Origin of the sequence: Thermithiobacillus tepidarius DSM 3134, from assembly GCF_000423825.1 — a bacterium.
Lineage (GTDB): Bacteria > Pseudomonadota > Gammaproteobacteria > Acidithiobacillales > Thermithiobacillaceae > Thermithiobacillus > Thermithiobacillus tepidarius.
Genome location: NZ_AUIS01000016.1, coordinates 2501 through 57296, shown reverse-complemented (window position 1 = coordinate 57296; position 54796 = coordinate 2501). Strand labels below are relative to the sequence as shown.

Sequence of the window (54796 nt, the reverse complement as noted above, 5' to 3'; positions counted from 1 at the left end):
GGCCGGAAGATTCTGGAGGAGCTGGTGCGGGCGATGGATCCGGGCTTGGTGGTGGAGAGTTTTGCGGAGCCGGAGGCGGCGCTGGCGCGTGCCCAGCGGCAGCCGCCGGACCTGATCCTGACCGACTACAAGATGCCGAGCATGGACGGCGTGACCTTCATCCAGCGCATCCGCGCCCTGCCCGGCTGCGCCGACGTGCCGCTGGTGGTGATCACGGTGGTGGAGGACCCGCAGATCCGCTACCAGGCCCTGGATGCCGGCGCCAGCGACTTCCTCACCCGTCCCATCGACCAGTACGAATGCCGCGCCCGCTGCCGCAACCTGCTGACCCTGCGCCGCCAGCAGCAGCTCATCAAGCACCGCGCCCACTGGCTGGAAGACCAGGTGGCCCTGGCCACCCGCGAGATCCGCGCCCGCGAGCGCGAGACCCTGCTGCGCCTGGCCAAGGCCGGCGAGTACCGCGACGAGGAGACCGGCAATCACGTGCTGCGCATGGCCAAGTACTCGCGCCTGTTGGCCGAAGCCGTGGGCCTGAGCGAGGCCGAGTGCGACGAGATCGAGCTGGCCGCGCCCATGCACGACATCGGCAAGATCGGCGTGCCCGACAGCATCCTGCTCAAGGCCGGCCGGCTCACCGCCGAGGAGTTCCGCATCATGCAGGCGCACACCACGATCGGCCATGCCATCCTGAGCGGCAGTCCGTCGCGCTATCTGCAGCTCGGCGCGGTGATTGCCCTGGGCCATCACGAGCAGTACGACGGCAGCGGCTATCCGCAGGGCCTGCGCGGCCAGGCCATTCCGCTGGCCGCCCGCATCGTGGCGGTGGCCGACGTCTACGATGCCCTGACCTCCACCCGGCCCTACAAGCCGGCCTGGTCGGTCGCCGATGCCCGCCGCTACCTCCAGCAGCAGGCCGGCCGCCACTTCGACCCCGACTGCGTCCACGCCTTCCTCGCCCAAAGCGACAAGGTGCGCCTGATCCAGGAGCTGCTGCGCGACCCGAACCCGCTGGACCCAGAGCTGGGCATCTAATCCGGCCCAGTCATGGCCGGGTGCAGGAGCGGCGGGCGAGGGCCCGCTTGCTGCCGCCGCGCCGTTGTCAGGACGGGCTCAAGGCCGCGGCGTCTCCGGACGTTGGATTTCGGGGCGTTGGATCTGCGGGCGCAGGATATCGGGCCGCTGGATCTCGGGGCGCTGAATGCCGGAGCGATCCTGTACAGGCAGCGCCGGGCGTCGCACTGGGGTCAGCGGGAAGGCCGGAGTGTCCAGCGGGCTGTTGCTGAGTTCGATCCGCCGGATCACCAGGCCCCTGTCAGGCGCTAAGGTGCCCTGCATGGTAACGAAGCTGCCGGCCTTGGCCTGCGCAGCGTCAGCTGCGCCCACGGGAATGCCGTTGCTGACGAGCTGGCGGGAGCCAGGCTGCTGATAGAGATAGCCCTGCATTTCCACCTGGTCTCCGGCCTTGCCGATGAGGATGTGCTCGGGTCGGACCCTCAGGGCTTGCAAGGCACCAGGCGCATAGCGGCCCCGCACCACGACTCGCTGACCGATCCGGATATCCTTCAACTGCTGCGGCTGAGCGACGGCAATCTCCCGCTGCCCGACTTGCAGGACCGCCTTCTGCGTGTCGATGGCGCGTACCGTGCCCCGCAGGATGAACGGGGCAGCCGCCTTCGTTGCGGGGATGTCGAGACGGGTCAGGCGGGTGGCCGTCCAGGCGCCGTTGCCCCGGACGAAACCGTGCATGGCGATCAGGTCGCCGGCTCGGATGTCCTCCAGGCGCAGCGTCTGGTAGCGGGGGTCTTGGCTGGCGAGGAGTTTGCCCGCCTGGATCGTCTGTCCCAGCAGCTCGAGGCTGCCGTTCTCGCGGTCCACTCGTTCCACCAGTCCTTGCAGCTGATAATCGCTATGCACGCGCAAGGTGCGCGCGTGGCCGGAGCGGGCATCCAGCCGGGCCTCCACCGCGACCACGTCGCCGATGTGCAGATCGCTTTCCCGGGCGGGCATGCCGTTCAGCAGCACCTCGGTCCGCTCATCCAGGAAGTACTCCCGACCATTCACGAAAATGCTGCCGAAGCCTTGCACGATGCCGTAGGCGGTGATGCCGGTGCCGCCGATGCCGCTGATGCCCGTGCCGCCGATGCCGCCGGCGAGCGCCAAGTCCGCATTGCGGGAGGCGAGCGGGGAGCTCGTGCTGCAGGAGCTCAAAAGCAGAAATGCCAGAGCTGCCCCCCAGAAGCGCAGCGACTTGAACCCGCCAGGAGCTTTCATGTGCCTTGCTCTCCCTTGTTCTCTTCGTAGTAGTACACGCCGAAACGCATCCGTTTGCGGGGCTGCATGGGGTCTTCCGGTTCCTTTTCCCTATCGAGCGGCATGACCAAACGGTTGACCTCGCGCAACAGCCGGTCGCCCAGTTGGAACAGCTCCGGGCGCAGGGCCGTCAGTTCCTCCGCCGGCACGGCGTCGTAGAAGACCGCCCGCTCGATGTAGGGCGCCTGGGCGCCGGCGATGTTGTGAAGCGCGCTTTCCAGGTGATCGCCGACATTCGCGCCCAGGAATGCCAGCTTGTCCTCGGGCAGGCTGGAGATGTAGCCGGTGCGCAGCAGGGAGACGCGGCCGTCGGCGTCCTGGCTGGCGACGCCGACCCGCATCAGTTCGTCCAGCACCGACTTGGCGCGCAGATCCGCCTTGAGCTCCCGCACCAGGGATTCGAAGCTCGCCTTGCCATTTTCATCCCGGAACGGCAATGCCTGCGGCTTGCCCTGCGGGTCCTGATACTTGGGATCGGACACCCAGGCGGCGACCAGCCGGGCCGCCAGGTTCGCGCCCTTGCGCAGGGCCGGGGCCTCGCCGCTTTGGGCCAGTTCCTGGCGGATGCGCTTGACATCCTTGCGGTGAATGCCGGTGAGCAGGCTGATGCGGCTGTCCGTGGCGGGTTGCTGGGGCGTCGTGGCGTAGTGGCGCTCCGCCTCGGCCACGTAAACCACCTTGAGCAGCTCGCTCAGGGCAGGGTAGGTCCAGCCTTGGCCGATCAGGTAGCGGATCAGGGGCTTCAGGAGGGCGAGGATTGCGGCTTTCAGGGGTGCTTCCATGAATTTGGGCGCCTGGATTCTTGTGGCTGTTATGGCTGAAGTGGCTATCCTACTACACCGCGGACTGTGGGACAAATTCCCACAAGGGTGCGGGTAGTAAATGTTTTGCGTGTTGACTGTGGGAAAATTTCCCACTATATTGCCGGACAAGGAGAGCCCGTGATGGCCAAGTCGCTGGACCGGGATGCTGGTTCGAACCTGAGGCGGTGTGCTGCGGACAGCAACCCGCCCGAGCAAAGGAGATGGATATGCGTATCGTTGCTGTATTGACAGCCACCCAGATAGTTGCGGTGTTTCCCGTTCTCGCCTACGCCCAGTCGGCGGATTCCACGGTCACTGTGGGCAGCATGGCGACCTACACTGAGGGCAAGTTCGGCACCGATCAGACGACCAAGATCTGGTATGTGCCCACCTACTTTCAGTACCAGACCGGGGCGCTGCGCCTGAAGGCGACAATTCCCTACATCTCGGTCGAGAGCCAGGGCGCCGTGCTATCCGGCGGCACGGTGATCGGCACTTCTGGCAGTACGAAACCTGTCACCCGCAGCGGGCTGGGCGACATCTGGCTGGACGGCAAGTACACCATTCGCGGGAGCGGCGGGATGCCCGATCTGGTGCCCTACGCCAAAGTCAAGCTGGGCACGGCTTCCGCCGCCGACGGGCTGGGCACCGGCAAGAACGATTATGAGACCGGCCTCGGGCTGGAAGGGATCATCGGCACGCGGATCTTCCCTTTTGCCACCCTGGGCTACCGATGGATCGGCAAGCCGGAGGGGAGCAGCTTGCGGGATATCGCCACTTACGACGCCGGCAGCAGCTTCACCTTCGGAGAGCAGCACGTGCTGACCTTGATGTTCGCCGGCCGGCAGTCGGCGCAACCGGGTTTTCCAGCCGCGGCGGATGCCATCGCCGCCTGGAATTACAACCTCAAGCCGGGCAGCGGCTTGCAGGTATACGTGGATAAGGGCCTCAGCGATGGGAGCCCGGACTACAGCGTAGGTATCGGCGGCCAAGTCCGCTTTTAAAGAAAGGAGAAAGTCAGATGAAAAAGAGCCATATCGTAGCCGCAGCGGTCGCATCGGTCCTGGGTTGGGGTGCCATGCCCGTGCTTGCGGCGGATGCCAGCGTCAGCGTGAGTGGCGACGCGAGCGTCCGCACCAACGTCGGTGCAGCCGTGGAGACGGCGCGCGGGAATGCCCAGGAGTATGCCGAAACGACGCGCAGCAATGCCCAGCAGTATGCCGCGACCGCACGGGCGAATGCCGAACAGCACGCCGAAAGCATGCGGGCCAACGCCCAGCAGCATGCCGAGACGGTGCGTACCCGCGCCCAGCAGCGCATTGAGGCCGTGCGGGAGCGCGCCGAGACCGCGCGGACCCAGGTGCAGCCTTATGCCGAGGCGGCACGCGCCGAGGCGCAGGAGAAGCTGGCCAATGCCCAGGAGCATGCCGCGATCGTGCGCGCGGGCGTTCAGCAGCAAAGTGAAGTTCGTGCCGGCATTCGGGATCGCGCCGAGGTCCGGGCCAGCGTGGAGGCCCGTGTTGCCGACCTCCGTCCGGAGATCCAGCGTCCGCAGATCCAACGGCCCGAGATTCAACGGCCTGAAATCCAACGGCCCGAGGTTCAGCGCCCTGACTTTGGCATGCGCTAAGGCAGGCTGAGCCTGGTGGAGCCCCGCGGATGACGATCCGCGGGGCTTTTGCGCGTGATCAGGCGGGGATGGCAGAATGGCTGAGATTGCGGCCCCTCGCGCCAAGAAGCCGGCGCGAAGGCGCTGGCAGGCGCCTGTGTTCGTTGGCTGCCTTGCCGTGCCGTGCTAGCATGCTGCGGCTGCATTCGGGGGGCCGATGAGAAACGCATTTCCAGTCAAGTTCATAGGTACGGCGGTTGTCCTGCTGGGGACTGCCGTGTTGCTTTTTTGGGCGGGGGATCTGTTTCCGACCCGCCCGTGGGCGCGCTCGCTGCATGCGATCAGCCCGAAGACGGCTTTGTGCTTCATCCTGTCCGGCGCAGCCCTGTTGCTGCCGGAGCGGATTTCCGGGAGGAGCCGCATTGCCCGCTCGGGGTTCGGTGCTGCGGTATTGTTCTTGTCCCTGATCACGCTGCTGCAGCAGGCTTGGCAGCTGTACCCGGCACCGGGGCCGTGGAGCCTGCTCTTCAACGTGCTGCCGCAGGGGACGGAGTTTTCGCGTTCGGCCAACATGTCGGCCATGGCGGCGGTGGGCTTCAGCTTCTATGGGATCGCGTTGATCCTGCTGAATTACGTGTGGAAACGGAAGGTCTGGTTTTCCATTCACCTGTGTCTGACGCTGTCCTTCGCCATCGCCCTGATTGCGGTCATGGTATACCTGACCGGGGTTTCCCTCCTGCTGGACGGCGAGTTTTCCGTGGATGGCCAGATGAGCTGGCTCACGGCGCTGGCTCTGCTGATGCAGAGCATCGGCCTGTATCTGATTGCCATCCGCACGGAGCCGGTACTGGCCTATTATGTGGCACGCGAGGACCGGAAGATCGTCATGGTCAGCGCCTTTCTGCTGTTGACCACGACGCTCGTCGCGGGCCTGGCCGGGGCCGGCGTTCTGTTGCACCACTCCTACGGCGTCCTGGGCCAAACCTTGAAGCATGCCCTCGACAGCAAGTCGCTGGTGTTCCAGAACGCGGTCAAGGACGCCCAGGGCGAGGCGGTCTGGATGGCCGGTTTGGTCGATAACATGCAACCGCATGGCATTAGCACGCTTTTGCCCATGATGAGCGCGAGGTATCCCGATCTGGGCGAGAAAGAGACCCACCGGCTCGTCGCCATCCAGATCCTGGATGCCAAAGGACGCACCATGGTGGCGACCGGTGCGCCACCGCATTCCGGGAATGTGCGGATCCCACTGCGGCGGCCTGAAAATGCCTGGCTGGTGTGGCATGACGGCTGGATATTGGAAAGCCATATCAAGCGGCGCGCCGCTTCGGGCGACAAGGGCGAGATCATCGTGCACCTGCGGCTGCATCGTCTGGACCGCCTGTTGCAGAAGAAGCTGGATCTGGGCGAAACCGGCGCGCTGGTGGTATGTGGCCCCTTCGACAGCGACACCATGCAGTGCCTGTCCGCGCTCCCGCGCCCCGACGCGCGCTACATTCCCACCCGGCTGGACCAAAAGCCGCTGCCGATCAGCCTGGCCTTGCAGGGCCGGGAGGGCATCGAGGTGACCTACGACTACTACGGTGAGAACGTCATTTCCGCCTACGGTCCCGTTGGCGACCTGGGCCTCGGCATGGCGCAAAAAATTGGCACGCAGGAGCTGTATGCGCCGCTGCGTGAGCGCTTCTGGGGCGCCATCGGGATTCTGCTCCTGCTGACGGTCGCCGGTACTGTGGTACTGTGGCGGGTGGTGCGCCCGCTGGTTTCCCGCCTGATGGATACCAGGACGCACCTGCTGACCGTGCTCAACAGTATTCCCGAGGGGGTGATCACCACCGATGCCCAGGGCATCGTGGAAACGGCCAATCCGGCAACGGTGGAAATTTTCGGCTACCCCGCGGAGGAGCTGCTGCGTCGTGACGTCGGCATGCTCGTGGTCGACCCGCGCAGGGGTGGCCAATGCACGCTTACGGACCTTGTCGGGATGCAGAAGGGGGCCAGGGGACAGCGGGAGCTGACCGGACGCCGCAAGGACGGCACGACTTTCCCCATGGAGCTCACCATCACCGGCTTCAACCTGGAGGGCCGGCAGCGCTTTGTCGGCATCGTGCGCGACATCACGGAGCGGCGCGCCGCGGAGGAGGCGCTGCATCGCAGCGAGGAGATGTTCCGGGCTCTGGTGGAAAACTCGCCCGATGTGATCATCCGCATCGACAGGCAGCGTCGGCGGGTGTACGCCAATCCGGCGCTCGAGTGGGTGACGGGCATTCCGCGGGAGCAGGTGGTAGGCAAGGTGCACAAGGAGTCCGGGCTGGCCGATCGGATCAGCCTGGATTGGTATCGGGCCATCGACATGGTATTTGCCACCGGGAAGGAGGCGGTCGTGGGGTTTGCACTAGAGCGGCCAGATGGCAAAAGGCACCTGCACGCCCGCCTGGTGCCCGAGTTCGGGCGGGACGGCTCGCTCCAGTTCGTCCTGGCCGTGGGCCGCGACATCACGGCCATCAAGCGCGCAGAGGAAATCCTGCGGGAAAACGAGATGCGCCTGCGGGGCATCACCTCCCATGTGCCGGGCATGGTGTTTCAGATGCTGCGCAACGGTCACGAGGGCGGCGTGACCTTTACCTATGTCAGCGAGGGGGCTGTGGAGCTGTGCGGGGTAGAACCCGAGAGAGTCCAGGCGGATGCGGAGGCCTTCCTGCGTCTGATCTGCTTCGACGATCGGCCCGGCTTCGACCGCTCGCTGGAGTTTTCCGCCAAGAATCTGACGCCCTGGAACTGGGAGGGCCGGGTTCTGGTGGGCGGCTATGGCGAGAAGTGGATCAGCCTGCGGGCCACCCCGCGGCAGCAGGAAGGCGACGCTGTGTTGTGGGATGGCATTCTCCTCAATATTACGCAGAGCAAGCGCAATGAGCAGGAGCTGCGGCAATCGCGGGAGTTCCTGCGCGATCTGGCGGCGCACCACGAGGCGGTGCGTGAGGAGGAGCGCAAGCACATCGCGCGCGAGATTCACGACGAGCTGGGCCAGGTGCTGACGGCGCTGAAGATGGAGGTGTCGCTGATGGGCATGAGCTTTGCCGGCGGCAATCCCGGTATGCAGGAGAAGGTGCAGATCCTGAAAGGCATGATCAACAGCACGATCCAGACCGTGCGCCACGTGGCAACCAGCCTCCGGCCGGCGGCCCTGGACCTGGGCATCACCTCGGCTATCGAATGGCTGGCGGACGAGTTCGGCAGGCGCGGGGGAGTGAAGTGCGCGTTGCACATCCACGATGAGATCGAGCTGGATGACAGCCGCGCGACCGGGATCTTCCGTATTCTGCAGGAGTCGCTCACCAACGTGGCGCGCCATGCGCAGGCCAGCCGGGTGGAAATCACGCTGCAGCGGCGCGAGCAGGTGCTGTATCTGGAGATCAAGGACGACGGCAAGGGTTTCGATCCGGAGGCGGTGAAAAGCCGGGCCTCCTTCGGTCTGCGCGGCATCACCGAACGCGTGCTCATGATGGGCGGAGAGGTCAACATCGATAGCCGGCCGGGGCAGGGGACCATGTTGTGCGTGTGCATACCCATCGCGCAGCAACCGGAAAATCTGAAGCTGGTGATATGACATGATCAGACTACTCATTGCAGATGATCACGCCATCGTGCGTGAAGGCTTGAAGCAGATGATCGCGCTGGCCGGCGACATCGTGGTGGCGGGCGAGGCGGCGGACGGCTACGAGGTGCTCGAGCAGGTGCGCAGGCAGGCGTTCGATGTGGTGTCCCTGGACATGTCCATGCCGCGGCTGAGCGGCGTGGATCTGATCAAGCGGATCAAGCTGGAGCGCTGCGGGCTGCCCATCCTGATACTCAGCATGCACAACGAAGGGCAGTTCGCCATGCGGGCGCTGAAGGCCGGCGCCTCCGGCTACCTGACCAAGGACAGTGATCCGGAAACCCTGATCGCCGCCATCCGCAAAGTCGCGGCAGGGCGCAAGTTCATCGACCCGACCCTGGTGGAGGAGGTGGTGTTCGAGACGGTGCTGTCGGATGGCCAAGCCCCCCACGGGCTGCTGTCCGATCGCGAGTTCCAGATCTTCCAGCTGATCGTCTCCGGCAAGGGCCTGAACGACATCGCCGCGCAGCTGTCCCTGAGCGCCAAGACCGTGAGCACCTACAAGGCCCGGCTCATGCAGAAGCTCGGCGTCTCGAACAATGCCGATTTGGTGCGTTATGCCCTGAAGCACGGCCTCATCGAGCAGTAATCCCCCCTGGCCTGCCCCGCTGCCGGCCTGTCGTCCCATTCCCGCCGTCCCGCGTAGGGAAATTCCTACCCGGCCCGCTAAATCGCCTACAGCCATCTCCTGGCATCTGACAAGAGAATCCGTTCACGCCTACGGAAATTTCCGTAGTCCCTGATATTTTCCCGCCGCCTTACACGCCAGTATTTTGCTGTCCCGCACGAGGGGCATGCGAGCAACAAACCCTCTCCTTGGATGCTTCGCCCAGCCGTGCGCGGCTGGTGTTCAAGCAATTACCCGTAAGGAAAAAATCATGAGTGACAAGACGCAAAAACCTGATGAGAACCGGGTGGGGGCGGAGTCCAGGCTCAGCCGTCGCGACCTGCTCAAGACCATGGGTCTGGCGGGCGCGGCCGCGAGCGTGGCTCCCCTGATCAGCGCGACGGAAGCAGTTGCCGGCCCGGCCGATGCCAGGGGCAGGGGCGTGCCTTTCGCCGCCGCTGCCAACGAGGGCTTTCCGCAAGCCAAGCATCCGAACGAAATCTGGTCGGTGGACTACGCGGGCAACCTCTTCCCCGGCCTGCGCAACGGCCCGGCGCTTTATGCCATGTTCTTCCCGGCCACCGGCATGCACATTGAGGACAACGGCTCGATCAAGGTGGCCGATGCCCGCAACTCGGTGCTCCGGAACATTTCCAACCTGGGCGACGTGACCGTCTTCAGCGGCAGCACCCAGCAGTATCCCTTCCGGGACGGCAAGCAGACCGAAGCGACCTTCAACAGCCCCAATGACATCGACAAGCTGAGCGACGGCAGCTACGTCGTGGGTGACCGCGAGAACAACGCGATCCGGCAGGTGTTCCCGGACGGCACGGTCAAGACCATCGCCGGCCAGGGCAACTGCAAGAACAAGTACAACGGCGATCAGGCCATCGGCACGCAAGGCACGCTGAACCGGCCGCTCACCCTGACGGCGGCCCGCCAGCACACCGCCTGGCACAGCGCGGACACCGTCTACTTCGCCGACCGCGACAATCAGCTGATCCGCAAGCTGGTGCCCAATGGCGATGGCACCTTCGCCCTGGTCACCGTGGCCGGCACGCCGCCCACCACCGGGTCCGACCCTTGCGGTGCGCTGGTCTACTATCCCGGCCGCGTGGACGGCCCGGCCAACCAGGCCCGCTTCCGCGGCGCCTGCGGCGTGGTGCTGAGCCCCGATGAGCGCTATCTGTACGTGGCCGAGCGCGACAACAACGTGGTGCGGGTCATCGACCTGATGGAAAACACCGTCGGCACCTACGCCGGCGTGGTCATGACCGGCCAGGGCAAGGGTGCCTACGTGGACGGTCCCGCCAACACAGCCCGCTTCAACGGTCCCTCCCAGATCGACTACGACAACGAGGGCAACCTCTATGTGGCCGATCGCTTCAACCATGTCATCCGCAAGATCACCCCGAGCGGCAATCCCATGCTGGGCCGCACCGTCGAGACTTTCGCCGGCGTGCCGATGCAGAGCGGCCGCATCAGCGGTCCGGCCAACCGGGCCAAGTTCCATGAGCCCTGGGGCTTGGCGGTCGACCGCAAGAACAACCTGGTCTTCGTTGGCGATACCGGCAACAGCCGGGTGGCGGTGATCGGTGCCCACAAGGATATCTGGCCCGCTTTCGTGGAGCGCATCAACAAGGCCCGCGCCTACGAATACGCGCGGCTCATGTCCGCCTACCGCGACTACTACCAGGGTGAGCAGCAGCGCGACCCGCAGTTGCCGAACGCCTACGGCAACGAGGGTGTCGGCGAGCGTGCCAGGCCGGACGGCAATCTCTACAGCGACGCACCGCGCTCCACCCGCTAGACCAGGGTGGGTGAGGGGAGGGGCGAGCGGTCTTTCCCCTTCAGTATTTCTCTAAACCACAATAGGGAGTTTTCAATGACCAACAACAAGTTGTTCCGCGCCGTCTCGGCGACGCTGGCGGCGTCACTGGCGGTGGCGGCTCTGGCGCCTGCCGCCGTGGCGGCCCCGGCCATGATGGACAAGAAATGGGAAAACAAGCCCCAGATGCCGAAGCAGCAGGAAAAGACCATGCAGCTGACCCTGCTGCAGATGGGCGACATCCACGGCCATCTGATCCCGCGCGCGCACCTGCGCAGCGACGGCAACGGCGCCCAGTGGGGCGGCTTGGCTTACATGTACAGCAAGATCCAGGAGCTTCGCGCCAAGAACCCCAACACGCTGCTGTTCAACACCGGCGACACCATCCAGGGTTCGGCCGAGGCGCTGTACACCAAGGGTCAGGCGCTGGTGGACGTGCTCGACCACTTCGGCATCGTCGGCTTCGCCCCGGGCAACTGGGACTATCTCTACGGCGCCGAGCGCTTCGTCGAGCTCTTCGGCAACGGCCGCTGGGGCGGCGTGGCGGCCAACGTCTACTATGATCCGGCGGTCTACCCGGACAAGGCCGGCCAGACCGTGCTGCCGCCCTACCGCATCCTCAACCTGAACGGGCTCAAGATCGGCCTGATGGGCCTGAGCACCGAGCGCATCACCCTGGCCCCCGGGCCCTTCGCCACCGCCGGCTTCATCGCCACCAGCGAAGGCGAGGAAGTCCCCGGCATCGTGGATACCCTGCGCAATCAGGAGAAGGTGGATCTCGTGATCATGGTGTCCGAGTTCGGCCTGGCCAAGAACGTCCAATTCGGCGAGAAGTACGCCGGCATCGACGTGATCCTGTCCTCCGACATGCATGAGGAAACCAGCCGCGAGCCGGTGGTGACCCGCAACGGCACCATCGTGACCGAGGTCGGCCAGGATGGCACCCGTCTGGGCCAGATCGACCTGGACATCCGCAACGGCAAGATCGCCAACTGGAAGTACACCTTCCACACCATCGACAGCAGCAAGATCAAGCCCCATCCGAAGATCGCGGCGCTGATCAAGCAGAAGCGCAGGGAGTTCGTGGCGGGCCGCGGCTTCAAGGCGCACATCAATCCCTTCAACGGCATGGTGCTGAAGACCCCCATCGACACCGTGGTGGGCAAGGCGGAGGTGCCGCTGTACCGCGCCAACTTCTCCGACGAGAACATGCCCGGCGCCGTCGAGGGCACGTCCCACGACTTCATCGCCGACGCCTTCCGCGACCAGGCCGGCGCCGACATCGGCCACATGCGCGGCTTCCGCTATGGCACGCACGTCGCGCCTGGCGACATCAAGCTGGAGGACCTCTACCACTACATCGCCATCGGTCCGCAGGTCGCCAAGACCACCATCACCGGCCAGATGCTGAAGGACGACCTGGAGAACAACGCGGATGGCTCCTTTAATCCCGATACCTTCAAGTGGACCGGCGGCTGGCAGCAGGCCCTGAGCGGGGTGAAGTACGACCTGGATCTGTATGCCTCCAAGGGCAACCGTGTCCAGAACGTGCAGATCCTCAACCGCACGACCGGGCAGTGGGAAGCGTTGGATGCGGCGAAGAGCTACACCTACGCCGGCTACTGGTATGACCAGGCGCCGAAGAAGGTGGGCGCGCTCATCAGCAGCAACCCGGTGACCCCGGTCAAGGGCGCCAAGGGCGAGGTGCTGGACGGCACGGCCGTGGTGGTGAACTACCTGAAGACCCACACCGCCAATCCGGAGCAGAACCGCATCCGGCTGCTGAATCCGCTGCCGGCGCCGGTCTACGGCAATCCGGAAATCCAGCCGCTGCAGGGTGTGAGCACGGCTTATTAGTAGGTGAGCCACAAGGCAGCATCTCTGCCGCAATGTGGCTCGGGCAGACTGGCCAGGGGGCCGCGGGTCGAAACGAGGCCCCCCCGGTCGTCCGACTGGTTTGAAAAACCAGCAAAAACAAGTTAGCGCGAAAACTCGAGCGGATGCAAGCGGCGGGCAGTTTGGGCCGCGCCGGCGCATGGCTCGCGGCGACGCGCTCGACGTGGTTTTGCTCGACAGGAAACATGTGCATGAGAAGAAAAATCCATTTGGTATTAGCCTCGTGGCTGGCGGCAGTGGCACTGCCGGCATCGGCCAGCGCGGCAGGTGCGGGGCCATTGCCGGCCATCGCGCTGGCCAAGGCCGAGGCCCGATCCGGAGCCGCCGACAAGGCAGCTGCGGTCGCGCCGCAGCGCATGGTCAAGAGCTTGACTTTGCTGCAGATGGGCGACATCCACGGCCATCTGGTCCCGCGCGCGCACCTGCGCAGCGACGGCAACGGCGAGAAGCGAGGCGGCTTGGCGCGGATGTACACGCGTATCGCCGGGATCCGCGCCACCCATCCCAACACGCTGCTGTTCAACACCGGCGACACCATCCAGGGTTCGGCCGAGGCGCTGTACACCAAGGGCCAAGCGCTGGTGGACGTGCTCGATCACTTCCGCATCGATGGCTATGCTCCGGGCAACTGGGACTACGTGTATGGCCTGGAACGCTTCGTCGAGCTCTTCGGCAACGGCCGCTGGGGCGGCGTGGCGGCCAACGTCTACTATGACGAGGCCGTGCACCCCGAGAAGGCCGGCCAAACTCTGTTGCCGCCTTACCGGATCAAGTACGTGAATGGCATCAAGGTCGGCATCCTCGGCCTGTCCAGCGAGCGGGCCATCAACGCGCTGGGCCCGTGGGTGACCAAGGGCATCAAGTTCGCCGACGATGGCGCCGAATTGCCCGGCTACATCGACCTCCTGCGCAACAAGGAAAAGGTGGACGTGCTGGTGCTGCTCTCCGAGTTCGGCCTGGCCAAGAACGTCCAGTTCGGCGAGAAGTACGCCGGCATCGACGTGATCCTGTCCTCCGACATGCATGAGGAAACCCCCGAGCCGGTGGTGACCCGCAACGGCACGCTCGTGGTGGAAGCCGGCCAGGACGGCACCCGCCTGGGACAGATCGATCTCAAGCTGCAGGGCGGCAAGATCATCGACCGCCAATTCACCTTCCACACCATCGACAGCACCGTCGAGCCCACGCCCCAGATCCGGGCCCGGATCAAGAGCGTGCGCATGGCCTTCCTGGATGGTCCGTTTTTCCGGCCGCACCGGAATCCCTTCAACGGCACCGTGCTGAAGACCCCCATCGACACCGTGGTAGGCACGGCGGACATCGGCCTGCACCGCAGCAATTTCTCCAACGAGGACATGCCGGCGGCGGTCGAAGGCACTTCGTCCGATTTCCTGGCGGATGCCTTCCGCGATCAGGCCGGCGCCGACATCGGTCAGATCCGCGGTTTCCGCTACGGCACGCACGTCGCGCCCGGCCCGATCAAGCTGGAGGATCTCTACCACTACATCCCCATTGGTCCGCAGATCGCCAAGATCAGCATCAACGGCCAGACGGTGAAGAACATGCTGGAGGGCAGCGCCAACGGCAGCTTCAACCCCGACATCTTCGCCTGGACCGGCGGTTGGCTGAACGGATACAGCGGCCTGAAGTTCGACCTGGACGTCTACGCCGCCGCCGGCCAGCGCGTGCAGAACATCCGCGTGTTCAACCGCCAGAGCGGGCAGTACGAGCCACTGAATCCGGAGGGCAGCTACACCTTCGCCGGCTACTGGTATGCGCAGAACCCGACCGACGTGGGCGGGGTCCGGACCAGCGGACCGGTGCTGCCGGTCAAGGGCGCCAAGGGCGAGGTGCTGGACGGCACGGCCGTGGTGGTGAACTACCTGAAGACCCACACCGCCAATCCGGAACCGCACCGCGTGCGCTTGCTGAGTCCGCTGCCGGCGCCGGTCTACGGCAATCCGGAAATCCAGCCGCTGCAGGGGGTGCCGACCGCGCATTGACTATGGGCGGTGGCGGCTGTCGGGTCGCCGCCGCCACTCGCCGGATGAACATGGGGGAGCGCATCCCGGACGGGCGCGCGGCGATGAGGCGCCGGGTCCATGGGGAGATTGCTGAGAACAAGACGAAAGAGAGCCGCGATGAAACCGACCGACAAGACGTTGCTGGAGCAGATGCGCATTCACGAAATGGAAATCGAGTTCCGCAAGGAACTGCTCGGGTTTTCCCATGAAGACGTCGAGCTCCTGAACCTGTGCCGGGGCTTCATCCGCGAGGAAATCGATCGCATCGTATCGGCTTTTTTCGAGCGCTTCACCGCTGTCGAGGAGATCGGCTTCATCATCGGTGATGCCGAGACCCTGAGGCAGCTCATGCATGCGCAGAAGAAATACGTGCTGGACCTGTTCGGGGGCCTCTATGACGAGACCTACGCGAGCAGCCGGGTGCGCCTTGGGCTCATGCACAAGCGCCTGGGCATCGAGCCCAAGCACTGTCTTTCCGCCATGCGCGTGCTGAAGGACATCCTGGTGGAGACCTTGCGAAGGCACGTCAGCGACGCCGCGCATGCATTGGCGGTGGTGAGCGCGCTGGACAAGCTGCTGTGCTTCGACGAGATGTTCATCGTCGAGACCTATATGCAGTGCCAGTCCCACGAAATCGAAGTGGCCAGGAAGCAGGCGGAACGCTACGCCGCGTGCCTGGAGAAAAAGGTGGCGGCGCGGACCCGCGAGCTGGAAGAGCTGTCGCGCAAGGATCCGCTCACCGAGCTGTACAACCAGCGCGCCTTCCGCGAGCTGCTGCGGCGCGACATCGCTTATGCGGAAAGGGCCGCGGTGCCGTTGACCCTGGTTTATTTCGACGTGGACCACTTCAAGGAGATCAACGACGAATTCGGGCACGCCAAGGGCGACGAGGTGCTCCGCATGATCGGCAAGACCCTGGTGGAGCTTGCCCGGGATTCGGATATCGCGTGCCGCTACGGCGGCGACGAGTTTTGCGTGGTACTGCCCGGTACCACGGAAGCACAGGCGGAGCATTTCTGCCAGCGCTTCATCGCCGCGATTGCGAAGCCATCCGGCCTGGTGAGCATCAGCATCGGCATCGCGCAAACGGGACCCGACAAATTCGATGATCCCGAAACCCTGCTCAGGCGAGCGGACAAGGGCATGTACAAGGCCAAGGAAAAGGCGGGCTTCCAAATTGCCCGATCTTCGGACGTGAACGATGGAACGAGTCTACCCATGCTCGGCGAGCCTTTCCGGTATCTCGCCGCGGATATCCAGACGGATCTGGGATAAGTGGAAAAGCGATTTCTCCGGCTTGGGGGGAACGGGCAATTGCCGTCTGCATGAACGGTCGTGCAGGCCAGAGCAAGTCGTCCGCCGGGCAATGGCGGCTGTGGAAGTTTTGCGTCCCGAGGGCATGCTGGCGTCAGCATGCCTTGTGCCGTTTTAAGCGGACGCCGGCAATGCGTGCCGGTGCCGATTTCGTGTGTTGGCAATCGAAAGAGAGGTAAGTCGTGATCGAAGCAAATTCGCGTGTTTCTGCCTGCAGCCGGGGTTTCACCCTGCTCGAGCTCTTGGTGGTGATGGTCATCATCGGCCTGCTGGCCGGCTATGTGGGGCCCAAGTACTTCGCGCAGATCGGCAAGTCGGAGGTCAAGACCGCGCGCGCCCAGATCGATGCGCTGGAGAAGGCCTTGGAGCAGTACCGCGTGGACACGGGCCGCTACCCGAGTACGGAGCAGGGATTGGCCGCCCTCAATGCCCGCCCGGCCGACGAGGCCAAATGGGCCGGTCCCTACCTGAAAAAGGCGATTCCCAACGATCCCTGGGGACAGCCCTATGTCTACCAACAGCCCGGTGCCCACGGCGATTTCGATCTGCTGTCCTACGGCAAGGACGGCCAGCCCGGCGGCAGCGGCGAAGCCGCGGACATCACCAACTGGTAATTCCCATGGCCCAGTTCGAGATCCGTGCCCTGCGCGAGCCCGGCGGGGTGGTTTCCCTCGTCTGCGAGGCCGCCGATGCGGAGAGCGCGGCGCGGCAGATGACCGCGCAGGGCTTGGCGGTGCTGGCCGTCAAGCCGCGGGCATCCTGGTCCGGCCTCACTCGCCGCCAGCGCTTCCCGCTGGTGCTTTTCAGCCAGGAGCTGCTGGCCCTGCTGGAGGCCGGCTTGGCGCTGGTGGAGGCGCTGGAGACCCTGGCCGAGAAAGAGCAGCGTGCCGAGACCCGGAAGCTGCTCAACCAGCTGCTGCAGGCGCTCTACGAGGGACAGACGTTGTCCGCCGCCCTGCAGCAGTTCCCGGATGCCTTTCCGCCACTCTACGTGGCCAGCACCCGCGCCAGCGAGCAGACCGGCGATCTGCCCGAGGCGCTGTCCCGCTACGTGGCCTATCAGGCGCAGCTCGACGTGGTGCGCAAGAAGCTGGTGAGCGCGTCCATCTATCCGCTGCTGCTCATCGGCGCCGGCGGCCTGGTCACGCTGTTTCTGCTGGTCTACGTCGTGCCCAAGTTCAGCCACATCTACGAGGACATGAGCGGTGACCTGCCGCTGATGTCCCGGCTGCTGATGGAGTGGGGGCAGCTGCTGGAAGCCCATGGCGGCACGGTCTTCCTGGGCCTGGGGCTGAGCTTGGCGGGCCTGGGCTATGGCCTGACCCGCAGCGCCGTCCGCGCCCGGATCGGGCAGCAGCTCTGGCAGATCCCGGCCGTGGGCGAGCGCATGCGCATCTATCAGCTGGCACGCTTCTACCGCACCCTGGGCATGCTGCTGCGCGGCGGGATCCCCATCGTCACTGGCCTGGACATGGCGGCCGGCCTGCTGCATCCGACCCTGCGCGCCCATCTGCAGTCCGCCGGCCAGCGGATCCGTGAAGGTCAGTCGCTGTCCCAGGCCATGGAGGCGCACCAACTCACTACGCCGGTGGCGCTGCGCATGCTCCGCGTCGGCGAGCGCACCGGCCAGATGGGCGAGATGATGGAGCGCATCGCCGCTTTTTACGACGAGGAGATGGCGCGCTGGGTCGACTGGTTCACCAAGCTTTTCGAGCCCTTGTTGATGGCCGTGATCGGCGTCGTGATCGGCACCGTGGTCGTGCTGATGTACCTGCCCATCTTTGAACTGGCCGGGAGCATTCAATGAGTCTGGATCATCACGTCAGCGGATCGGCGGGCTTCCGCATCCCGGCCGCGCAGCTCAGCCAGGCGCGCGCCGAGGCCGCCCGCAGCCGCCGCCGCCTGGTGGCGGTGCTGGAGGAGCAGTTGGGTCTGCCGCCGGTCGAATTTCTGCGCAGCCTGGGCGGCACCCTGCATTACCCGGTGCTGGACATGGCCGCATTGCGCAGCCTGGCGCCGGCCTTCGATCTGGTGCCGTACGCCGAGGCCCTGCGGCGCGAATGCCTGGCCCTGCGCAACGCCGACGGCGAGGTGCTGCTGGCCCTCGCCGATCCCTTCTCACCGGCGCTGCTGGACTGGGCGGAGGAGTGCCTGGGTGTGCCGTTCTCGCTGCAGCTCGTGCATCACGCCGACCTCGCCGCCCTGCTGGCTCATCACGAGGACCAGCTGCGCGCCATGGACGGGGTATTGCTGGGCGCGGACGCAGCCGGCGCGGCGGGTTCGGACGTGGAAGACCTGTCCCTGCAGGCCATCAGCGAGGACAGCAGCCCGGTGGTCAAATTGGTGCGCTCTACCTTGTATGACGCTCTCAGGAGTGGTGCCAGCGACATCCACCTGGAGACCGGGCCGGCGGGCCTGACCATCAAGTACCGCATCGACGGCGTGCTGAGCACGGTCGGCAGTGCCGCCGGCCAGGAATTGGCCGAGCAGGCCATCTCGCGCATCAAGGTGGTCGCCGAATTGGACATCGCCGAGCGGCGCGTGCCGCAGGACGGCCGCTTCAAGGTGCAGGTGCGCGGCCGCGAGGTGGACTTCCGCGTGTCGATCATGCCCAGCATCTTCGGCGAGGACGCCGTGCTGCGCGTGCTCGACAAGCAGTCCCTGTCCGACCAGATGCAGGGCCTGCGCCTGGACAGCCTCGGCTTCGATGCCGCCAGCATGGCCGAGCTGCGGCGCCTGGCCCGCGAGCCCTACGGCATGGTGCTGGTCACCGGGCCGACCGGCTCGGGCAAGACCACCACCCTCTACGCTTCGCTATCCGAAGTGAATTCCGGCCAGGACAAGATCATCACCATCGAGGACCCGGTCGAGTATCAATTGCCGGGCATCCTGCAGATCCCGGTCAACGAGAAGAAGGGGCTGACCTTCGCGCGCGGCCTGCGCTCGATCCTGCGCCACGATCCCGACAAGATCATGGTCGGCGAGATCCGCGATCCGGAGACCGCCCAGATCGCGGTGCAGTCGGCGCTGACCGGCCACCTGGTCTTCACCACCGTGCACGCCAACAACGTCTTCGACGTGCTCGGCCGCTTCCTGCACATGGGCGTCGATGCCTACAGCTTCGTCTCGGCCCTGAACGGCATCTCGGCGCAGCGCCTGGTGCGCGTGATCTGCCCGCACTGCGCGGTGGCCGACCAGCCCGGCGCGACCCTGCTGGCCGAAGCCGGCCTCAGTGAAGCGGAGGCCGCTGATTTCCGGTTCCGGATTGGACGTGGTTGCGGCCACTGTCGCGGCACCGGCTACAAGGGCCGCCGGGCCATTGCCGAGATCCTCACCCTTAATGACGAACTGCGGGAACTCATCCTCACCCGCGCACCCATCCGCCAGCTCAAGGAGGCCGCGCGCCGCAACGGCACCCGCTTCCTGCGCGAGGCGGCGCTGGATCTGGTGCGTGCGGGCGAGAGCACTTTACAGGAAATCAACCGTGTTACCTTCGTTTCTTGACCAGATTCGCATCAGCCTGGCCTCCGAGCGGCTGACCCTCGTGCGCCTGCGCGGCGGCCTGCGCCCGCGCGTGGCGGCAAAGCAGATCATCGAGTGCCCGGCGCCTGCGGGCGACGCCCCTTGGCGCGCCGCACTGGAAGCGCTGGCCTGCGCTTTGAGCCAGGCGGAGTGGCAAAGGGCGGAAGCCCGCGTCGTGCTGTCCAGCGGTCTCGTTCGCTACGGCCTGGTGCCGTGGAGCGGGGCGCTGCACAGCCCTCAGGAACAAGAAGCCTTGGTGCGCCACAGCTTTGCCAAAGTCTATGGCGACCGGGTGACCCAGTGGACCATGCGCTGGAGCACGGCAGGCAAGGGCGCACCGAGCATGACCTGCGCCGTGGACAAGGGCCTGCTGGACGGCCTGCGGGCGCTCGCCAAGCCCGCCCGGCTGCGCCTGCAGTCGGTGCAGCCTTACCTGATGGCCGCCTTCAACCAATGGCGGCGGCAGCTCAAAGGGCAGACCGCCTGGTTCGCGCTCGCCGAGCGCGACCGGCTGTGCCTGGCCCTGCTGCACCACGGCCAGTGGCAGCACATCCGCAGCCGGTCGCTTGCGGGCGGCCTGGATGCGCAGTTGCCCATCCTCTTGGAGCAGGCGCACGCGATGACCGAGCTGCCCGCATCGGGCAACGTTTACCTGCACGCGCCGGAGCATCCGGCACCCCGCTTCCCCGCCGACAGCCCCTGGTCGCTGCATACCCTTGCCTGGCCCGCTCGGCGGGGCCTCCTGCCGATGCAGGATGGGGCCTATGCGATGGCCATGAGCGGAGATCACTGATGCGTCGACTCGCCCTTGATTTTCAACAGAACGTTGGCAGTCGGAAGCTCGGCATGGTGCTGCTGCTCGCCGGCGCGGCCTGGGTCTGGTCGGCACTGGACAGCTATCGGGAGGTCCGGCAGGAGGTCGGCTTCTGGCAGGCCAAGCTTGCCCGCCTGCAGCATGCGGGCGCGCTCAAACCCGGACTGAGCGCCAGGAATACGGCGGATGCCAAGCACCTGCAGCCCGAGATCAGGCGCGCCAACGAGGTGCTGCAGCAGCTCGGCCTGCCGTGGGATGCGCTGTTCCGTGCCGTCGAGGACGCCACGAACGAGCAGGTGGCGCTGGTCGGCATCGAGCCGAACGCCAAAAAGCGGCTGGTCAAGATCAGCGGCGAGGCCAAGGACCTGGCGGCGGTGCTCGGCTACATGCAGCGGCTCGACCAGCAGATCGCCTTGTCCCGGGTGTACCTGCTCAACCATCAGGTGCAGCGGGAAAGCCCGGAGAAGCCGGTTCGTTTCGTCCTGAGCGCAATGTGGGCGGTGCAACCATGAAGCGGGTGATCTGGATGATGCGGCGCGGGCTGCAGCGCATCGGCTGGCAGGGCGCGGCGGGAATCGGCCTGCTGGCCGGCGCGGCGGCGTTGCATTTCACGGCCATCGCGCCGGCGCGGGCGGAAATTGCGCAGCTGCAGGCGGAAGCCGGCCGCCTGCTGCAGCAGAAACAACGTCAGGCGGGCCGCTCCCCGGTCTTCCAGCAGGCGGACCCGGCCGCCCAGCTGGCCGCCTTCTACGCACACTTCCCAGACGGCGCCCAGGCGCCGCTCTCGCTGGACAGGATCTTCCAGGCCGCCGCGCAGGAAAAGCTGCAGCTGGAGGAGGGCGAGTACCGGATCGTGGCGGACAAGGGCGTCAGGCTGACCCGGTACGAGATCACCTTGCCGGTCACCGGACCCTACATCCGGGTGCGCCGCTTCGTGGCCGGCGTGCTGAAGGACATTCCCACCGCCTCACTCGATGCCGTGAGCTTCCAGAAAGAGCGGGTGGGAGACAGCGACGTGAAAGCGCAAATCAAGTTGACCTTGTATCTGGGAGGTGCGTGATGGCCTTGTCCCACAATCAGCGCCGGATCGCCCTGGGGCTGGCCCTGGCCGCCACCCTGGTCGCGACCGTCTGGGCCAATCAACAGGAAGACGCCGGCGATGCGAATGCGCGCGCATCCCGCCCGGCGAGCGGTCAGGCACCGCGGGAGGTGCGGCTGGCCCGCACGCCGGAAGCGCCTGTGGATGCGTTGCAGCTCGACAAGCTGCAGCGCGCGGTGGAGCTCGGCGACGTGGATGACGTGTTCGCGAGCAAGTCCTGGGCGCCGCCGCCCAAGGTCGCGCCGGCGCCCCAGCTGCCGCCGCCTCCGCCCCCGCCGCCGGCGCCGCCCCCGCTGCCGTTCACCTACCTGGGCAAGCTCCTGGACGACGGCGAAACGACCGTGTTCCTGTCCTTCCAGGACCGCAATCTGGCGGTCAAGACCGGCGACGTCATCGACTCCCTCTATCGGGTGGACGAGATCAGGCCGCAGGCGCTGACCGTGACCTACCTGCCCATGGATGCCAAGCAAACGCTCTATCTGGGAGACAGAACTTGAGTTTGAAGAAACTGATTGCACCTCTGGTGATCGCTGCCGCCGTATCCGGCTGCGCAGGCGATCAGGCTTACCGCAAGGGCAACCGCCTCCTCAACGAAGGCAAGGCCGCAATGGGGCTGGAACAGCTGCAAAAAGCCGTCAGGCTCGAGCCCGGCAACAAGGAATACCGCATTACCCTGGCCCGCCAGCGCGAAATTGCCGTCAACAAGCTGCTCGGCGAGGCCGACACGGCGCGCGTGCTGGCCCGCTACGACGCGGCGGAAGCGGCTTACCAGCGCGTCCTGGCCGTCGACCCCCGCAGCGAGCGCGCACGGGCGGGCATGGCGGCGATTGCGACGGAGCGGCGCCACGAGGCCCTGCTGGCGGATGCCGAAGCGCTGGCGCGCCAAGGCGATGCCGACGCAGCGACGGCGAAGCTGCAGGCCGTGCTCGCCGAGAATCCGCGCCACCGCCAGGCGCGAGCCCTGCTGCAACGGGTCGAGGAGCAGGCGGCGCAGGCAAAGTCCGCGGCGCCGACCCTGAAATCGACCTTCAAAAAGCCCATCACCCTGGAGTTCCGCGACGCCAATCTGAAGGCCATCTTCGAAGTCATCTCCCGGACAGCCGGCATCAACTTCCTCTTCGACAAGGATGTCCGGCCCGACCTCAAGGCCAGCCTCTTCGTCAAGAACACCACCATCGAGGATGTCATCGATTTCCTGCTGGTGACCAACCAGCTGGCCAAGAAGGTGCTGAACGAGAACAGCGTGCTGATCTATCCCAACATCCCGGCCAAGAACCGGGATTATCAGGAACTGCGAGTCAGGACCTTCTATCTCGCCAATGCCGACGCCAAACAGGCGCTCAACCTGATCAAGACCATCGTCAAGACGCGCGACGTGTTCATCGATGAGAAGCTCAACACCCTCACCATGCGCGACACGCCCGACGCCATCCGCCTGGCGGAAAAGGTGCTGGCGACCCAGGATCTGGCCGAGCCGGAAGTGCTGCTGGAGGTGGAGGTGCTGGAGGTGAGCCGCACGCGCCTGACGGATCTGGGCATCACGCCGCCCACCGAGGCCACCGTGACCACTCTGGGCCTCGCGCCGCCCACGCTGACTCTGGCCGATCTCCAGCAGATCACCGCGAGCCGCGTCGGGGTATCGCCCCTGTCCGCCACCGTGCGGGCCCGCATGGAGAACGGCGATACCAACCTGCTGGCCAACCCGCGCATCCGCGTGAAGAACAAGGAGAAGGCCAAGGTGCACATCGGTGAGCGGGTGCCGGTCATCACCACCACCGTGACCTCCGCCGGCACCACGAGCTTCCTGCCGGAAACGGTGAACTACCTCGACGTGGGCATCAAGCTCGAAGTGGAGCCGCTCATCTCGCTGGATGACGAGGTATCCATCAAAGTCGGTCTGGAGGTCAGCAGCCTCGGGCAGAAAACCGTGACCCGCAGCGGCAGCGAGGTGTACCGGGTCGGCACCCGCAATGCCTCCACCACCCTGCGCCTGCGCGATGGCGAAACCCAGGCCCTGGCCGGTCTGATCAACGATCAGGAGCGCAAGACCGTCACCGGCATCCCCGGCTTCGGCCAGATCCCGGCCATCGGCCGTCTGTTCGCCAGCAGAAGCAAGAGCAAGGACAAAACCGAGATCGTGCTGCTGATCACGCCGCACATCGTGCGCAACCTGGATCGCCCGTTGCCCACGGCGGTGGACTTCGCCGCCGGCACCGATGCAGCCGTCGGTGGCGCCTCGCTGAACCTGCGCGGCAGCCTGCCCGTGAGCGAGCCTGCGCCAGTGCCTGCCCCTGCAGCGGAGCAGCCGGCGACACCGCCCCCGTCCGGTACGCCGCCTGCGGCTCCCGCACCGGCCCAGGCCACCCCGGGCGCCAACGCGACGCTGCCCGCCACCGAGCCGGAGGATCAGGAGAATGGCGAGTAAGCGCGGCCAGGGCGTGCCCGTCCGCCTCTCCGGCAGCCGCTGCGATGGCTTCACCCTGATCGAACTGGTGATCACGGTCGCCATCGTGGGGATTCTGGCGACCGCGGCCATGCCCATGGCCGAACTCGCGGTGCAGCGCAGCAAGGAGCAGGAACTGCGCAGCGCCCTGCGCGAGATCCGCACGGCCATCGATGCCTACAAACAGGCCGTTGACGAGGGCCGCATCACCAGGGCGGCCGATGCCTCCGGCTATCCGCCCAGCCTGCAGGCGCTGGCCGCCGGGGTCGAGGATGCCAAGCATCCTGGCCGCGCGAAGATCTACTTTCTGCGCCGCATCCCCCGCGACCCCATGGTGTCGGATCCGGGCATCCCGGCCGAGGAGACCTGGGGCCTGCGCAGCTATGCCAGCGCGCCGGAGGATCCGCAGGCGGGCGAGGACGTCTTCGACGTGTACTCGCGCAACGACCGGACCGGCCTCAACGGCATTCCCTACCGCGAGTGGTGATTCCCATGCACGAGAGCAAGCAGGCAAACGGTTTCACGCTCATCGAAATGCTCGTGGTGATGGCCATCATCGCCACGCTGCTGACGATCGTGGCGCCGCGCTACATGCACCAGACCGAGCGCGCCCAGGAGGCGGTGCTGCGCCAGGACCTCAGCCTCATGCGTGATGCCATCGACAAGTACTATGGCGATACCGGCAAGTATCCGGCAGACCTCGATGCGCTGGTGACCGGGAAATACCTGCGCAAACTGCCGGTCGACCCCTTCACCGGCAGCAGCGGCACCTGGGTTGCGGTGATGCCGGACGATCCGGAGCAAAGCGGCGTTTTCGATGTGAAGAGCGGGGCGTCGGGCAAGGCTTCGGACGGCACGCCCTACAGCGAGTGGTGAATGTCGAGCGTTCACAGGATCGCCCGGTTGCGGCCGGCAGCCTCTACAGCGGCGGACCCGGCCCGCGTGGCCGGCGGGCAGGGCGGTTTCACCTATCTGGGACTGCTGCTGGCGATGGTCCTGCTGGGAGCCGGTCTTTCCCTGACCGGCACGGTTTGGCACACCCAGCAGCAGCGGGAGAAAGAAAAGGAACTGCTGTTCATCGGCAACCAATTCCGGGAGGCCATCGGCCAGTACTACGAACGCTCTCCCGGCGGCGCCAAGGCCTATCCCCGGCGCTTGGAGGACCTGCTCAAAGACCCGCGCCAGATCACCACCCAGCGCTATCTGCGCCGGCTCTACCGCGATCCCTTGACGGGCCAGGCGGAATGGGGCCTGGTGAAGGAGCCGAGCGGGGGCATCATCGGAGTTTACAGCCTGTCGACGGACAAACCGCTAAAAACCGGCAACTTCCACGCGGCCGATCGGGGACTTGCCGGCAAGGACAAGTACTCGGAATGGTGGTTCGTGTACGCCCCGAAGCAACTGGCGGTGCCGCCATTCTTCCCGCCGCTCGGCGGCTGAATCCTTCGAGAGATTGGCTCCACCGCAGGTGACCCAAAATATTTAATTGATTCTTAGAGTAATTATCAGTTCGATTTCTGCGCGCTGAAGCCAGTGTGGCCAAGCGGAACCGGGGAGAGATCAATCAGCGTAGAGAAAGAAAAAGGGGGTGATAGAACCAAGAGACTGCTCAATCCGATGGACGTTGGCTGCCTCGAACGGTTTTCGGGGTAAGGCGTTCTGTTTAGTCAATAACTATAATCGTGGAGGTACTATGTCTTTCCAGAAAGAAACCGTAGCCGGCAAGGTTCGTTCGGGCAGCAAGCTGCTTCGCGATCTGGTCGTGGTCGCGTCGTTCGGTCTGTTTTCCGTGCAGGCTTCCGCCGCCGTCATCGAGGAGTTCCGCTCCCCGATCCCGGTGTCCATGCCACTGCACGTCGGGCTGACCAGTGAGCCCGCAGGCGGCCAGACGTGTGATCACAAGCTATGGGTCGGCCTGTTCACGGCCGGCAAGCTTGCCTACGTTTCGGACCCTGCCCAGCCTTGGGCCATCTACGACATGTCACCGGCCAGTGGGCCAATGAACATACGCGTGGATTCCAAGGACAACAGCGCTTGGGTTTCTGCTGTTGGGAACTACATCACCAACATGAAGACCTCTGGCGAGCACACCGAGACCTCCATTCCCTCCGCTGCCAGCATGCCCATGGGCGTCGGTGAAGACGCGCAAGGCAACATCTGGTTTGCGGAGATGTGGCGGGATCAGATCACCAAGAGGCTCCCCAATGGTCAGGTGGTGGAGTACAAAATCCCCGGGAAGGGCCGCGCCGGTCCCACCGGTCTGACGGTGGACAAGAACGGCGATGTCTGGTTTGCCGAGTCGGTCAGCGGCAAGGTGAGCGTATACCGGACAGCGACGGGCAAGTTCGAGCGCTACGAGCTGCCGGGCCTCGCCCGCCCGATGGGCATCAGCTACATGCCCATGCAGGCGGATCAGAACGTCGTCTGGTTCACGGAGACCCTGGGCAACCGCATCGGTTCCATCAGTCTGGATGGCAAGAAGATCACCCTCTACAAGATCCTGACCAAAGCCAGCTTGCCCATGATGGCCATGCAGGACATGTATGGCAATGTCTGGTTTACGGAAATGGAGGGTAATCAGATCGGTCAGCTGATCCCGAACCCCAGTGCGCCCGAAAGCTCGCAAATCATCGAGCACCGCATCCCCACGCCGGTCAGTATGCCGATGGGGCTGGCGATCGACGATGAGTGCAAGACCGTCTGGTTCACTGAGACCCGGGGCAATCAGCTGGGCAAACTCAAGTACTGAGCGTATTGGCGGCTTCTGCCGCGCGGGGGCCGGGGCAACCTGGCCCCTTTTTATTGCACCCGCGACCGCGGGCTTGCTTCCCGTGTCCCGGCTGCTATGCTTGCCTGATGCCACTGCCAACAGAGACACAGCCCGTGAAAGAAACCCTCCTGAGCGCGCTCCGCTTCCGCCATGCCTGCAAGCATTTCGACAAGACCAGGCAGATACCGGGGGAGGATCTGGAATTCATCCTGGAGGCGGGCCGGCTGTCCCCGTCCTCCATGGGCCTGGAGCACTGGAAATTCATCGTGGTCCGGACGCCGGCGCTGAAGACGCAGTTGCAAGGCGCCTGCGGCGACCAGCCGCAACTCGGCTCGTGCAGCGCCGCCGTCGTCATACTGGCCAAGAAAGCGGAGCTGGCGCCGGACAGCGAGTACGTCCGCGCCCTGCTCAAGCGCGAGGTGCCGCAGGCGGAATACGAGGGCCTGCTCCGGTTCTATGCGGACTTTGCGCAACGCGTCGACTTGGTCGCCTGGAGCGTCGCCCAGTGCCACATCGCCGCCGCCAACATGATGACGGCAGCCGCCGCCATCGGCATCGACTCCTGCCCCATCGGCGGCTTCGATCCGGCGGCGGTCCGGGAGGTGCTGGACATCGACGGCAGGCGTTACGAAGTGGCGCTCATCCTGCCGCTGGGCTATCGGGCGCAGCCCCAGCCGGCACGCCACCGGCTGCCGCTCGAAGCGCTGGTCGAATACCGCTGATGCTGCCGGCAGCGCGCTTTTGCCGCCGGGGAAAAGCGGGTAAGATGGCGGCAGCGGCCGCTTGTCGGCCCCGTTGAGCCAGAACCGGAAAACGGGTGCTCGGCGGCTTCCTTCAATTTCCGTAGATACCGCATGCGTCGCTTTCTGCTCAGCAATGATGATGGCTACCTGGCGCCCGGCCTGGCGGTGCTGGCCGAAGCACTGTCCAGCATGGGCGAGCTCGTGGTGGTGGCGCCCGACCGGGATCGCAGCGGTGCCAGCAACTCCCTGACCCTCGACCGGCCGCTGCGCTGCCGCCGCGGCGAGAACGGTTTTTTTTACGTGAACGGCACCCCGACGGACTGCGTGCACTTGGCCGTGACCGGGCTGATGCCCGAGGAGCCCGACATGGTGATCAGCGGCATCAACCGCGGCGCCAACCTGGGCGATGACGTCATCTATTCGGGCACGGTGGCGGCGGCCTCCGAGGGCCGCTTCCTGGGCTTGCCGGCCGTTGCGATTTCCCTGGTGGGGACTAACTATACCCATTATGCCACGGCCGGGCGGGTGGCCCTGGACTTGGTGTCGCGCATACTGAGCAACCCCTTGCCCGCGGATACCATCCTCAATGTGAACGTGCCCGACTTGCCCTACGCGGAACTGCGCGGCTTCGAAGTGACCCGCCTCGGGCGCCGGCACAAGAGCGAGCCGGTCATCCAGTCAAGCGATCCGCGCGGGGAGCCTGTCTACTGGATCGGCCCCGCCGGCCGCGAGGCGGACGCCGGGCTCGGCACGGATTTCGACGCGGTGCGGCGGGGCTACGTGTCCATCACGCCCCTGAACCTGGACATGACGCGCTACGTCTTTCTTGATACGCTAAGCCAATGGTTAAGCAGCACCCACCACGAGAACTAGGGGTAGGCATGACTTCCCGGCGCACGCGCGCGCGCCTGGTGGAGCGCCTGCGCGCCCAGGGCATCAAGAGCGAAATGGTGTTGCGGGCGATCTACGAGGTGCCGCGCCATCTCTTCGTGGAGGAGGCCCTGGCCAGCCGCGCCTACGAGGATTCGGCGCTGCCCATCGGCTACGGCCAGACCCTGTCCCAGCCCTGGACCGTGGCGCACATGACCGAAGTGCTCCTGGCCGGCGGCCCCTTGCAGCGGGTGCTGGAAATCGGCACCGGCTCCGGCTATCAGACGGCGGTGCTGGCGGCCCTGGTGCCCTACGTCTACAGCATCGAGCGGCTCGCCTTTTTCCATCAGCAGGCGCAGGCCCGCTTCCGCGAGATGGGCTTGACCCGCATCGTCCTGCGCCACGGTGATGGCGCCCAGGGCTGGCCGGAGAAGGCGCCCTTCGACGGCATACTGGTCACCGCCGCCGCCGGCTTTGCGCCGGAGGCCCTGATCGCCCAGCTGCAGCCGGGCGGTCGCCTGGTGATGCCGCTGGGCGAAGGGCGACAGCAGCGCCTGGTGGTGTTCCGGCGCGACGCGCAGGGCGTGCAGATGGAGACGCTGACCGAATGCTGCTTCGTGCCGCTGCTGTCCGGGGTGTGTTGAAGGGGTTGTGATGCACGGGCGGCTTTACATGCGAGGAAGCCTGCTTGGTGCCGCCTGCCTGCTGCTCGGCGCCTGCGCCGCCCATCCCCCGGCGCCGATCAGCAGCAAATCCTTCAATGCCGCCGTCCCGGTCGTTTCCCGTCCATCGCCGCCCCCTGCCACCTATCGGGTGCAGCCGGGCGACACCCTGAACGTCATCGCCCGCCGCTTCGGCTTGAGCCCGGCGCAAGTGGTCCAGTGGAACCGCCTGAGCTCGCCGGACACGCTGCTCGTGGGTCAGATCCTGCGCCTGCGCGCCCCCGATCCGGATACGCGCCTTGCCACTGCCGATGCCCGCCCGGCCGCGGACGCCGCCGACCCGGCGCCGGAGGTGTCCGTCACGCCCATTTCCCTGCCCGCCGCGCCCAAGGGCCAGGACCTTGCGCCGGCGGTGGCCGCCACGGCAAGCCCGCCGCCAGCGCCCAAAGCCGCGGCTCCCGCCGGCGAGACACCCAAGGCGGTGCCGAACACCAAACCCGCCGCCGCGGCGGCCCAGCCCACCCCGGCAGCGTCCGCGTGGAGCTGGCCCGCCGACGGGCCCATCCTGGCGCGCTTCGATCCGGGGCCGGGCATGCGCCACGGCATCGACATCGGCGGCAAGCTGGGCGACCCGGTGCGCGCAGCGGCGGCTGGGCGCGTTCTGTACAGCGGGAGTGGACTGCGCGGTTATGGTCGGCTTATCATCATTCGTCATGAGCATAATTACATCACCGCTTACGCCCACAACGCGCAGCTCCTGGTCAAGGAAGGCGCCTGGGTTAAAGCGGGACAAGTGATCGCGCGCATGGGGCAGTCGGGCAACGCGGGTCGGGTGCTCCTGCACTTCGAAGTCCGCAAGCAGGGCCGGCCGCAGGATCCCCTGGCCTTGTTGCCGCCTCGCCCCGTGTCCGCCCATCCATGAGGGGGGAAGCATGACCAACGAAGACCTGTCACCGGAGTTTCTCTTGCCCGATGAATTCCAGGCAGAGGGAGAGGATGGGCTGCTTCCGGAAGCAAATGCGGGTGAGGAGGTGCCGGACGACGCCGCGGCGGACAGCTTCCCGCCCGACGAGACTTCCACCGCCGAAATGCTGGCGTTGGCCTGCGGCACGGGCAAGCAGGATTCCACCCGCCGCTATCTGACCGAAATCGGCTATACGCCGCTCTTGAGCGCCGAGGAGGAGGTGGCCCTGGCCCGTCAGGTCCTGGCCAACGACGCCCAGGCCCGCGCACGCATGATCGAGAGCAATCTGCGCCTGGTGGTGAAGATCGCCCGGCGCTACATGAACCGCGGCCTGCCGCTGCTGGACCTCATCGAAGAGGGCAACCTGGGCCTCATCCGCGCCGTGGAGAAGTTCGATCCCGAGCGGGGCTTCCGTTTTTCCACCTACGCCACCTGGTGGATCCGGCAGACCATCGAGCGCGCGCTCATGAACCAGACCCGCACCGTGCGTCTGCCGGTGCACGTGGTCAAGGAGATCAACGTCTACCTGCGTGCGGCGCGCCAACTGAGCCAGCAGTTGGACCACGAGCCGCGCCCGGAGGACGTGGCGCAGGCATTGAACAAGCCGGTGGCGGACGTGCGCGCCATGCTGGGTCTGAACGAACGCACCAGCAGCGTGGACACGCCCATCGACTCCGACCCCGACCGCTCCCTCCTGGACATCCTGCCCGACGAGCAGAACCTCAATCCTTTCGAGGCGCTGGAGCAGAGCGATCTGCTCTGGCATCTGTCCGCCTGGCTGCGCGGACTGAACGACAAGCAGCGCATGGTGGTGGAGATGCGCTTCGGCCTGAACGGCGAGGAGGTGGCCACCCTCGAGGAGATCGGCCAGGCGCTGGGGGTGACCCGCGAGCGGGTCCGGCAGATCCAGGTGGAGGCTTTGGCGCGCCTGCGCCAGCTCATGGAGGCCGAGGGGCTCTCCGGGGAGATCCTGTTCTAGCGGCGTCAGTCCGTTTCGATCAGGAGCAGGGCTGCGATCACTTCACGGTCCTCGCCCATGAGGATGTTGTAGGTGCGACAGGCGGCGGCAGTGTCCATGACCTCCACGCCGATCTGCCGCTCCCGGAAGGCGGCGAGGGTCGCGGCCGGCGGGAAGCGGAGGCGCCTGCCGGTGCCCAGCAGCAGTACCTCGGGCCGGTGTTCCAGGATAACGGTGAAGTCCGCCGCCTGCAGGTCTTCGAAGCGGGCCGGCGCCCACGGGGAGACCAGCCATCCGGGCGCCACCACCAGGCTGCTGTGGTGGGCATGCTCGTTGATGGTGATGCTGCCGGGGGCGTAGGCCGTAATCAGGTTGGCATCGCTGTTGCGCTGCAGATGCATCTTCATCGCGGATCTCCTGCCGGGGCAAGGCCTTTGGGCTCGTGGGATTGCCATAGTTGACCACAGTTTTGCCCCCATGGGCAAAACCCATTGACAGCGCCTAGGCCGCACACTATTTTGCATCCCTTTGCTTGCTGAGATTAAGAAGGCAGCTGCCTACCATGGACGAGTTTCAACGCATACGCCGTCTTCCCCCCTATGTCTTCAACATCGTCAATGATCTGAAGGCGCAGGCGCGCAAGCGCGGGGAGGATATCATCGATTTCGGCATGGGCAACCCCGACCAGCCGACCCCCAAGCACATCGTCGACAAGATGTGCGAGGCGGCGCAGCGGGGCGACACGCACCGCTACAGCGTGTCGCGCGGCATTCCCCGGCTGCGCAAGGCGCTGAGCAACTGGTACAAGACCCGCTTCGACGTGGATCTGGACCCCGAGTCCGAGGCTATCGTCACCATCGGCTCCAAGGAAGGCCTGTCGCATCTGGCCCTGGCCACCATGGGGCCGGGCGACGCGGTGCTGGTCCCCAACCCGACCTATCCCATCCACCCTTACGGCTTCGTCATCGCCGGCGCCGATCTGCGCCACGTGCCCATGCTGCCCGGCATGGACTTCCTGGAGGAACTCGAAAAGGCGGTCAAGGCCGCCTGGCCGCGCCCAAAGATGCTGGTCATCAATTTCCCGCACAACCCGACGGCGGCGGTGACCGATCTCGACTTCTTCCGGCGCATCGTGGACTTCGCCAAGGAGAACAAGCTCTGGGTGGTGCACGACCTGGCCTATGCCGATATCGTCTTCGATGGCTACAAAGCGCCGAGTTTTCTGCAGGTGCCGGGTGCCAAGGACGTGGGCGTGGAATTCTTCACCCTGTCCAAGAGCTACAACATGCCCGGCTGGCGCATCGGCTTCGCCGCCGGCAACCCCAAGCTGATCGGCGCGCTGGCGCGCATCAAGAGCTACATGGACTACGGCATGTTCACGCCGGTGCAGGTGGCCGGCATCGTGGCTCTGGAAGGGCCGCAGGACTGCGTGGAGGAGATCCGCAGCATGTACGAGCATCGCCGCAACGTCCTGTGCGACGGCTTGAACGCGGCGGGCTGGGCGGTGGAGCGGCCCAAGGCTACCATGTTCGTGTGGGCGCGCATTCCCGAGCAGTACCGGGCCATGGGCTCACTGGAGTTCTCCAAGCTGGTGCTCGCCAAGGCCAAGGTGGCGGTCAGCCCGGGCATCGGCTTCGGCGAGTACGGCGACGAGTACGTGCGCTTTGGCCTGGTGGAGAACGAGCAGCGCACCCGCCAGGCCATCCGCGGGCTCAAGCAGATGCTGCGGGAGGGCTGATGGAACCGGTCCGGATCGGCATCATCGGCCTCGGCACCGTCGGCCGCGGCACCTTGGACGTGCTGCGCCGCAACGCCCTGGAAATCGAACGCCGCGTGGGTCGGCCGGTGCGCGTCGCCCAGGTCGCAGTGCGCAACCCGGCGCGCCTGGCCGGCGTGAGCCCGGTGGACTTCGCGGTGACCGGCGATCCCTTCGCCTTGGTCAACAGCCCCGAGCTCGACGTGGTGGTGGAGCTGATCGGCGGCATCGAGCCCGCCCGCGAGCTGGTGCTCACCGCCATCCGCAGTGGCAAGCACGTGGTCACCGCCAACAAGGCGCTGCTGGCCCTGCACGGCAACGAGATCTTCGAGGCCGCCCAGCAGCAGGGCGTGGTGGTGGCCTTCGAGGCGGCCGTGGCCGGCGGCATTCCCATCATCAAGGCCCTGCGCGAGGGCTTGGCCGGCAATCGCATCGAGTGGCTGTGCGGCATCATCAACGGCACCTGCAATTACATTCTCACCCAGATGCGCGAGCAGGGCTGGTCCTTCGCCGAGGCCCTGCGCGAGGCGCAGGCCCTGGGCTATGCCGAGGCGGACCCCACCTTCGACATCGAAGGCATCGACAGCGCCCACAAGCTGACCATCCTGGGCGCCATCGCCTTCGGCATTCCCCTGGACTTCGCCAGCGTGCCCGTGGAGGGCATCAACGGCCTGCACGGCATGGACGTGACCTATGCCGAGGAGCTGGGCTATCGCATCAAGCTGCTCGGCCTCGCCCGGCGCGTGGAGCAGGGCGTGGAACTGCGCGTGCACCCGACCCTGGTGCCCGCCCGTCACCTGCTGGCCAGCGTGGAGGGCGCTTTCAACGCCGTGCTGGTGAAGGGCGACGCCGTGGGCCAGACCCTCTACTACGGCCGCGGCGCCGGCGCCGAGCCGACCGCCAGCGCCGTGGTCGCCGACTTGGTGGATGTGGCCCGCACCCTCACTGCGGATCCCAGCAACCGGGTGCCGCACCTCGCCTTCCAGCCGGAGCAGTTGGCCGAGCTGCCCATCCTGCCCATGGCGGAAGTGCAGAGCGCCTATTACCTGCGCCTGCAGGCCCTGGACGAGCCTGGCGTATTGGCGCAGGTCACCCGCATCCTGGCGGACGAGGGCATCTCCATCGAGGCGCTGATCCAGAAGGAGGCGCCCGCCGGCGCTGTCGACGTGCCCGTGGTGCTGCTCACCCACGCCACCCGGGAGGGCCGTTTGAACCGCGCCATCGCCGCCATCGAAAACCTGCCGGTGATCACTCAGCCGGTGGTGCGCCTGCGTCTGGAAAACCTGGACGGCCTGCGCTAAGCCCTTTACCGAGAAGCTTCAGGAAGACAGCATGGAAAACCCCATCCGCACCCGCTACACCGGCCTGATCGACCGCTACCGCTCCTGGCTGCCCATCCATCCCGATACCCCGGCGGTGAGCCTGGGCGAGGGCAACACGCCGCTGATCCAGGCGGTCAACCTGCCGCGCCACCTGGGCCACGACGTGGAGCTCTACTTCAAGTTCGAAGGCTTGAACCCCACCGGCTCCTTCAAGGATCGCGGCATGACCATGGCCATCACCAAGGCGGCGGAGGAGGGCGCCAAGGCGGTGATCTGCGCCTCCACCGGCAACACCTCGGCGGCGGCGGCGGCCTATGCGGCGCGCGCCGGCATGAAGGCCTTCGTGCTGATCCCCGAGGGCAAGATCGCGCTCGGCAAGCTGTCCCAGGCCATGATGCACGGCGCCGTGGTGCTGCAGATCCGCGGCAACTTCGACGAGGGCATGCAGTTGGTGCAGGAAGTGGCGCAGACCGCGCCCGTGACCATCGTCAACTCGGTCAATCCCTACCGTCTGCAGGGGCAGAAGACCGCCGCCTTCGAGATCGTCGAGGAGCTCGGCGAGGCGCCCGACTACCACGCCCTGCCGGTGGGCAATGCCGGCAACATCACCGCCCACTGGATGGGCTACTGCGAGTACTCGGATGCCCGCCAGCACAAGGCCGACGCCCTGACCGGCGCCTGCGTGTTCTGCAAGGGCACCTGTCCCTACGGCCATGCCGTCACCGGCAAGCGACCGAAGATGCTGGGATTTCAGGCCGCCGGCAGCGCGCCCTTCATCCAGGGCGGCTTCGTCGACCAGCCCGAGACCGTCGCCACCGCCATCCGCATCGGCCATCCCATGTCCTGGGAGGCGGCCCACGTGGTGGAGAAGGAGTCGGGCGGCTGGTTCGACGCGGTCACCGACACGGAGATCCTGGAAGCGCAGAAGTTGCTGGCCCAGTTCGAAGGCGTGTTCTGCGAGCCGGCCTCCGCCGCTTCCGTCGCCGGGGTCATCAAGCAACTGCGTGCCGGGCGCATCGAGCGCGGCGCCCGCATCGTCTGCACGCTGACCGGCCACGGGCTGAAGGACCCGGACACCGCCATCGCCCAGAGCACTCAGCCGATCACCGTGGACGCCAGCCTGGCGGCGGTGGAGGCGGTCATCCTGGGCCGGTGAGCCGCCGCGTGGTGCTGTGGGCGCCGTCCCTGGCGCCCAGCCAGAATCCGCCTCCCGCACCGTTGCTCAACCGCTTGGCCGGGCGCAGCGAGCCCTGCTCCCTGATCGGCGGCGCCGATGACGCGCTGGCCAGCGCGTTCGCCGCCTTCGGCCTGGCCTGCCCCGTGGCCGCGGACTGTCCCGCGGCGGCCGTCAGCGCCTGGGCGGATGGCCTGGCTCCGCAGGCGGGCCAATTCTGGCTGCGCATGGATCCCGTGCATCTTCTCCCCAGCCGCGCCCAGCTGCTGCTCATGGATCTCGGGCATTACCCGCTCGATGCCGGGCAGGCGCAGCGCTTGATCGATGACCTGAACCGCCACTTTGCCGCCCTGGGTTGGCGCTGCTTCGCCCCGCATCCCGAGCGCTGGTACGTGCTGCTGCCCGCAGCGCCTGCCCTGCGCACCACGCCGCTGGCCGCGGCGGTGGGCCGCAGCGTGGACGCGGTCCTGCCGCGGGGAGCCGACGCCCGCGACTGGCACGGCCTGCTCAACGAAGTGCAGATGCTCCTGCATGGCCATCCGGTCAACGAGGCGCGGGAAGAGGCCGGTCTGCCGGCCGTGAACAGCGTCTGGTTCTGGGGCGGGGGCAGCCTGCCCGCAACGCCGGCGCCCCTGTGGCGCTCGGTCTGGACCGCCGATCCGTTGCTGCAGGCCTTGGCCCGCTTCAGCGGTGCCGAGGCCTGGGATTGCCCTGCGGACCTGGCGGTTTGGGCGAGCGGGTTGGCCGATGGGGCCCACCTGCTGGTTTGCGCGGAAACGCTGGCGGACGGGGATCTGCTGCGCTTCGAGGCGGAGTATCTGACTCCCTTGGCCGGCGCTCTGAAGCAGGGGACCATCGAGCAGCTGAGCATCGTCGGCGGCTCCGCCGCGGATGACGCCACGGCGCCCGCTCTGACGTTGGGCCGCCGGGATCTGGGCCGCTGGTGGCGCCGGGCGCGGCCTTTCCTGGCCACGCCGCGCCTGGGCGTGTCCACCACCTGGTCGGCCCTGGCCCGCGGCGGCTGATGCCGCTTGTCAAGGCTTGTCAACGTGAAGGCGGATCGCGCGTTTTCATGGATAAGCCATATTTGCAAATGGCGAGCGCTTGATTATTATAGCGCGAGGTCGTGGCCTGCCTTTACCAGGTCTTTCAAAAACTAATCTTCGGAGGAGTCATGAAACTGAAGTTCGCTGTTGCCGCAGCCGTTGCTGCTCTTTCGCTGTCCAGCCTGGCCCATGCTGCCGGTGATCCCAAGGCCGAAGCGCTGATGAAGCAGTCCGGCTGTTTCGCTTGCCACGCCGTCGACAAGAAGGTGGTGGGCCCCTCCTACAAGGATGTCGCCAAGCGCTACAAGAGCGACAAGGCTGCTGCCGGCAAGCTGGCTGACAAGATCATCAAGGGCGGCGCCGGCAACTGGAATGCCGTGACCGGCGGCGTGCCCATGACTCCCCATCCCCAGCTGAGCAAGGCCGACGCGACCGCGATGGCCAAGTGGGTGTTGGCGCAGTAAAATTTTGCCGCACTTTGCAGCACAACAAATGCCGGCCTAGCCGGCATTTGTTTTCTTGGAGGCAGCCAGATGGCTCGCACCGTGGCATAATCCTTCCATGCCGCTTTTCATTCAGCGCCCTTTTTCACCGGATCACGTGGCCCGATTGATGGCCGACGGCGTCCCGCCGTTGTTGGCCCGCCTCTATGCGGCGCGCGGGGTGGCGCATGCAGCCCAGCTGCGGCTGGGCCTGGAGGCGCTGGCGCCGCCGGCTCACCCGCAGCGGGGGCTGAGGGGCTTGGCGCAAGCCGCTGCCATCCTCGGCGAAGCGGTGCGGACCGGCCGGCGCATCCTGATCGTCGGCGATTTCGACTGCGACGGGGCGACCAGCACCGCCCTGTGCATGGACGCCCTGCGGGCCATGGGCGCGGCGGAGCCGTGCTTCATCGTCCCCAACCGTTTCGAGTACGGCTACGGCCTGACCCCGGAAATCGTGGCGTTGGCGCGCGACTACGCGCCCGACGTGCTGATGACCGTCGACAACGGCATCAGCAGCATCAGCGGCGTGGCGGCGGCGAAGGCGGCGGGCATGCAGGTGGTGGTCACCGATCACCATCTGCCGGGCGCCGAGCTGCCGGCGGCGGACGCCATCGTCAACCCGAATCAGCCCGGCTGCCCCTTCCCCTGGAAGAACAGCGCCGGCGTTGGCGTCGCCTTCTACGTGATGACGGCCGTGCGCGCCTATCTGCGCGAGCGCGGGCATTTCGGCCCGGCGCGCCCGGAGCCGAAGCTGACGGATTTGCTGGATCTGCTGGCGGTCGGCACGGTGGCGGACGTGGTGACTCTGGACGACAACAACCGCATCTTGGTGGCGCAGGGATTGCGGCGCATGAATGCCGGCCAGGCGCGGCCCGGCCTGCGGGCCCTGCTGGAGGTGGCCGGCCGCGCGCCGGGCAGCCTGAACGCGGCGGATCTGGGCTTCGCCGTCGGGCCGCGGCTCAATGCCGCCGGTCGTCTGGCCGACATGTCCATCGGCATCCGCTGCCTCTTGAGCCGGGATCTGGAGGAAGCGCGAGCCATGGCGCGCCAGCTGGACGAGCTCAACCGCGAGCGGCGGGCCATCGAGGACGTGATGCGCGCCGAGGCGCAGATGGCGCTGGTCAAGGACGAAGCCCTGGCCGAGCGCTGGGGGGTCTGCCTCTACGATGAGCAGTGGCATCAGGGAGTGATCGGCATCCTGGCCGGACGCCTCAAGGATCAACTGCACCGGCCTGTCATCGCCTTCGCCAGGACCGGCGAGGATGAGGTGAAGGGTTCGGCGCGCTCCATCCGCGGCCTGCACCTGCGCGACGCCCTGGATGCGGTGGCCAGCCGGCATCCGGGCCTGCTGAGCAAGTTCGGCGGCCATGCCATGGCCGCCGGCCTGACCCTGCGCCTGCGCGACCTGCCGGCCTTCGCCGAGGCCTTCGACGCCGAGGTCCGGCGGGTATTGCGTCCGGAGGATTTGCAGGGCGTGCTGGAAACCGACGGCGAGCTCGCGCCGGCGGAGATCAGCCTGGAAACGGCTACCCTGTTGGCCGGCGCCGGTCCCTGGGGACAGGGCTTTCCCGAGCCGCTCTTCGAAGGGATCTTCGAGGTGCTGGACACCAAGGTGCTGAAAGAGAAGCATCTGAAGCTCTGGTTGCGCGGGCCGGGACCGGAACCGCTGGAGGGCATCCACTTCGGCGGCGTGCCGCACCTGGGGGTGCCGCGGGTGAGCTACGTGCGCCTGGCTTACGTGCCGCAGATCAACGAATATCGCGGCGAGCGCCGGGTGCAGTTGCGGGTGAGCCATTGGGAGGCAGCCTAGCGGCCGTGCTGGATTTCATTCTGGATTTCATTTCTGAAAGTGCGTGAGGACGAAACCATGGAACAGATCAACGAATTGCGCGATAAATTGCAGGATCTGCAGCAACGCCTGGCCGATCTCAGGGGGTATCTTTGACCTCGAACACAAGGAAGAAAGGCTGACGGAAGTCATCCGCGAGCTGGAGGCGCCGGATCTCTGGAATGATCCGGAGCGGGCGCAGAACCTGGGCCAGGAGCGGGCGCGCCTGGAAGCGGCCATCGTGCCGGCCCGCCAGCTGGTGCAGGGGGTGGCGGAGGCCGGCGAGCTCTTGGGCTTGGCCGAGGAAGAGGGCGACGCGGCGACCATCGAGGCGCTGGCCGCCGATGTGGGTACCTACGAGCAGCAACTGGGCCGGCTGGAGTTCCTGCGCATGTTCAGCGGCGAGCTGGATGCCGCCAACTGCTTCGTGGACATCCAGTCCGGCGCCGGCGGCACCGAGGCCCAGGACTGGGCCGAGATGCTCCTGCGCATGTATCTGCGCTGGTGCGAGTCCAAGGGCTTCAAGACCGAACTCATCGAGGCGACGGAAGGCGAAGTCGCCGGCATCAAGTCGGCCACCTTTCGGGTCATCGGCGACTACGCCTACGGCTGGCTGCGCACGGAGACGGGCGTGCACCGCCTGGTGCGCAAGTCGCCCTTCGATTCCGGCAACCGCCGCCACACCAGCTTCTGCAGCGTCTTCGTCTACCCCGAGGTGGACGAGTCCTTCGAGATCGACATCAACCCCGCCGACCTGCGCGTCGACACCTACCGCGCCAGCGGCGCCGGCGGCCAGCACGTGAACAAGACCGACTCGGCGGTGCGCATCACCCACCTGCCCACCGGCATCGTGGTGGCCTGCCAGACGGATCGCTCCCAGCACAAGAATCGCGCCGAGGCCATGCGCATGTTAAAGTCGCGGCTTTACGAGCTGGAGCTGGCCAAGCGGCGGGCGGAGCAGGAAGCGCTGGAGGAGAGCAAGAGCGACATCGGTTGGGGCCACCAGATCCGCTCCTACGTGCTGGACCAGTCCCGCATCAAGGACCTGCGCACCGGCGTGGAGGTGGGCGATACCCAGCGGGTGCTGGACGGCGCGCTGGATCCCTTCGTCGAGGCCGCCCTCAAGCAGGGTCTGTGAGGCCGGCAGCGCAAACGTGAACAAGCGCAGCGAAGTCTGCGGCGTACTCCAAAAAAGGATTGAAGCACGGCATGGAACACGAAATCCTGGACAGCAACGAACTGGTCGAGCAGCGCTACGCCAAATTGGCCGAACGGCGCGCCGCCGGCGAGGCCTACCCCAACGACTTCCGGCGCGATGCCCTGGTCGGCGATTTGGTGGCCCGCTATGGCGAGCTGACCGCCGAAGCCCTGGAGGCGGAAGCCATCCAGGTCTGCGTGGCCGGGCGCATGTTGACCCGCCGAGTGATGGGCAAGGCCAGCTTCGCCCATATCCAGGACATGTCCGGCCGCATGCAGCTCTTCGTCACCCGCGACGAACTGGGCGAGAGCGCCTACGACGAGTTCAAGCGCCTGGATCTCGGCGACATCATCGGCGTCGCCGGCGCGCTCTTTCGCACCAAGACCGGCGAGCTGTCCGTGCGCGTGCAATCCCTGCGCCTGCTGGCCAAGGGGCTGCGGCCGCTGCCGGAAAAGTGGCACGGCTTGAGCGACCAGGAGATGCGCTACCGGCAACGCTACGTGGACCTGATCGTCACCGAGGAGAGCCGCCGCACCTTCCAGGTGCGCTCGCGGCTGGTCAGCGCCGTCCGCGAGAGCCTGACCCGGCGCGGCTTCCTGGAGGTGGAGACGCCCATGATGCAGCCCATCCCGGGTGGCGCCACGGCGCGGCCCTTCGTGACCCACCACAACGCCCTGGACATGACCCTCTACCTGCGCATCGCGCCGGAGCTCTACCTGAAGCGCCTGCTGGTGGGCGGCTTCGAGCAGGTCTTCGAGATCAACCGCAACTTCCGCAACGAGGGCCTGTCCACCCGGCACAATCCCGAATTCACCATGCTGGAGTTCTATCAGGCTTACGCCGACTACCGCGACGCCATGGACCTGACCGAGGCGCTGATCCGCGAGGCCGCCCGCCAGGCCCTGGGCACGGAACAGGTGACTTACCAAGGACTGGCGCTGGATCTCAGCCGGCCCTTCGCGCGCATGACCGTGCGCGAAGCGGTGCTGGCCCACAACTCGGACCTGCATGCGGCCGACCTCGACGACCCCGAGCGCCTGCGGGCCAAGTTGGGCGAGCTCAAGGCCAAGCTGGAGCCCGGTTGGGGGCCGGGCAAGCTGCTGACCGAGGTTTTCGAGAAGACCGTGGAGCACCGGCTCATGCAGCCCACCTTCATCACCGAATATCCCACCGAGGTGAGCCCGCTGGCGCGGCGCAACCAGGACAACCCCGAGGTCACCGACCGCTTCGAGCTGATCGTCGCCGGGCGCGAGATCGCCAACGGCTTCTCCGAGCTCAACGACCCCGAGGACCAGGCCGCCCGCTTCCGCAAGCAGGTGGAGGAGAAGGCGGCCGGCGACGAGGAGGCCATGCACTTCGACGCCGACTACATCCGCGCTTTGGAGTACGGCATGCCGCCGGCGGCGGGGGTGGGGGTGGGCATCGACCGGCTGGTCATGCTGCTCACCGACAGCCCCAGCATCCGCGACGTGATCCTCTTCCCGCACATGCGCCCGGAAGCCTGACGCATGCGCCCCTACGAGCTCTGGATCGGGCTGCGCTACACGCGCGCCAAGCGGCGCAACCATTTCATTTCCTTCATCTCGCTCATCGCCATGCTCGGCATCGGCCTTGGGGTGGCGGCGCTGATCACCGTGCTGTCGGTCATGAACGGCTTCGAGCAGGAGTTGCGTACCCGCATCCTGGGCGTGGTCTCGGACATGGTGATCGAGGGCAACGGTCAGCCCCTCTACGATTGGCAGCGGGTGGCAGCCCAGGTGGAGCGGCGGCCCGGCATCCTGGGGGTGGCGCCCTACGTGCAGGCGCAGGCCATGATCAGCGACGATCAGGCGGTCACCGGTGCCATCATCCGCGGTATCGACCCGGCCCGCGAGGTGCGGGTGTCGGCCCTGGGGCAGCACATCGTGGCCGGGCGGCTGGATGCCCTGCGGCCGGGCTCCTTCGGCATCGTGCTGGGCAGCGCCCTGGCGCAGAACCTGGGCGTCGGCGTCGGCGACAAGGTCACGCTCATCTCCCCCCAGGGCCAGGTCAGCCCGCTCGGGGTCACCCCGCGCCTGCGCCGCTTCACGGTGGTGGGCATCTTCTCGGTGGGCATGTACGAGTACGACAGCGGATTGGCCTACACCAACCTGCAGGACGCCGCCCGCCTCTATAGTCTGGGCGACGGGGTGACGGGCGTCCGCCTGAAGCTGGCCGATCTGTTCCAGTCCCAGGGCGTGGCGGCGCAGTTCCAGCAACTGCTGGGACCCGACTACTTCGTGCAGGACTGGACCATGGGCCACGCCAACTTCTTCCGCGCCCTGAAGATCGAAAAAACGGTGATGTTCGTGATCTTGTCGCTGATCATCGCCGTGGCCGCCTTCAACATCGTCTCCACCCTGGTGATGGTGGTCACCGACAAGCAGTCGGACATCGCCATCCTGCGCACCCTGGGCGCGAGCCCGCTGAGCATCACCGCCATCTTCATGGTGCAGGGCGCCATGATCGGCATCGTCGGCACCTTGCTGGGCGTGGTGGGCGGCGTGCTGTTGGCCCTCAACGTGCCGACGTTGGTGCCTGCCATCGAGCAGCTTTTCCACGTGCAGTTCCTGTCGCCGGACGTGTATTTCATCAGCGAGCTGCCTTCCCAGCTGGAGCAGCGCGACGTCTGGCGCATCGCCGTGGCCTCCCTGCTCATGAGCTGGCTGGCGACCATCTATCCCGCGCTGCGCGCGGCGCGCACCGATCCCGTGGAGGCCCTGCGCTATGAGTGACGTTCTGAAAGCGGAGGGATTGCGCCGGCTGTTCCGTCAGGGGCGGGTGCAGTTGGAGGTCATCAAGGGCATCGACCTGCGGATTTCGGCGGGGGAGAGCGTGGGCATCGTCGGTGCTTCGGGCTCCGGCAAGAGCACCCTGCTGCACCTGCTCGGCGGCCTGGACCGACCTTCGGCCGGGCGGGTCTGGGTCGAGGGGCAGGATCTCTACGCCCTGGGGGAGGCGGCCCGCGGCCGCTTGCGCAACGACAAGATGGGCTTCGTCTACCAATTCCACCATCTGTTGCCGGAGTTCACCGCCCTGGAGAACGTGATGATTCCGCTGCTGATCCAGCGCCGTCCGCGCGAAGAGGCGGCCGCCCGGGCCAGCGAGCTGCTGGCCCAGGTGGGCTTGGGCGAGCGCCTGCGCCACAAGCCGGGCGAGCTGTCCGGCGGCGAACGGCAACGGGCCGCCATCGCCCGCGCCTTGGTCACGCGCCCGCGCCTGCTCTTGGCCGACGAGCCGACCGGCAACCTGGATTCGCAGACGGCGGCGAAGATCCACGACCTGCTCCTGGATCTGAACCAGCACCTGGGCACCAGCCTGGTGGTGGTGACCCACGATCCCCGTTTGGCGGAGCGGATGCAGCGGGTGTATCAGATCCGCGACGGCCAGATCGTCTCCCAGGCCGGGTAGGCGCCAGGGGGAGAGCGGATCCTGGTCTATACTGCTTTGGGAGGCAGGCGGCGGGCCCGCTGGCGCCGGCGCCAGCGCCACACGACCGCCAAGCGCCAGCCGGCCAGGGTCAGATAGTAGCCCGTGGCGGCGGCCAAGGTGCCGATCAGCAGGGAGCCGATCCAGGTGATCAGATAGGCGCTCCAGAGCTGACGTCCGCCTTCGCCCAGCAGGTTGTGCCAGTTGTTGATCAGTTGCATCAGGTCCAGGTGGCGGCCGGCGGACAGGGGCAATCCCAAGAAGCGGGTGACCGTTTCGCCAACCCGGAAGGCGAAATAGTAGAAAGGGGGCATGGTCAAGGGGTTGGTGAGCAGGGCGGCGCCGACGGCGGCGGGAATGTTGACCCGCAACAGCAGCGCACCGATCAGCACCAGGGGGACGTGGCCCAGGAGCGGCGTGCTGGCGATGAAGAGGCCCAAGGCCAAGCCGCCGGCCAAGCTGCGCCGATGAAAATGCCACAGCTCGTGATGGTGCAGCAGGTGAGTAAAGCGCCCCAGGCACCGGGTTCGCAACACCCGCTCGCGACAAGGCAGGTATTTAGATAAGAACTTACGCAAGTAACTTAAGTCCTGGCCTGTGATCCCGCCGAGTTTATCCCATACCTGCCCGCGCGCCCAAGCTTTTTTTCGGCGCATGCCGGGCCTGCCGGAGGTGGTGCTCGCCATCGGCCTGGGCCTCTTGCTGTTGTACCGGCAGGAGAGCATTCCAGTGCCGTGGCCGGCGGCGGGATTGGCGCTGGCCTTGCTGCTGCCGGTCTGGCGTTGGCGCATCCTGTTGCTGCCGGCCGCCGCCTGTGCCGCCTTTGCCTGGGGCGCCTGGCAAGCCCAGCGCATCAGCCACGAAACCCTGCCCGACGCCGCAGTTGGGCAGGCACTGGTCATCACCGGGACCATCGCGTCACTGCCGGAAGCCCGCGGGAACGGCACCCGCCTGCTGTTCGCTCCCGAGCACATGGATGGGCCGCTCGGGTCCATCGATTTCCGAGGACTTCTGCAGCTCTCATTCGACGGGCCGGCACCGCCCGAGCTGGCCTATGGCCAACGCTGGCGCCTGACGGCACGTTTGCAGCGGCCGCAGGCCGCCACCAATCCGGGCGGTTTCGACCGCAGCTACGCGCTCTTCTGGCAGGGGGTGCGGGCCGTGGGCGCGGTACAGTCCGTGCCGGAGCCGGTGCAGTTGGCCGGGGCGGGCGGCCATGCCCTGCTGCGCTGGTTCCAGAGCTTGCGCCAGCAGGTGCTCCAGGCCAGCAATGCTGCCTTGCCCCGGGCCGAGGCGGGCTTGGTGCAGGCACTGACCGTGGGCGTGCAGAATCAGTTGCCGCCGGATCTGTGGCAGCGTTTCGTGCGCGCGGGGACTGCCCACCTGATGGTCATTTCCGGTTCCCACATCACGCTGGTGGCCGGCTTGGTCTTTTTGCTGGCCAAATGGCTGTGGAGTGCCGTGCCGCCTCTGGTGCGCCGCTACCCGGCCGCACCGCCGGCTGCCGCGGTGATGGTGCTGAGCGCCTGGGGCTACGGCCTGATGGCCGGCATGGAGCTGGCCACCCTGCGGGCAGTCATTATGGTCACGGTGCTGGCCGGTGCCCTCGTGCTGCAGCGGGAATTGCGCCTGTTTCACAGCCTGGCGCTGGCGGCGGGCGTCATCTTCATCCTGCAGCCCGGGGCCGTGGCGGAACCGGGCTTCTGGCTGTCCTTCACGGCGGTCGGGCTGATTTTCTGGCTGCTGGTCGGCCGGGTAGGGCGGGCGGGGCTCTGGCGCAGCCTGCTCGGCTATCAGGTCCTGATTGCGCTGGGACTGGTGCCGGTGCTGGCGCTGCTCTTCGGGCAGGTGCCCCTGCTGTCGCCCCTGGCGAACCTCGTGGCCATTCCGGTGGTGGAAGGGGTGGCCACGCCGCTGGCCCTGCTCGGCGCACTGGCCTCCCTGAGCGGCCTGGAGCTGGCGGGCCGCGGACTGTTTCACCTGACCAGCCTTGCCTTCCAGCCGCTGCTGTGGTTTCTGGAGCAGCTCGACCGGTTGCCTTGGGGCACCCTGGCCGTCGGCAGCCCATCCGTCTGGATGCTGCTTGCTTTGCTCGTTGGCCTGCTGCTTCTCTTTCTGCCGGCGGCCTGGCCGGGGCGCAGCTTGGGGCTGCTGACCTTTCTGCCGCTCCTGCTGCCCGCCGCGGCGGTCCTGCCGCCTGGGCAGGCGCGCCTGACCGTCCTGGACGCCGGGATGGACACCGCCGTGGTGCTGCAAACCCGGCACCACAGCCTGTTTTTCCACTCGAGCCCCAGGGCACGCCCCTCCGGCGCGACCCTGCACCTGGTCGTGCAGCCCTTCATGCATCATGCCGGCATCCGCCGCTTGGATGCCGTGGTCCTCAGCGCCGCCGCCCGGGCGCCGCTCGATGCTGCCAGCCTGCTGCCCAGACAGTATCCTGCCCCGCAGTTATGGAGCGCGACGGCCGCATTGCCCGGCGCTCCGGCCCGCCCATGCCGGGCCGGCCAGCATTGGACCTGGGATGGGGTGATCTTCGTCTTCCTGGCGCCCATGGCCGGCGAGCGTGATCCCTGCGTGCTGGCCGCTTACGGCCCCGGCTGGCAGGCACTGCTGGGCGGCCCGCTGTCCGGTGGTGCGGCCGACAGGCTCGTCAGCCGCTTCGGCGGCAACTTGCGCAGCAACGCCCTGGTCTCGGCCGGCGGCGGCTCCGGCCTCGGGCAGCTGGCGGAGGCCGCTGCTCCCGACTACCTGGTCGCGGCCGGTGGGCGCCGGGGCGGGGCAGAAAAGCCGGCCGGCGATGATGGCCCACCGGCGCTCGCCCCCGCCCGCACCGGTGCCCTTGCTTTCCACCTGGGGGGGCGGACGGCCGCCAGTCTGTCGTTGCAACGGCCCGCCCGTCATTACTGGCTGCACCAGGGCCCTGTGCCTGGGCGGGGATCGTGATAGTATTGGCCCAAAATCAAAGGGAGTGAGGACGTGTTCGAAGTCATACGTGCAGGTGGCTGGGTCATGGTGCCCATTGTGCTGGCTGCGGTGGTGGCCCTGGCGATCATCGGCAACCGTCTGTGGCTGCTGCGCAACGAGCGGATCGCTCCGCCCGGCCTGGCCGATGCGATCGAGGAACTGATCCGCAAGGGGGAGGTGCAAGGCGCCCTGCAGCGTCTCAAGGACAGCAACACGCCGCTGGCGCGCATCCTGCTGGCGGGCCTGCGCAACGCCGGCTCGCAGCGGGAGTTCATCAAGGAGTCCATCGAAGAGGTGGGGCGGCAGGAGGTCGCCGTCCTGGAGCGCTACCTCAACGTGCTGGGCACCATCGCCGGCGTCTCTCCCCTGCTCGGTCTCCTGGGTACCGTCTTCGGCATCATGCACGCCTTCAGCGCCATCAACATGGTGGGCGTGGGCAATCCCCGGGTGCTGGCAGGCGGCATCTCCGAGGCGCTGATCACCACCGCCGCCGGCCTCATCGTCGCCATTCCCAGCCTGATGATGTACCGCTATTTCCGCGGCAAGATCGACGAGTTGATCCTCATCATGGAGAAGGAATCCCTGAAGGTGGTGGAACTGGTGCAGGGGGCGCGGCGATGAATTTCCGGCGCCACCCCCGCGAGGAGCCGGAGATCAACATCATCTCCATGGTCGACGTGGTGCTGGTGATCCTGCTGTTTTTCATGGTGACCACCACCTTCACCAAGCAATCGACGCTGCGTCTGGATCTGCCGGCCGCCAGCCAGACGGCGGCCGTGCCCAAGGCACCCATCACCGTGGACATCGACGCCGCGGGGCGCTTGGCTCTCAACGGCCAGTCACTCAATGCCGGCGAGCTGCGGCAGCGCCTGGCGGCTCTGGCGCGCCAGGACAGCAATCAGGTGTTGCTGCTGCGGGCCGACCGCAACACCATCCAGCAGCACGTGGTGACGGTGTTGGACGCCGCCCGGCAGGCCGGTTTGCTGCGCGTCAGCATCGCCACCCAGCAAGCCTCGTGAAGTCCGTCCATCTGTCTTCCGGCTGCTGACATGAAGCTGCAAGGACGCTGGCAGCAGCTGGCCGCATGGCTGATCGCCCGCTACATTCGCCTGGTCGCCTTCACCGGCCGCTGGCGCGTGGAGGGCGGCGAGCCAGTGCAGGCGCTGTTGCGCGCCGGCCAACCCATCCTGCTGGCGTTCTGGCACGGACGCCTGCTGATGATTCCCCATGCTTACCGGCAGCTGGGCGGTCGGCAAGTGCACATCCTCATCAGCGAGCATCGCGACGGCGAACTCATCGCCCGGACCATGGCGTACTGGGGCTACCAGGCCGTGCGCGGCTCCAGCCGGCGCGGCGCGGTCAAGGGCCTGATGGGCATGCTGCGCATTGCCCGTACCGGCAGCGATCTGGCCATCACGCCCGATGGCCCGCGCGGCCCCCGGGAAAAGGTGCAGCCGGGCGTGCTGGAAATCGCTCGCGTGACCGGCATGCCCATCGTGCCAGTCACCTTTTCGGCGCGCTGGGCCAAGGTGATCCCGAGCTGGGATCGCTTCCTCCTGGCTCTCCCATTTACCCGCGGCGCCATTCTCTGGGGCGAGCCCATGCGCGTGCCGCGCGATGCCACGGCCGGGCAGCTGAGCGAATTTCAAAGTGCGTTGGAAAGCCGCATGCGGGCGCTGACCGCGCGGGCGGATCGGATCACAAGGAATGAGCGTGAAAGAGCCTAGAAGCTACTATGGTGCCAGCGCCCTGCGGGCATGGTGGTCCGGCTATCGGGACCGGCGGGCAGGGCGCAGCCATCAGGCCAATGCCCGCTGGGGCTGGCTGCGCGCCCCTGGCGGGCGCGGGCCGGCCTTGTGGGTGCAGGCCACCGGCGAGGCGGACGACGTCCTGCTGGCCGCCGAGCTGACCCGCGCCATTCGGGAAAAACGGCTGGACCTGCGCGTCATCCTGACCTTCGAAAGAGACTATCCGGAACTGCTCGACCCGCGCATCGGCGGTTTGAAGGGCGTCGGCTACGGCTTCGGTCCCTGCGACCATCCCCGTGCCATTCGTCGTACCCTGGCGCGGCTGGACCCTTTGCGCACCATGACCATCGGCCGCGGTCCAGCGGCGAACCTGGCGCGTCAGAGCGCCGCTCGCCAATTGCCGGCCGTGGTCATTGCCGGCGACCCGGCCACCGATTTCCTGCCGATGCCGCTGGAAGCAGTGTACCCGGTGGATGAGCGGCAAGCCCGGCGTTGGCGGCAACTGGGCGCCGAGGCCGCGCAGGTGCAGGCGCCCGTGGACTTTCTCACGCTCCTGACGACGGCGCAGGTGGACCCCAATTTCCGCCGCCTCATCTGCGGCAACGCCGAGCTTGACCTGTGGTGGCTGCACGGGGTGCCCGCCATGCAGGCGCAGCACTGGGTCGCGGCGTGGCGCGCCGCCGGTCTGGACCGTGCGGGCGTGTTGTTCCTGGGCCTGGAAGGACACTTGGCCGGGCAAGCCTGGCCCGCCCTGTCCGCCTGGACCCGCGAGCCCGTGCCGGCCGGCAGCGTGCTGCTCGTGGATGAGGCCAAGTGGCTGCCGGCCATCGCCGCCGCCAGCACCGGCGCCCACCTGTCTCGCGCCGGCCGCGGTGTCGCCTGGCAAGCCATGGTGGGCGGCAAGCCCGTGTCCGTGGCCGATGCCGGGCAGTATCCCGTCAGCCATCTGCAGGATGCGCCGGATGCGCTGGCCGTCCTGCCGGATGCGCCGGCCGTCATGCAGGCGTGGCAATCCTATCTGGAAAACCCCATCCGTGCCCGCCTGCTGGGCGACGCCGCGCGCCGCTTCTTTTGGGAGGAGCGGCGCAAGGCGCAGGCGCGCCTGCCCGAGCTGCTGCAGCGGGTCTTCGACTGGTGAAACGCCTCGCCGCCCTGGTGAGCCGCCAATGGTATCAGGGCGGCTGGCTGGCTGCGCTGCTGCGCCCCTGGGGAGCCGTCTACTGCCAGCTGAGCCGCCTGCGTGCCGGCCTCTATGAGAAACTGCACAAGCGCCGGCGCGGTGCGCTGCCCGCCCTGGTGGTCGGCAACTTGACCGCGGGCGGCAGCGGCAAGACGCCGCTGGTGCTGGCCTTGGCTGAGTATCTGCACGAACGGGGTTGGCAGCCCGCCCTGGTCAGCCGCGGCTATCGCGCCCATCCGCCCCGTCTGCCGTATCCGGTGCAGCCCGGGGACGAGCCCGGCCAAGCCGGTGACGAGCCGCTTTTTCTGGCCCGGCGCAGCGGCCTGCCCGTCGTGATCGGGCCCGACCGCCTGGCCGACATCGAGTTTGCCGCCCGCCGCGGCTGCGACGTCGCCGTGCTGGACGATGGTTTTCAGCACCTGGCGCTGCTGCCCGAGCTGAGTCTCGTCGTGGTCGATGGCGCGCGCGGCTTCGGCAACGGCCGCTGCCTGCCCGCCGGCCCGCTGCGGGAACCCCTGGCGGCGCTGGCACGGGCCGATGCCCTCGTCATCCACGGTACATCGGCGCCCCTTCCGCCGGATGTCGCCGGCAAGCCGGTTTTCTCGATGACCCTGCAGGCGACCGGGCTGGTGCCGGTGGCGCCGGACCTGCCGGCGCATGCCCTGGGCTGGCTGCGTGGCCGCCGTGTCCACGCCGTGGCCGGCATCGGCCACCCGGAGCGCTTTTTCCGCCAACTGGAGGCCCTGGGCGCCCGGCCGGTCCCGCATCCCTTTCCGGATCACCATGTCTTCGTCGCGGCGGACTTCGCGCGCATGCAGGACGCCCCCGTCGTCATGACCGAGAAAGATGCGGTAAAATGCCGGCAGCTTTCCTTGCCCGATGCCTGGGCGCTGCGGGTGGAGGCCCGGCTGCCCGCTGCCTTCTGGCGCTGGCTGGACGCGCAATTGCAATTTCTTGGGAGGTCCCGTGACCATTGACCGCAAACTCCTGGACATTCTGGCTTGCCCGCAATGCAAGGGGCCCCTGCAGCTCAGCCCGGACCAGCAGCAGCTCCGTTGCCCGCGCTGCCGTCTGGCCTTCCCCATCCGCGACAATATCCCCGTGCTCCTGATCGACGAAGCCCAGCCCTGGGATCCGGCCGAGAAATGAGCTTCACGGTCATCATTCCGGCGCGGCTCGCAGCCAGCCGCCTGCCCGGCAAGCCGCTGCTGGATGTCGGCGGCCTGCCCATGATCGAGCGCGTCCGGCGCCAAGCCGTCGCCAGCGGCGCCCGCCGGGTGCTGGTGGCGACGGATGCGTCCGAGATCGAAACCGTCATCCACAGCTACGGCGGCGAGGCGGTGTTGACCGACCCCGCCCACGTCTGCGGCACCGACCGTCTGGCCGAGGTGGTGGCCGCCTTGCAGTTGCCGGCCGATGAGATCGTCGTCAACCTGCAGGGGGACGAGCCTCTCATGCCGCCCCCGCTGCTGGCCGCGTTGGCCGAAGCGCTGGCGCACGATGCGCAGGCCATGATGGCCACCGTGGCCTGTCCCCTCGAGAGCTGGGCTCAGCTCTTCAATCCGCACATCGTCAAAGTGGTCCGCGACCAGCTCGGACACGCACTCTATTTTTCCCGTGCGCCGATCCCCTGGGATCGGGCGCGCTTCGCGGCCGGCGCGGCGGCGGCGCAAGCGGACGTTCCCCCGCCGTATTGGCTGCGCCACATCGGCCTCTATGCCTACCGAGCCTGCTTTCTCCCGCGATTTTCCGCTTGGCCGGCCACGCCGCTCGAACAGGCGGAAGCCCTGGAGCAGTTGCGGGTGCTGGAGCACGGCGAGCGCATCCGGGTGATCACCAGCCCGGTTGCACCGCCGCCGGGCGTGGACACCCCGGAGGACCTGGAACACGTGCGCACCCTGGTCCGGGAGCAGCGGCCGTAATCTTTTCGCATCCATCAACCATTCAGGAGGCTTCATGGACATCAAGCAAATTCCCGCCGGCAAGAGCGTGCCCGACGACATCAACGTGGTGATCGAAATTCCGCAGGGTTCCAGCATCAAATACGAGCTGGACAAGGATTCGGGCGCGGTCGTCGTCGACCGTTTTCTCTTTACGCCCATGTTCTATCCCCTCAACTACGGCTTCATTCCCAACACCCTTTCCGAAGACGGCGATCCTACCGACGTGCTGGTCCTGTCGCGCCAGGCCGTGGTCCCCGGCGCCGTCATCCGGGCCCGGCCGGTGGGTGTGCTGCTGATGGAAGACGAGAGCGGGGTGGACGCCAAGATCGTCGCGGTGCCGCACGAGAAGGTGGACAACAGCTACCAGGCCATCCGTGACGTGGCTGACCTGCCCGAGGCTCTGCGCAACCAGATCAAGCACTTTTTCGAGCATTACAAGGACCTTGAGCCAGGCAAGTGGGTCAAGGTCAAGGAGTGGGCCGATGCCGCGCAGGCGCGTGCCACCATCGAGGCCGATGCTGCCCGGGCCGCCAAGTAGGATTGCACAGATCAGCACCATGAAAAGCGCGCCCCATGGGACGCGCTTTTTTCATGGGGGTCAACCTGCCAGGGACAGGGTATCCAGATCGGGGTTCAGGACCCCGGGACGTATGAAGATGGGAACCAGGGTGGTCTGGTGCACGCGCCGGTAGGCGCGGCCATAGGCATTGTCCTGAATGACGTTGTTGCACTCGTTCTGCAGCACCAACTGCGGGCCGTCGTGCAGGATCTCGACCACGCAATGAGTCTTGCCCAGGAAATGAACCTTTTTCCCCAGGAGACCTCTAAGGTAATCGGGATCGCCGAGTCGTTCCAAATCAAGCATGGCGGTCTCCCTGTCGCGTTCTTGAAAAACCCCTTTGCAATCCGGTTAGGGCTGTTGTAGGATACGCCTCCTTGGCAAGTGAGGGAAGCGAAGCAAGGCAACACCTCTTGCGCTGGGGGTCGTAACTAGGTATTATAGACGACCTTCCCCGAGGATAAGTCTTCGGAGAAGGGGTTGGGAAAGGCAAAACAACGCTTGACTCGGCCGGCTCTTTGAAGTATTATGTAAAACTCTGATGCGGGGTGGAGCAGCCAGGCAGCTCGTCGGGCTCATAACCCGAAGGTCGTAGGTTCAAATCCTACCCCCGCTACCAAAGTTTCTGCTCTTTAACAAGGTATTGAGTGAAGTGTGTGGGTACTTGGTGGTACCTATCGGCAGGTAGTATGACTGCTGAGTCACTTTTTTGAGTGCTTAGCGTAAGGGATTGAACTGGAGAGTTTGATCCTGGCTCAGATTGAACGCTGGCGGCATGCCTAACACATGCAAGTCGAACGGCAGCAGGTCCTTCGGGATGCTGGCGAGTGGCGGACGGGTGAGTAACGCGTAGGAATCTGTCCTCGAGTGGGGGATAACCCAGGGAAACTTGGGCTAATACCGCATACGCCCTGAGGGGGAAAGCGGGGGATCTTCGGACCTCGCGCTGGAGGAGGAGCCTGCGTCCGATTAGCTAGTTGGTGGGGTAAAGGCCTACCAAGGCGACGATCGGTAGCTGGTCTGAGAGGACGATCAGCCACACTGGGACTGAGACACGGCCCAGACTCCTACGGGAGGCAGCAGTGGGGAATTTTTCGCAATGGGGGCAACCCTGACGAAGCAATGCCGCGTGTGTGAAGAAGGCCTTCGGGTTGTAAAGCACTTTCAGCGGGGACGAAAAGGTACGGGCGAACAGTCCGTGCTGTTGACGTGAACCGCAGAAGAAGCACCGGCTAACTCCGTGCCAGCAGCCGCGGTAATACGGAGGGTGCGAGCGTTAATCGGAATTACTGGGCGTAAAGCGCGCGTAGGCGGTCATCTCAGTCTGCTGTGAAAGCCCCGGGCTCAACCTGGGAATGGCAGTGGATACTGGATGGCTGGAGTCTGGGAGAGGGTCGTGGAATTCCACGTGTAGCGGTGAAATGCGTAGATATGTGGAGGAACACCAATGGCGAAGGCAGCGACCTGGCCCGAGACTGACGCTGAAGTGCGAAAGCGTGGGGAGCAAACAGGATTAGATACCCTGGTAGTCCACGCCCTAAACGATGGATACTAGGCGTGTGGCAGTTTAACTGCTGCGTGCCGCAGCTAACGCATTAAGTATCCCGCCTGGGGAGTACGGTCGCAAGATTAAAACTCAAAGGAATTGACGGGGGCCCGCACAAGCGGTGGAGCATGTGGTTTAATTCGATGCAACGCGCAGAACCTTACCTGGGCTTGACATGTGCGGAATCCTGCAGAGATGTGGGAGTGCCCTTCGGGGAGCCGCAACACAGGTGCTGCATGGCTGTCGTCAGCTCGTGTCGTGAGATGTTGGGTTAAGTCCCGCAACGAGCGCAACCCTTGCCCTTAGTTGCCAGCAGTTCGGCTGGGCACTCTAAGGGGACTGCCGGTGACAAACCGGAGGAAGGTGGGGATGACGTCAAGTCCTCATGGCCTTTATGTCCAGGGCTACACACGTGCTACAATGGCGCATACAGAGGGATGCCAACTCGCGAGAGGGAGCCGACCCCAGAAAGTGCGCCGTAGTTCGGATTGCAGTCTGCAACTCGACTGCATGAAGTCGGAATCGCTAGTAATCGCGGATCAGCACGCCGCGGTGAATACGTTCCCGGGCCTTGTACACACCGCCCGTCACACCATGGGAGTGGGCTGTACCAGAAGCCGGTAGCCTAACCGCAAGGAGGGCGCCGACCACGGTATGGTTCATGACTGGGGTGAAGTCGTAACAAGGTAGCCGTAGGGGAACCTGCGGCTGGATCACCTCCTTTTAAGAGCAGCCGAAGGCTGCCAAGTATCCACACACATCACTCAATACGGGAACCAGGCAAGTCGGGCCTATAGCTCAGTTGGCTAGAGCACACGACTGATAATCGTGAGGTCAGTGGTTCGAATCCACTTGGGCCCACCATGTTCAGGGGCTGTAGCTCAGCTGGGAGAGCACCTGCTTTGCAAGCAGGGGGTCACCGGTTCGAACCCGGTCAGCTCCACCAGTGGTGGTGGGGCGCGGTGAGGGTTTTGGCCTGTGCAGGCTGATGCACAGGCCAGCATCTTCGGATGTCTGGTGTTCTTTAACAAAATGGGAAGAGTTTAGTAAAGCGCATGGGTATGCTGTAGTAGTACCTGCGAGCGACCATGGCCCGAAGCGATTTTGGGTTATATGGTCAAGTGAATAAGGGCATACGGTGGATGCCTTGGCGACAACAGGCGACGAAAGACGTGGTTACCTGCGATAAGCCTCGGGGAGCTGGTAAACGAGCTGTGATCCGAGGATTTCTGAATGGGGCAACCCGGCCAGCCCAAGCTGGTCACTGTCATCTGAATACATAGGATGGCAGGGCGAACCCGGTGAACTGAAACATCTAAGTAGCCGGAGGAAGAGAAATCAACCGAGATTCCCTGAGTAGTGGCGAGCGAAAGGGGAAGAGCCTTCACGATGTAGCCGGTCTGTTAGGAGAAGCGTCTGGAAAGGCGCGCCGTAGTGGGTGATAGCCCCGTATCCGAAAAGAGGCCGGTGGAACTAAGCGTGAGAGAAGTAGGGCGGGACACGTGAAATCCTGTCTGAAGATGGGGGGACCATCCTCCAAGGCTAAATACTCGTTGTCGACCGATAGTGAACCAGTACCGTGAGGGAAAGGCGAAAAGAACCCCGGCGAGGGGAGTGAAATAGATCCTGAAACCGTATGCCTACAAGCTGTGGGAGCCCCGCAAGGGGTGACCGCGTACCTTTTGTATCATGGGTCAGCGACTTATTCTCAG

General features: G+C 66.2%; 50 protein-coding genes, 3 tRNA genes and 2 rRNA genes (1 of these 55 only partly in view). 50 read left to right on the top strand and 5 right to left on the bottom strand.

The window, feature by feature from the left end:
* On the top strand, positions 1-1032 hold a 1032-nt coding region (locus tag G579_RS16805), incomplete at its 5' end, for an HD-GYP domain-containing protein (RefSeq protein ID WP_038019168.1).
* Between the two features lie 78 nt (positions 1033-1110).
* Here the strand turns inward: G579_RS16805 and G579_RS18295 are convergent.
* Both G579_RS18295 and G579_RS0109165 read right to left on the bottom strand, forming a co-directional pair.
* Complete coding sequence (locus G579_RS18295) at positions 1111-2271, bottom strand: DUF5666 domain-containing protein (protein ID WP_028989947.1); 1161 nt, start codon at positions 2269-2271, stop codon at positions 1111-1113.
* Positions 2268-3092 (bottom strand): DUF6502 family protein, encoded by an 825-nt coding sequence (locus tag G579_RS0109165; RefSeq protein ID WP_028989946.1) that lies wholly within the window; start codon positions 3090-3092, stop codon positions 2268-2270. Before G579_RS0109165 ends, G579_RS18295 begins: the two co-directional genes overlap by 4 nt.
* Positions 3093-3340: 248 nt before the next feature.
* Here G579_RS0109165 and G579_RS0109160 point away from each other — a divergent pair, with 248 nt between their 5' ends.
* The 25 genes from G579_RS0109160 to rpoS all read left to right on the top strand — a co-directional run bounded on the left by G579_RS0109160 (position 3341) and on the right by rpoS (position 30912).
* The gene (locus G579_RS0109160) at positions 3341-4117 is read left to right on the top strand and encodes a hypothetical protein (protein WP_028989945.1); all 777 of its coding nucleotides are present in this window, start codon (positions 3341-3343) and stop codon (positions 4115-4117) included.
* Positions 4118-4134: 17 nt separating this feature from the next.
* Positions 4135-4743 (top strand): hypothetical protein, encoded by a 609-nt coding sequence (locus G579_RS0109155; RefSeq protein WP_028989944.1) that lies wholly within the window; start codon positions 4135-4137, stop codon positions 4741-4743.
* Between the two features lie 436 nt (positions 4744-5179).
* On the top strand, positions 5180-8329 hold the full coding sequence (locus G579_RS18290) for a sensor histidine kinase (RefSeq protein WP_162142991.1): 3150 nt from the start codon (positions 5180-5182) through the stop codon (positions 8327-8329).
* A 1-nt stretch (position 8330) separates the two neighbouring features.
* On the top strand, positions 8331-8966 hold the full coding sequence (locus G579_RS0109145) for a response regulator (RefSeq protein ID WP_028989943.1): 636 nt from the start codon (positions 8331-8333) through the stop codon (positions 8964-8966).
* 289 nt (positions 8967-9255) lie between these two features.
* A complete protein-coding gene (locus G579_RS0109140) occupies positions 9256-10794 on the top strand; it encodes a twin-arginine translocation signal domain-containing protein (RefSeq protein ID WP_028989942.1) in 1539 nt (512 codons plus the stop codon).
* A 75-nt stretch (positions 10795-10869) separates the two neighbouring features.
* Entirely contained in the window at positions 10870-12669 is a 1800-nt protein-coding gene (locus tag G579_RS0109135) for a bifunctional metallophosphatase/5'-nucleotidase (RefSeq protein ID WP_028989941.1), read from the top strand.
* Positions 12670-12899: 230 nt separating this feature from the next.
* A complete protein-coding gene (locus tag G579_RS0109130; protein ID WP_162142990.1) occupies positions 12900-14711 on the top strand; it encodes a bifunctional metallophosphatase/5'-nucleotidase in 1812 nt (603 codons plus the stop codon).
* Positions 14712-14849: 138 nt separating this feature from the next.
* On the top strand, positions 14850-16007 hold the full coding sequence (locus G579_RS16790) for a GGDEF domain-containing protein (RefSeq protein WP_051181301.1): 1158 nt from the start codon (positions 14850-14852) through the stop codon (positions 16005-16007).
* 221 nt (positions 16008-16228) lie between these two features.
* On the top strand, positions 16229-16660 hold the full coding sequence (gspG, locus tag G579_RS0109120; protein WP_211218704.1) for a type II secretion system major pseudopilin GspG: 432 nt from the start codon (positions 16229-16231) through the stop codon (positions 16658-16660).
* Between the two features lie 5 nt (positions 16661-16665).
* Positions 16666-17853 carry a type II secretion system F family protein gene (locus tag G579_RS0109115; RefSeq protein WP_038019164.1) on the top strand — a complete coding sequence of 396 codons (1188 nt, stop codon included), beginning with the start codon at positions 16666-16668 and terminating at the stop codon, positions 17851-17853.
* Positions 17850-19550 (top strand): GspE/PulE family protein, encoded by a 1701-nt coding sequence (locus G579_RS0109110; protein WP_028989937.1) that lies wholly within the window; start codon positions 17850-17852, stop codon positions 19548-19550. Before G579_RS0109115 ends, G579_RS0109110 begins: the two co-directional genes overlap by 4 nt.
* Entirely contained in the window at positions 19531-20361 is an 831-nt protein-coding gene (locus G579_RS19185) for a hypothetical protein (RefSeq protein WP_051181299.1), read from the top strand. The genes G579_RS0109110 and G579_RS19185 overlap by 20 nt, the downstream gene beginning before the upstream one ends.
* Positions 20361-20894, top strand: coding sequence for a PilN domain-containing protein (locus tag G579_RS19180; RefSeq protein ID WP_162142989.1), 534 nt, complete (start codon positions 20361-20363; stop codon positions 20892-20894). Before G579_RS19185 ends, G579_RS19180 begins: the two co-directional genes overlap by 1 nt.
* On the top strand, positions 20891-21442 hold the full coding sequence (locus tag G579_RS18285) for a hypothetical protein (protein WP_051181297.1): 552 nt from the start codon (positions 20891-20893) through the stop codon (positions 21440-21442). Before G579_RS19180 ends, G579_RS18285 begins: the two co-directional genes overlap by 4 nt.
* On the top strand, positions 21442-21978 hold the full coding sequence (locus tag G579_RS16775) for a hypothetical protein (protein WP_038019161.1): 537 nt from the start codon (positions 21442-21444) through the stop codon (positions 21976-21978). The genes G579_RS18285 and G579_RS16775 overlap by 1 nt, the downstream gene beginning before the upstream one ends.
* Positions 21975-23906 carry a secretin N-terminal domain-containing protein gene (locus tag G579_RS0109085; RefSeq protein ID WP_211218703.1) on the top strand — a complete coding sequence of 644 codons (1932 nt, stop codon included), beginning with the start codon at positions 21975-21977 and terminating at the stop codon, positions 23904-23906. Before G579_RS16775 ends, G579_RS0109085 begins: the two co-directional genes overlap by 4 nt.
* On the top strand, positions 23896-24411 hold the full coding sequence (locus tag G579_RS19650) for a type II secretion system protein (RefSeq protein ID WP_051181295.1): 516 nt from the start codon (positions 23896-23898) through the stop codon (positions 24409-24411). Before G579_RS0109085 ends, G579_RS19650 begins: the two co-directional genes overlap by 11 nt.
* Positions 24412-24416: 5 nt before the next feature.
* On the top strand, positions 24417-24800 hold the full coding sequence (locus G579_RS0109075; RefSeq protein ID WP_028989933.1) for a type II secretion system protein: 384 nt from the start codon (positions 24417-24419) through the stop codon (positions 24798-24800).
* The gene (locus G579_RS0109070; protein WP_051181294.1) at positions 24801-25364 is read left to right on the top strand and encodes a type II secretion system pseudopilin PulG; all 564 of its coding nucleotides are present in this window, start codon (positions 24801-24803) and stop codon (positions 25362-25364) included.
* Between the two features lie 253 nt (positions 25365-25617).
* Entirely contained in the window at positions 25618-26673 is a 1056-nt protein-coding gene (locus G579_RS0109065; RefSeq protein ID WP_028989931.1) for a Vgb family protein, read from the top strand.
* Between the two features lie 134 nt (positions 26674-26807).
* The gene (locus G579_RS0109060) at positions 26808-27416 is read left to right on the top strand and encodes an NAD(P)H-dependent oxidoreductase (protein WP_028989930.1); all 609 of its coding nucleotides are present in this window, start codon (positions 26808-26810) and stop codon (positions 27414-27416) included.
* A gap of 132 nt (positions 27417-27548) precedes the next feature.
* Complete coding sequence (surE, locus tag G579_RS0109055) at positions 27549-28310, top strand: 5'/3'-nucleotidase SurE (RefSeq protein ID WP_028989929.1); 762 nt, start codon at positions 27549-27551, stop codon at positions 28308-28310.
* Between the two features lie 8 nt (positions 28311-28318).
* Complete coding sequence (locus G579_RS0109050) at positions 28319-28951, top strand: protein-L-isoaspartate(D-aspartate) O-methyltransferase (protein ID WP_028989928.1); 633 nt, start codon at positions 28319-28321, stop codon at positions 28949-28951.
* Between the two features lie 28 nt (positions 28952-28979).
* Positions 28980-29891, top strand: a complete 912-nt coding sequence (locus tag G579_RS16770; RefSeq protein WP_038019182.1) for a M23 family metallopeptidase — start codon at positions 28980-28982, stop codon at positions 29889-29891.
* A 10-nt stretch (positions 29892-29901) separates the two neighbouring features.
* On the top strand, positions 29902-30912 hold the full coding sequence (gene rpoS, locus G579_RS0109040; RefSeq protein WP_028989927.1) for an RNA polymerase sigma factor RpoS: 1011 nt from the start codon (positions 29902-29904) through the stop codon (positions 30910-30912).
* A gap of 5 nt (positions 30913-30917) precedes the next feature.
* Here rpoS and G579_RS0109035 read toward each other — a convergent pair whose 3' ends face one another.
* Positions 30918-31298: an Mth938-like domain-containing protein gene (locus G579_RS0109035; protein ID WP_028989926.1), complete on the bottom strand. Its 381-nt coding sequence runs from the start codon at positions 31296-31298 to the stop codon at positions 30918-30920.
* A 155-nt stretch (positions 31299-31453) separates the two neighbouring features.
* Here G579_RS0109035 and alaC point away from each other — a divergent pair, with 155 nt between their 5' ends.
* From alaC to lolD, 10 genes are all read left to right on the top strand, one after another.
* Complete coding sequence (gene alaC, locus G579_RS0109030) at positions 31454-32629, top strand: alanine transaminase (protein ID WP_028989925.1); 1176 nt, start codon at positions 31454-31456, stop codon at positions 32627-32629.
* Positions 32629-33948, top strand: a complete 1320-nt coding sequence (locus G579_RS0109025) for a homoserine dehydrogenase (protein WP_028989924.1) — start codon at positions 32629-32631, stop codon at positions 33946-33948. The genes alaC and G579_RS0109025 overlap by 1 nt, the downstream gene beginning before the upstream one ends.
* Positions 33949-33979: 31 nt before the next feature.
* Entirely contained in the window at positions 33980-35125 is a 1146-nt protein-coding gene (gene thrC / locus G579_RS0109020) for a threonine synthase (protein WP_028989923.1), read from the top strand.
* The gene (locus G579_RS16765; RefSeq protein ID WP_051181290.1) at positions 35122-36168 is read left to right on the top strand and encodes a hypothetical protein; all 1047 of its coding nucleotides are present in this window, start codon (positions 35122-35124) and stop codon (positions 36166-36168) included. Before thrC ends, G579_RS16765 begins: the two co-directional genes overlap by 4 nt.
* Positions 36169-36317: 149 nt before the next feature.
* Positions 36318-36653 carry a c-type cytochrome gene (locus G579_RS0109010; protein ID WP_211218702.1) on the top strand — a complete coding sequence of 112 codons (336 nt, stop codon included), beginning with the start codon at positions 36318-36320 and terminating at the stop codon, positions 36651-36653.
* Positions 36654-36801: 148 nt separating this feature from the next.
* Positions 36802-38481, top strand: a complete 1680-nt coding sequence (gene recJ, locus G579_RS0109005) for a single-stranded-DNA-specific exonuclease RecJ (protein WP_051181288.1) — start codon at positions 36802-36804, stop codon at positions 38479-38481.
* A 57-nt stretch (positions 38482-38538) separates the two neighbouring features.
* Positions 38539-39637, top strand: a protein-coding gene (prfB, locus tag G579_RS0108995; RefSeq protein ID WP_155989791.1) for a peptide chain release factor 2 whose coding sequence is annotated in 2 segments (ribosomal slippage) — positions 38539-38613 and positions 38615-39637 — 1098 coding nt in all. Because the reading frame shifts where the segments join, the coding sequence is not laid out codon by codon here.
* A 71-nt stretch (positions 39638-39708) separates the two neighbouring features.
* On the top strand, positions 39709-41202 hold the full coding sequence (gene lysS, locus G579_RS0108990; protein WP_211218701.1) for a lysine--tRNA ligase: 1494 nt from the start codon (positions 39709-39711) through the stop codon (positions 41200-41202).
* Positions 41203-41205: 3 nt separating this feature from the next.
* Positions 41206-42450 carry a lipoprotein-releasing ABC transporter permease subunit gene (locus G579_RS0108985; protein ID WP_028989918.1) on the top strand — a complete coding sequence of 415 codons (1245 nt, stop codon included), beginning with the start codon at positions 41206-41208 and terminating at the stop codon, positions 42448-42450.
* The gene (lolD, locus tag G579_RS0108980; RefSeq protein WP_028989917.1) at positions 42443-43126 is read left to right on the top strand and encodes a lipoprotein-releasing ABC transporter ATP-binding protein LolD; all 684 of its coding nucleotides are present in this window, start codon (positions 42443-42445) and stop codon (positions 43124-43126) included. Before G579_RS0108985 ends, lolD begins: the two co-directional genes overlap by 8 nt.
* Before the next feature lie 26 nt (positions 43127-43152).
* On the opposite strand, the gene G579_RS18645 is transcribed toward lolD, so the two are convergent.
* Entirely contained in the window at positions 43153-43722 is a 570-nt protein-coding gene (locus tag G579_RS18645) for a DUF2062 domain-containing protein (protein ID WP_028989916.1), read from the bottom strand.
* Positions 43723-43798: 76 nt separating this feature from the next.
* Here G579_RS18645 and G579_RS16760 point away from each other — a divergent pair, with 76 nt between their 5' ends.
* The 9 genes from G579_RS16760 to ppa are packed head-to-tail and all read left to right on the top strand — an operon-like array spanning position 43799 to position 51517.
* Positions 43799-46087 carry a ComEC/Rec2 family competence protein gene (locus tag G579_RS16760; RefSeq protein ID WP_051181281.1) on the top strand — a complete coding sequence of 763 codons (2289 nt, stop codon included), beginning with the start codon at positions 43799-43801 and terminating at the stop codon, positions 46085-46087.
* Positions 46088-46120: 33 nt separating this feature from the next.
* The gene (locus G579_RS0108965; RefSeq protein ID WP_028989915.1) at positions 46121-46729 is read left to right on the top strand and encodes a MotA/TolQ/ExbB proton channel family protein; all 609 of its coding nucleotides are present in this window, start codon (positions 46121-46123) and stop codon (positions 46727-46729) included.
* Positions 46726-47127, top strand: a complete 402-nt coding sequence (locus G579_RS0108960) for an ExbD/TolR family protein (protein ID WP_028989914.1) — start codon at positions 46726-46728, stop codon at positions 47125-47127. Before G579_RS0108965 ends, G579_RS0108960 begins: the two co-directional genes overlap by 4 nt.
* 30 nt (positions 47128-47157) lie before the next feature.
* Positions 47158-47835, top strand: coding sequence for a lysophospholipid acyltransferase family protein (locus tag G579_RS0108955; protein WP_028989913.1), 678 nt, complete (start codon positions 47158-47160; stop codon positions 47833-47835).
* Positions 47822-48994 (top strand): glycosyltransferase family protein, encoded by a 1173-nt coding sequence (locus tag G579_RS0108950; RefSeq protein WP_230973831.1) that lies wholly within the window; start codon positions 47822-47824, stop codon positions 48992-48994. The genes G579_RS0108955 and G579_RS0108950 overlap by 14 nt, the downstream gene beginning before the upstream one ends.
* A complete protein-coding gene (gene lpxK, locus G579_RS0108945) occupies positions 48991-50013 on the top strand; it encodes a tetraacyldisaccharide 4'-kinase (RefSeq protein WP_028989911.1) in 1023 nt (340 codons plus the stop codon). The genes G579_RS0108950 and lpxK overlap by 4 nt, the downstream gene beginning before the upstream one ends.
* Entirely contained in the window at positions 50003-50185 is a 183-nt protein-coding gene (locus tag G579_RS0108940) for a Trm112 family protein (RefSeq protein ID WP_028989910.1), read from the top strand. Before lpxK ends, G579_RS0108940 begins: the two co-directional genes overlap by 11 nt.
* On the top strand, positions 50182-50958 hold the full coding sequence (gene kdsB, locus G579_RS0108935) for a 3-deoxy-manno-octulosonate cytidylyltransferase (RefSeq protein WP_028989909.1): 777 nt from the start codon (positions 50182-50184) through the stop codon (positions 50956-50958). Before G579_RS0108940 ends, kdsB begins: the two co-directional genes overlap by 4 nt.
* Before the next feature lie 34 nt (positions 50959-50992).
* Positions 50993-51517, top strand: a complete 525-nt coding sequence (gene ppa, locus G579_RS0108930) for an inorganic diphosphatase (RefSeq protein WP_028989908.1) — start codon at positions 50993-50995, stop codon at positions 51515-51517.
* A gap of 60 nt (positions 51518-51577) precedes the next feature.
* On the opposite strand, the gene G579_RS0108925 is transcribed toward ppa, so the two are convergent.
* Complete coding sequence (locus G579_RS0108925; RefSeq protein ID WP_155989790.1) at positions 51578-51844, bottom strand: hypothetical protein; 267 nt, start codon at positions 51842-51844, stop codon at positions 51578-51580.
* Positions 51845-52080: 236 nt separating this feature from the next.
* Here G579_RS0108925 and G579_RS0108915 point away from each other — a divergent pair.
* The 5 genes from G579_RS0108915 to G579_RS0108895 form a co-directional block, all read left to right on the top strand.
* Positions 52081-52157 (top strand) — tRNA-Met (locus G579_RS0108915).
* Between the two features lie 113 nt (positions 52158-52270).
* Positions 52271-53808 (top strand): 16S ribosomal RNA (locus G579_RS0108910).
* Between the two features lie 63 nt (positions 53809-53871).
* Positions 53872-53948 (top strand) — tRNA-Ile (locus G579_RS0108905).
* 6 nt (positions 53949-53954) lie between these two features.
* A tRNA-Ala gene (locus G579_RS0108900) sits at positions 53955-54030 on the top strand.
* A 169-nt stretch (positions 54031-54199) separates the two neighbouring features.
* Positions 54200-54796, top strand: a 23S ribosomal RNA gene (locus G579_RS0108895); it runs 2300 nt beyond the window's last position.
* Together the 16S and 23S rRNA genes with 3 tRNA genes alongside form the textbook arrangement of a ribosomal RNA operon.

Bases quoted from the DNA above. Each gene is read 5' to 3' on its own strand.
- thrC (WP_028989923.1), top strand. From the start codon at position 33,980: ATGGAAAACCCCATCCGCACCCGCTACACCGGCCTGATCGACCGCTAC.
- G579_RS0108955 (WP_028989913.1), top strand. From the start codon at position 47,158: ATGAAGCTGCAAGGACGCTGGCAGCAGCTGGCCGCATGGCTGATCGCC.
- lolD (WP_028989917.1), top strand. From the start codon at position 42,443: ATGAGTGACGTTCTGAAAGCGGAGGGATTGCGCCGGCTGTTCCGTCAG.
- ppa (WP_028989908.1), top strand. From the start codon at position 50,993: ATGGACATCAAGCAAATTCCCGCCGGCAAGAGCGTGCCCGACGACATC.
- G579_RS16760 (WP_051181281.1), top strand. From the start codon at position 43,799: ATGCCGGGCCTGCCGGAGGTGGTGCTCGCCATCGGCCTGGGCCTCTTG.
- surE (WP_028989929.1), top strand. From the start codon at position 27,549: ATGCGTCGCTTTCTGCTCAGCAATGATGATGGCTACCTGGCGCCCGGC.
- G579_RS16775 (WP_038019161.1), top strand. From the start codon at position 21,442: ATGGCCTTGTCCCACAATCAGCGCCGGATCGCCCTGGGGCTGGCCCTG.
- G579_RS0109025 (WP_028989924.1), top strand. From the start codon at position 32,629: ATGGAACCGGTCCGGATCGGCATCATCGGCCTCGGCACCGTCGGCCGC.
- G579_RS0109140 (WP_028989942.1), top strand. From the start codon at position 9,256: ATGAGTGACAAGACGCAAAAACCTGATGAGAACCGGGTGGGGGCGGAG.
- G579_RS0108960 (WP_028989914.1), top strand. From the start codon at position 46,726: ATGAATTTCCGGCGCCACCCCCGCGAGGAGCCGGAGATCAACATCATC.
- G579_RS18285 (WP_051181297.1), top strand. From the start codon at position 20,891: ATGAAGCGGGTGATCTGGATGATGCGGCGCGGGCTGCAGCGCATCGGC.
- kdsB (WP_028989909.1), top strand. From the start codon at position 50,182: ATGAGCTTCACGGTCATCATTCCGGCGCGGCTCGCAGCCAGCCGCCTG.
- G579_RS0108985 (WP_028989918.1), top strand. From the start codon at position 41,206: ATGCGCCCCTACGAGCTCTGGATCGGGCTGCGCTACACGCGCGCCAAG.
- G579_RS0109135 (WP_028989941.1), top strand. From the start codon at position 10,870: ATGACCAACAACAAGTTGTTCCGCGCCGTCTCGGCGACGCTGGCGGCG.
- G579_RS0109115 (WP_038019164.1), top strand. From the start codon at position 16,666: ATGGCCCAGTTCGAGATCCGTGCCCTGCGCGAGCCCGGCGGGGTGGTT.
- alaC (WP_028989925.1), top strand. From the start codon at position 31,454: ATGGACGAGTTTCAACGCATACGCCGTCTTCCCCCCTATGTCTTCAAC.
- G579_RS0109070 (WP_051181294.1), top strand. From the start codon at position 24,801: ATGTCGAGCGTTCACAGGATCGCCCGGTTGCGGCCGGCAGCCTCTACA.
- rpoS (WP_028989927.1), top strand. From the start codon at position 29,902: ATGACCAACGAAGACCTGTCACCGGAGTTTCTCTTGCCCGATGAATTC.
- recJ (WP_051181288.1), top strand. From the start codon at position 36,802: ATGGCCGACGGCGTCCCGCCGTTGTTGGCCCGCCTCTATGCGGCGCGC.
- G579_RS16770 (WP_038019182.1), top strand. From the start codon at position 28,980: ATGCGAGGAAGCCTGCTTGGTGCCGCCTGCCTGCTGCTCGGCGCCTGC.
- G579_RS16790 (WP_051181301.1), top strand. From the start codon at position 14,850: ATGAAACCGACCGACAAGACGTTGCTGGAGCAGATGCGCATTCACGAA.
- G579_RS0109130 (WP_162142990.1), top strand. From the start codon at position 12,900: ATGAGAAGAAAAATCCATTTGGTATTAGCCTCGTGGCTGGCGGCAGTG.
- G579_RS0109010 (WP_211218702.1), top strand. From the start codon at position 36,318: ATGAAACTGAAGTTCGCTGTTGCCGCAGCCGTTGCTGCTCTTTCGCTG.
- G579_RS19180 (WP_162142989.1), top strand. From the start codon at position 20,361: ATGCGTCGACTCGCCCTTGATTTTCAACAGAACGTTGGCAGTCGGAAG.
- G579_RS0109075 (WP_028989933.1), top strand. From the start codon at position 24,417: ATGCACGAGAGCAAGCAGGCAAACGGTTTCACGCTCATCGAAATGCTC.
- G579_RS0109110 (WP_028989937.1), top strand. From the start codon at position 17,850: ATGAGTCTGGATCATCACGTCAGCGGATCGGCGGGCTTCCGCATCCCG.
- lysS (WP_211218701.1), top strand. From the start codon at position 39,709: ATGGAACACGAAATCCTGGACAGCAACGAACTGGTCGAGCAGCGCTAC.
- G579_RS0109155 (WP_028989944.1), top strand. From the start codon at position 4,135: ATGAAAAAGAGCCATATCGTAGCCGCAGCGGTCGCATCGGTCCTGGGT.
- G579_RS19650 (WP_051181295.1), top strand. From the start codon at position 23,896: ATGGCGAGTAAGCGCGGCCAGGGCGTGCCCGTCCGCCTCTCCGGCAGC.
- G579_RS0108925 (WP_155989790.1), bottom strand. From the start codon at position 51,844: ATGCTTGATTTGGAACGACTCGGCGATCCCGATTACCTTAGAGGTCTC.
- G579_RS0109050 (WP_028989928.1), top strand. From the start codon at position 28,319: ATGACTTCCCGGCGCACGCGCGCGCGCCTGGTGGAGCGCCTGCGCGCC.
- G579_RS18295 (WP_028989947.1), bottom strand. From the start codon at position 2,271: ATGAAAGCTCCTGGCGGGTTCAAGTCGCTGCGCTTCTGGGGGGCAGCT.
- G579_RS0109035 (WP_028989926.1), bottom strand. From the start codon at position 31,298: ATGAAGATGCATCTGCAGCGCAACAGCGATGCCAACCTGATTACGGCC.
- G579_RS0109165 (WP_028989946.1), bottom strand. From the start codon at position 3,092: ATGGAAGCACCCCTGAAAGCCGCAATCCTCGCCCTCCTGAAGCCCCTG.
- G579_RS0109145 (WP_028989943.1), top strand. From the start codon at position 8,331: ATGATCAGACTACTCATTGCAGATGATCACGCCATCGTGCGTGAAGGC.
- G579_RS0109065 (WP_028989931.1), top strand. From the start codon at position 25,618: ATGTCTTTCCAGAAAGAAACCGTAGCCGGCAAGGTTCGTTCGGGCAGC.
- G579_RS0109160 (WP_028989945.1), top strand. From the start codon at position 3,341: ATGCGTATCGTTGCTGTATTGACAGCCACCCAGATAGTTGCGGTGTTT.